Annotated in this window: 58 protein-coding genes and 1 riboswitch (2 of these 59 running past the window's edge); of the genes, 20 read left to right on the top strand and 38 right to left on the bottom strand. The window is 71.7% G+C overall.

The genetic code is table 11. From position 1 onward, the window contains the following. Positions 1-694, bottom strand: partial view of an ATP/GTP-binding protein gene (locus ACEPPI_RS04180; RefSeq protein ID WP_373913877.1) — the beginning only. Its footprint begins 1,673 nt before the window's first position; the window shows 694 of its 2,367 coding nt (coding positions 1-694); it begins with the start codon at positions 692-694; the stop codon falls past the left edge of the window. A 238-nt stretch (positions 695-932) separates the two neighbouring features. Between ACEPPI_RS04180 and gabT the strand changes: the two genes are divergently transcribed. Next, on the top strand, positions 933-2,267 hold the full coding sequence (gabT, locus tag ACEPPI_RS04185; protein WP_266842666.1) for a 4-aminobutyrate--2-oxoglutarate transaminase: 1,335 nt from the start codon (positions 933-935) through the stop codon (positions 2,265-2,267). A 445-nt stretch (positions 2,268-2,712) separates the two neighbouring features. Next, positions 2,713-3,225 carry a phosphatase PAP2 family protein gene (locus tag ACEPPI_RS04190; RefSeq protein ID WP_373913878.1) on the top strand — a complete coding sequence of 171 codons (513 nt, stop codon included), beginning with the start codon at positions 2,713-2,715 and terminating at the stop codon, positions 3,223-3,225. Here the strand turns inward: ACEPPI_RS04190 and ACEPPI_RS04195 are convergent. From ACEPPI_RS04195 to ACEPPI_RS04230, 8 genes are all read right to left on the bottom strand, one after another. Continuing rightward, positions 3,210-5,126, bottom strand: a complete 1,917-nt coding sequence (locus tag ACEPPI_RS04195) for a chitinase (protein ID WP_373913879.1) — start codon at positions 5,124-5,126, stop codon at positions 3,210-3,212. The genes ACEPPI_RS04190 and ACEPPI_RS04195 overlap by 16 nt on opposite strands. After that, positions 5,107-5,580, bottom strand: a complete 474-nt coding sequence (locus ACEPPI_RS04200) for a hypothetical protein (protein ID WP_373913880.1) — start codon at positions 5,578-5,580, stop codon at positions 5,107-5,109. The genes ACEPPI_RS04195 and ACEPPI_RS04200 overlap by 20 nt, the downstream gene beginning before the upstream one ends. A gap of 169 nt (positions 5,581-5,749) precedes the next feature. Continuing rightward, positions 5,750-7,168 carry an NAD(P)/FAD-dependent oxidoreductase gene (locus ACEPPI_RS04205; protein ID WP_373913881.1) on the bottom strand — a complete coding sequence of 473 codons (1,419 nt, stop codon included), beginning with the start codon at positions 7,166-7,168 and terminating at the stop codon, positions 5,750-5,752. 30 nt (positions 7,169-7,198) lie between these two features. Further along, positions 7,199-8,005 carry an ABC transporter permease gene (locus tag ACEPPI_RS04210; RefSeq protein ID WP_030227511.1) on the bottom strand — a complete coding sequence of 269 codons (807 nt, stop codon included), beginning with the start codon at positions 8,003-8,005 and terminating at the stop codon, positions 7,199-7,201. Beyond that, positions 8,005-8,934: an ABC transporter permease gene (locus ACEPPI_RS04215; protein ID WP_266842656.1), complete on the bottom strand. Its 930-nt coding sequence runs from the start codon at positions 8,932-8,934 to the stop codon at positions 8,005-8,007. Before ACEPPI_RS04215 ends, ACEPPI_RS04210 begins: the two co-directional genes overlap by 1 nt. Beyond that, a complete protein-coding gene (locus ACEPPI_RS04220; protein WP_373913882.1) occupies positions 8,931-10,079 on the bottom strand; it encodes an ABC transporter ATP-binding protein in 1,149 nt (382 codons plus the stop codon). Before ACEPPI_RS04220 ends, ACEPPI_RS04215 begins: the two co-directional genes overlap by 4 nt. Positions 10,080-10,162: 83 nt before the next feature. Then, on the bottom strand, positions 10,163-11,413 hold the full coding sequence (locus ACEPPI_RS04225; protein ID WP_373913883.1) for a spermidine/putrescine ABC transporter substrate-binding protein: 1,251 nt from the start codon (positions 11,411-11,413) through the stop codon (positions 10,163-10,165). A gap of 46 nt (positions 11,414-11,459) precedes the next feature. Beyond that, positions 11,460-12,974, bottom strand: coding sequence for a gamma-aminobutyraldehyde dehydrogenase (locus ACEPPI_RS04230; protein ID WP_373913939.1), 1,515 nt, complete (start codon positions 12,972-12,974; stop codon positions 11,460-11,462). Between the two features lie 182 nt (positions 12,975-13,156). Between ACEPPI_RS04230 and ACEPPI_RS04235 the strand changes: the two genes are divergently transcribed. Together ACEPPI_RS04235 and ACEPPI_RS04240 are read left to right on the top strand one after the other, a co-directional pair. Then, the gene (locus ACEPPI_RS04235) at positions 13,157-13,714 is read left to right on the top strand and encodes an NADAR family protein (protein WP_373913884.1); all 558 of its coding nucleotides are present in this window, start codon (positions 13,157-13,159) and stop codon (positions 13,712-13,714) included. Continuing rightward, the gene (locus ACEPPI_RS04240) at positions 13,711-14,136 is read left to right on the top strand and encodes an NUDIX domain-containing protein (protein WP_373913885.1); all 426 of its coding nucleotides are present in this window, start codon (positions 13,711-13,713) and stop codon (positions 14,134-14,136) included. Before ACEPPI_RS04235 ends, ACEPPI_RS04240 begins: the two co-directional genes overlap by 4 nt. An 81-nt stretch (positions 14,137-14,217) precedes the next feature. On the opposite strand, the gene ACEPPI_RS04245 is transcribed toward ACEPPI_RS04240, so the two are convergent. Then, the gene (locus tag ACEPPI_RS04245; RefSeq protein WP_373913886.1) at positions 14,218-14,961 is read right to left on the bottom strand and encodes a DUF4190 domain-containing protein; all 744 of its coding nucleotides are present in this window, start codon (positions 14,959-14,961) and stop codon (positions 14,218-14,220) included. Between the two features lie 109 nt (positions 14,962-15,070). On the opposite strand from ACEPPI_RS04245, the gene ACEPPI_RS04250 reads away from it, so the two are divergent. The 5 genes from ACEPPI_RS04250 to ACEPPI_RS04270 all read left to right on the top strand — a co-directional run bounded on the left by ACEPPI_RS04250 (position 15,071) and on the right by ACEPPI_RS04270 (position 20,131). Then, complete coding sequence (locus ACEPPI_RS04250) at positions 15,071-16,096, top strand: adenosine deaminase (protein WP_373913887.1); 1,026 nt, start codon at positions 15,071-15,073, stop codon at positions 16,094-16,096. 37 nt (positions 16,097-16,133) lie between these two features. Beyond that, complete coding sequence (locus ACEPPI_RS04255) at positions 16,134-16,823, top strand: glycerophosphodiester phosphodiesterase (RefSeq protein WP_373913888.1); 690 nt, start codon at positions 16,134-16,136, stop codon at positions 16,821-16,823. Further along, on the top strand, positions 16,823-18,058 hold the full coding sequence (locus ACEPPI_RS04260) for a sensor histidine kinase (RefSeq protein ID WP_373913940.1): 1,236 nt from the start codon (positions 16,823-16,825) through the stop codon (positions 18,056-18,058). The genes ACEPPI_RS04255 and ACEPPI_RS04260 overlap by 1 nt, the downstream gene beginning before the upstream one ends. Continuing rightward, entirely contained in the window at positions 18,055-18,735 is a 681-nt protein-coding gene (locus tag ACEPPI_RS04265) for a response regulator (RefSeq protein ID WP_373913889.1), read from the top strand. Before ACEPPI_RS04260 ends, ACEPPI_RS04265 begins: the two co-directional genes overlap by 4 nt. 148 nt (positions 18,736-18,883) lie before the next feature. Next, positions 18,884-20,131 (top strand): serine hydrolase domain-containing protein, encoded by a 1,248-nt coding sequence (locus ACEPPI_RS04270; RefSeq protein WP_373913890.1) that lies wholly within the window; start codon positions 18,884-18,886, stop codon positions 20,129-20,131. A gap of 17 nt (positions 20,132-20,148) precedes the next feature. Here the strand turns inward: ACEPPI_RS04270 and ACEPPI_RS04275 are convergent, their stop codons facing one another. Beyond that, complete coding sequence (locus ACEPPI_RS04275; protein WP_373913891.1) at positions 20,149-21,327, bottom strand: spermidine/putrescine ABC transporter substrate-binding protein; 1,179 nt, start codon at positions 21,325-21,327, stop codon at positions 20,149-20,151. A gap of 115 nt (positions 21,328-21,442) precedes the next feature. Next, positions 21,443-22,882 (bottom strand): gamma-aminobutyraldehyde dehydrogenase, encoded by a 1,440-nt coding sequence (locus tag ACEPPI_RS04280; RefSeq protein WP_373913941.1) that lies wholly within the window; start codon positions 22,880-22,882, stop codon positions 21,443-21,445. Positions 22,883-23,052: 170 nt separating this feature from the next. On the opposite strand from ACEPPI_RS04280, the gene ACEPPI_RS04285 reads away from it, so the two are divergent. The 10 genes from ACEPPI_RS04285 (at position 23,053) to ACEPPI_RS04330 (ending at position 32,803) form a co-directional block, all read left to right on the top strand. Continuing rightward, the gene (locus ACEPPI_RS04285) at positions 23,053-23,556 is read left to right on the top strand and encodes an Lrp/AsnC family transcriptional regulator (RefSeq protein ID WP_007266859.1); all 504 of its coding nucleotides are present in this window, start codon (positions 23,053-23,055) and stop codon (positions 23,554-23,556) included. Next, on the top strand, positions 23,541-24,920 hold the full coding sequence (locus ACEPPI_RS04290) for an aspartate aminotransferase family protein (RefSeq protein WP_030227477.1): 1,380 nt from the start codon (positions 23,541-23,543) through the stop codon (positions 24,918-24,920). Before ACEPPI_RS04285 ends, ACEPPI_RS04290 begins: the two co-directional genes overlap by 16 nt. A 222-nt stretch (positions 24,921-25,142) precedes the next feature. Next, a complete protein-coding gene (locus tag ACEPPI_RS04295; protein ID WP_373913892.1) occupies positions 25,143-25,898 on the top strand; it encodes an ABC transporter ATP-binding protein in 756 nt (251 codons plus the stop codon). Next, entirely contained in the window at positions 25,880-26,962 is a 1,083-nt protein-coding gene (locus ACEPPI_RS04300; protein ID WP_373913893.1) for a hypothetical protein, read from the top strand. The genes ACEPPI_RS04295 and ACEPPI_RS04300 overlap by 19 nt, the downstream gene beginning before the upstream one ends. A gap of 26 nt (positions 26,963-26,988) precedes the next feature. Continuing rightward, complete coding sequence (locus tag ACEPPI_RS04305) at positions 26,989-28,080, top strand: LOG family protein (RefSeq protein ID WP_373913894.1); 1,092 nt, start codon at positions 26,989-26,991, stop codon at positions 28,078-28,080. 90 nt (positions 28,081-28,170) lie between these two features. Beyond that, a complete protein-coding gene (locus ACEPPI_RS04310) occupies positions 28,171-29,076 on the top strand; it encodes a hypothetical protein (protein ID WP_373913895.1) in 906 nt (301 codons plus the stop codon). A 100-nt stretch (positions 29,077-29,176) separates the two neighbouring features. Beyond that, on the top strand, positions 29,177-29,782 hold the full coding sequence (locus ACEPPI_RS04315) for a hypothetical protein (protein WP_373913896.1): 606 nt from the start codon (positions 29,177-29,179) through the stop codon (positions 29,780-29,782). 88 nt (positions 29,783-29,870) lie between these two features. Further along, complete coding sequence (locus tag ACEPPI_RS04320; protein ID WP_373913897.1) at positions 29,871-30,116, top strand: ferredoxin; 246 nt, start codon at positions 29,871-29,873, stop codon at positions 30,114-30,116. Then, positions 30,113-31,507, top strand: coding sequence for an NAD(P)/FAD-dependent oxidoreductase (locus ACEPPI_RS04325; protein ID WP_373913898.1), 1,395 nt, complete (start codon positions 30,113-30,115; stop codon positions 31,505-31,507). The genes ACEPPI_RS04320 and ACEPPI_RS04325 overlap by 4 nt, the downstream gene beginning before the upstream one ends. Positions 31,508-31,555: 48 nt before the next feature. Then, a complete protein-coding gene (locus tag ACEPPI_RS04330) occupies positions 31,556-32,803 on the top strand; it encodes a cytochrome P450 (RefSeq protein ID WP_373913899.1) in 1,248 nt (415 codons plus the stop codon). Positions 32,804-32,869: 66 nt separating this feature from the next. On the opposite strand, the gene ACEPPI_RS04335 is transcribed toward ACEPPI_RS04330, so the two are convergent. The 9 genes from ACEPPI_RS04335 to rpsB form a co-directional block, all read right to left on the bottom strand. Beyond that, positions 32,870-33,895, bottom strand: a complete 1,026-nt coding sequence (locus ACEPPI_RS04335; protein ID WP_373913900.1) for an ABC transporter ATP-binding protein — start codon at positions 33,893-33,895, stop codon at positions 32,870-32,872. Then, positions 33,895-35,511 carry an ABC transporter permease gene (locus tag ACEPPI_RS04340; RefSeq protein ID WP_373913901.1) on the bottom strand — a complete coding sequence of 539 codons (1,617 nt, stop codon included), beginning with the start codon at positions 35,509-35,511 and terminating at the stop codon, positions 33,895-33,897. The genes ACEPPI_RS04335 and ACEPPI_RS04340 overlap by 1 nt, the downstream gene beginning before the upstream one ends. Before the next feature lie 56 nt (positions 35,512-35,567). After that, entirely contained in the window at positions 35,568-36,668 is a 1,101-nt protein-coding gene (locus tag ACEPPI_RS04345) for a thiamine ABC transporter substrate binding subunit (RefSeq protein WP_373913902.1), read from the bottom strand. An 85-nt stretch (positions 36,669-36,753) separates the two neighbouring features. Beyond that, positions 36,754-36,863: riboswitch (TPP riboswitch) on the bottom strand. A 58-nt stretch (positions 36,864-36,921) separates the two neighbouring features. Beyond that, positions 36,922-38,034: a 23S rRNA (adenine(2503)-C(2))-methyltransferase RlmN gene (rlmN, locus tag ACEPPI_RS04350; protein WP_373913903.1), complete on the bottom strand. Its 1,113-nt coding sequence runs from the start codon at positions 38,032-38,034 to the stop codon at positions 36,922-36,924. Positions 38,035-38,127: 93 nt separating this feature from the next. Next, the gene (locus tag ACEPPI_RS04355; RefSeq protein WP_359944030.1) at positions 38,128-39,204 is read right to left on the bottom strand and encodes a phosphatidate cytidylyltransferase; all 1,077 of its coding nucleotides are present in this window, start codon (positions 39,202-39,204) and stop codon (positions 38,128-38,130) included. Further along, on the bottom strand, positions 39,204-39,761 hold the full coding sequence (frr, locus tag ACEPPI_RS04360; RefSeq protein ID WP_030227444.1) for a ribosome recycling factor: 558 nt from the start codon (positions 39,759-39,761) through the stop codon (positions 39,204-39,206). Before frr ends, ACEPPI_RS04355 begins: the two co-directional genes overlap by 1 nt. Positions 39,762-39,857: 96 nt before the next feature. After that, complete coding sequence (gene pyrH, locus ACEPPI_RS04365; protein WP_280918379.1) at positions 39,858-40,637, bottom strand: UMP kinase; 780 nt, start codon at positions 40,635-40,637, stop codon at positions 39,858-39,860. A 162-nt stretch (positions 40,638-40,799) separates the two neighbouring features. Continuing rightward, a complete protein-coding gene (gene tsf, locus ACEPPI_RS04370) occupies positions 40,800-41,636 on the bottom strand; it encodes a translation elongation factor Ts (protein WP_373913904.1) in 837 nt (278 codons plus the stop codon). Positions 41,637-41,771: 135 nt separating this feature from the next. Then, entirely contained in the window at positions 41,772-42,689 is a 918-nt protein-coding gene (rpsB, locus tag ACEPPI_RS04375; protein WP_373913905.1) for a 30S ribosomal protein S2, read from the bottom strand. 250 nt (positions 42,690-42,939) lie between these two features. Here rpsB and ACEPPI_RS04380 point away from each other — a divergent pair, with 250 nt between their 5' ends. Continuing rightward, complete coding sequence (locus ACEPPI_RS04380) at positions 42,940-43,449, top strand: M23 family metallopeptidase (protein ID WP_373913906.1); 510 nt, start codon at positions 42,940-42,942, stop codon at positions 43,447-43,449. Here the strand turns inward: ACEPPI_RS04380 and ACEPPI_RS04385 are convergent. The 17 genes from ACEPPI_RS04385 to ACEPPI_RS04465 all read right to left on the bottom strand — a co-directional run. Then, the gene (locus ACEPPI_RS04385; RefSeq protein WP_373913942.1) at positions 43,446-44,003 is read right to left on the bottom strand and encodes a TetR/AcrR family transcriptional regulator; all 558 of its coding nucleotides are present in this window, start codon (positions 44,001-44,003) and stop codon (positions 43,446-43,448) included. The genes ACEPPI_RS04380 and ACEPPI_RS04385 overlap by 4 nt on opposite strands. 63 nt (positions 44,004-44,066) lie before the next feature. Then, complete coding sequence (gene whiG, locus ACEPPI_RS04390; protein ID WP_285535998.1) at positions 44,067-44,903, bottom strand: RNA polymerase sigma factor WhiG; 837 nt, start codon at positions 44,901-44,903, stop codon at positions 44,067-44,069. A gap of 209 nt (positions 44,904-45,112) precedes the next feature. After that, entirely contained in the window at positions 45,113-46,264 is a 1,152-nt protein-coding gene (gene dprA / locus ACEPPI_RS04395) for a DNA-processing protein DprA (protein WP_373913943.1), read from the bottom strand. Positions 46,265-46,455: 191 nt separating this feature from the next. Continuing rightward, positions 46,456-48,081, bottom strand: coding sequence for a YifB family Mg chelatase-like AAA ATPase (locus tag ACEPPI_RS04400; protein WP_373913907.1), 1,626 nt, complete (start codon positions 48,079-48,081; stop codon positions 46,456-46,458). Then, positions 48,081-48,452: a YraN family protein gene (locus ACEPPI_RS04405; protein WP_373913908.1), complete on the bottom strand. Its 372-nt coding sequence runs from the start codon at positions 48,450-48,452 to the stop codon at positions 48,081-48,083. The genes ACEPPI_RS04400 and ACEPPI_RS04405 overlap by 1 nt, the downstream gene beginning before the upstream one ends. 117 nt (positions 48,453-48,569) lie before the next feature. Beyond that, positions 48,570-48,878, bottom strand: a complete 309-nt coding sequence (locus ACEPPI_RS04410; protein ID WP_214947872.1) for a DUF2469 domain-containing protein — start codon at positions 48,876-48,878, stop codon at positions 48,570-48,572. Positions 48,879-48,933: 55 nt separating this feature from the next. Then, positions 48,934-49,452: an NUDIX hydrolase gene (locus ACEPPI_RS04415; protein ID WP_373913909.1), complete on the bottom strand. Its 519-nt coding sequence runs from the start codon at positions 49,450-49,452 to the stop codon at positions 48,934-48,936. Further along, entirely contained in the window at positions 49,442-50,203 is a 762-nt protein-coding gene (gene lepB / locus ACEPPI_RS04420) for a signal peptidase I (protein WP_373913910.1), read from the bottom strand. The genes ACEPPI_RS04415 and lepB (ACEPPI_RS04420) overlap by 11 nt, the downstream gene beginning before the upstream one ends. 42 nt (positions 50,204-50,245) lie before the next feature. Beyond that, positions 50,246-51,148 carry a signal peptidase I gene (lepB, locus tag ACEPPI_RS04425; RefSeq protein ID WP_373913911.1) on the bottom strand — a complete coding sequence of 301 codons (903 nt, stop codon included), beginning with the start codon at positions 51,146-51,148 and terminating at the stop codon, positions 50,246-50,248. A 114-nt stretch (positions 51,149-51,262) separates the two neighbouring features. Then, the gene (lepB, locus tag ACEPPI_RS04430; protein WP_373913912.1) at positions 51,263-52,096 is read right to left on the bottom strand and encodes a signal peptidase I; all 834 of its coding nucleotides are present in this window, start codon (positions 52,094-52,096) and stop codon (positions 51,263-51,265) included. Between the two features lie 97 nt (positions 52,097-52,193). Next, positions 52,194-52,952, bottom strand: coding sequence for a signal peptidase I (gene lepB, locus ACEPPI_RS04435; protein WP_373913913.1), 759 nt, complete (start codon positions 52,950-52,952; stop codon positions 52,194-52,196). 44 nt (positions 52,953-52,996) lie between these two features. Next, positions 52,997-53,347 (bottom strand): 50S ribosomal protein L19, encoded by a 351-nt coding sequence (rplS, locus tag ACEPPI_RS04440; RefSeq protein ID WP_030227407.1) that lies wholly within the window; start codon positions 53,345-53,347, stop codon positions 52,997-52,999. A gap of 133 nt (positions 53,348-53,480) precedes the next feature. Continuing rightward, positions 53,481-54,302, bottom strand: coding sequence for a tRNA (guanosine(37)-N1)-methyltransferase TrmD (gene trmD, locus ACEPPI_RS04445; protein ID WP_373913914.1), 822 nt, complete (start codon positions 54,300-54,302; stop codon positions 53,481-53,483). Beyond that, a complete protein-coding gene (gene rimM / locus ACEPPI_RS04450) occupies positions 54,302-54,871 on the bottom strand; it encodes a ribosome maturation factor RimM (RefSeq protein ID WP_373913915.1) in 570 nt (189 codons plus the stop codon). Before rimM ends, trmD begins: the two co-directional genes overlap by 1 nt. A 167-nt stretch (positions 54,872-55,038) precedes the next feature. Beyond that, entirely contained in the window at positions 55,039-55,278 is a 240-nt protein-coding gene (locus ACEPPI_RS04455; RefSeq protein WP_150517622.1) for an RNA-binding protein, read from the bottom strand. 2 nt (positions 55,279-55,280) lie between these two features. After that, positions 55,281-55,721, bottom strand: coding sequence for a 30S ribosomal protein S16 (gene rpsP, locus ACEPPI_RS04460; protein ID WP_030162461.1), 441 nt, complete (start codon positions 55,719-55,721; stop codon positions 55,281-55,283). 217 nt (positions 55,722-55,938) lie between these two features. Next, positions 55,939-55,989, bottom strand: the 3' end of a protein-coding gene (locus tag ACEPPI_RS04465; RefSeq protein WP_373913916.1) for a hypothetical protein. 546 nt of this gene lie beyond the right edge of the window; only the last 51 of its 597 coding nucleotides appear in the window; its start codon lies off the right edge, out of view; it ends in the stop codon at positions 55,939-55,941.

Here is a 55,989-nt window from a genome sequence, read left to right on the forward strand (position 1 = left end):
AGTACACGAGGACGGGGACGTAGAGCACCGCGTACAGAAGCTGGGTGATCAGGAGTCCCTGTGTCGGCGGGATGTCCTTGAGCGGCAGGTGCTGGAGCAGCAGGGCTTCCGCGGGCACGGTGCCGGTCCAGATGAGCATCATCACGAAGAGGGCGCCGACGGCCGCCCCCGCCGCCCGGGCCCGCGGGCCTCGGGCCGCGACGAGCCGCTCGAAGGCCAGACCCCACGAACCGAGGCGGCTGAACCAGAAGACGAGTCCTCCGGTCAGCAACAGCTCGTAAACCTGCAGGGCGGCCATGCCGCGGTGATCGGTGGGGCCCCCGCCCAGTTCCCACCAGTCCTGGGGCGTGAAGAGCTTGAGCGGTACCTGGATGTAGGGGATGTAGCCGTTGGTCAGCAGCGACCACACCAGTACGCACGCCAGGAACGAGATGACCGCCCCGCTCAGCAGCGACCGGTCCGTGCCCGGCTCCGCCTCGTCCGCCCGCTTCGGTTGGTATCCGAACCGCCACACCCCCGGCTCCGCCCTCGGGCGAGGCGTGCGGACCCAGGCCGCCAGCGGGGAGCCCACCGCCGGGGCGTGGGACGGCTTCGGGGGGAGCGCTGGCCCCGCGGGTCCCGGTGGGGGGCCCGCCGGGCGGGGGACGTACCCGGCGCGGGCCGTCTGTCCGTCGTGCGTGCCTTCGGTGTCCATGAACCCCTGCCCCCTGACCGTGCCAAGCGCTGCGGCGCTCAATCTAGTGCCCGGTACGGCCCCGCGACCCGTGGCCCACCGGGTTCCGCGGGACGCGTCCCGGTTCCTTCCTATGGCCGCCGCGGACAAGGACACGCGGGCACCACTCCCGAACGGAGCATGCCTTACCCCCTCCCCCGGGCCTAGCCTGCGGACAAAGACACAAGTGCGTCCGAAAACACCCCCCCAGGAGCCCCCTATGACCGCTGTCCCGCAGGAGCGCCGCATCGTCACCGCGATCCCCGGCCCCAAGTCGCAGGAGCTGCAGGCCCGCCGCCTTTCGACGGTGGCCGGCGGCGTGGGCTCCGTGCTGCCCGTCTTCACGGCCCGCGCGGGCGGCGGCATCATCGAGGACGTCGACGGCAACCGCATGATCGACTTCGGTTCCGGCATCGCCGTGACCTCGGTCGGCGCCTCCGCCGAGGCCGTCGTGCGCCGCGCCTCCGCGCAGCTCGCCGACTTCACCCACACCTGCTTCATGGTCACCCCCTACGAGGGCTACGTCGAGGTCTGCGAGGCCCTCGCCGAGCTGACCCCCGGTGACCACGCCAAGAAGTCGGCCCTGTTCAACTCGGGCGCCGAGGCCGTCGAGAACGCCGTCAAGATCGCCCGTTCGTACACCAAGCGCCAGGCCGTCGTCGTCTTCGACCACGGCTACCACGGCCGTACGAACCTCACGATGGCCCTGACCTCGAAGAACATGCCGTACAAGCAGGGCTTCGGTCCGTTCGCCCCCGAGGTCTACCGCGTCCCGGTCGCCTACGGCTACCGCTGGCCGACCGGCGCCGAGAACTGTGGCCCCGAGGCCGCCGCCCAGGCGATCGACCAGATCAGCAAGCAGATCGGCGCCGAGAACGTCGCCGCGATCATCATCGAGCCGGTCCTCGGCGAGGGCGGCTTCATCGAGCCGGCCAAGGGCTTCCTCCCGGCGATCGTCAAGTTCGCCAACGACAACGGCATCGTCTTCGTGGCCGACGAGATCCAGTCCGGCTTCTGCCGCACCGGCCAGTGGTTCGCGTGCGAGGACGAGGGCATCGTCCCGGACCTCATCACCACCGCCAAGGGCATCGCCGGCGGTCTGCCGCTCGCCGCCGTGACCGGCCGCGCCGAGATGATGGACGCCGTGCACGGCGGTGGCCTGGGCGGCACCTACGGCGGCAACCCGGTGGCCTGCGCCGGTGCGCTCGGCTCCATCGAGACCATGAAGGAGCTCGACCTCAACGCCGCGGCGAAGAAGATCGAGTCGGTCATGAAGACCCGCCTGACGGCCATGCAGGAGAAGTACGACATCATCGGCGACATCCGCGGCCGCGGCGCCATGATCGCGATCGAGCTCGTCAAGGACCCGGTCTCCAAGACCCCGTTCCCGGAGGCGGCCGGCGCACTCGCCAAGGCCTGCCACGCCGAGGGCGTGCTCGTCCTCACCTGCGGCACCTACGGCAACGTGCTCCGCTTCCTGCCCCCGATCGTCATCGGCGAGGACCTGCTGAACGAGGGTCTGGACGTCATCGAGGCCGCTTTCGCGGGCATCTGAGCGAACGCCCGAACACAGGCGCCCGTCCCTACCGCCGGTAACGGTCGGGCACTGTGAAGAAGGTGTGGGGGGCCGATGGCGGGAGCGCGTTCCCGCTGTCGGCCCCCCTCCCGTTGGCGTACGGTTTCTGCAGATGAGTGAGACAGAGCGTTCCCGGGCGACCGGGGACGATTCCGGTACCGGGCTTCCCCAGCGCCGTACTGGGCATGCGTTCGCGCACACTCCTCTCAGATCGGACGGCCGTCCGCCCCAAACCCCCCGGGGCGCACGGCAACCCGATCCGGGCGGCCGTCCCGGAACCATCCCCCCTGTTCCGGGACGGCCGGCCATCCTCTCGGCCGCCGCGGCCCCCTCGGCCCTCTGCGCCGTCCTCTTCGCCCTGATCACCTGGCAGGTCCGCACGTCGGGACCGCTGCTGACCCCGGATCACGCACTGAGCCGCGCCGTGGTGCGCACCGTCCCCGACGCCGTCACCGAACGCCTCGCCGACCTCGGGAACATCCAGGTCGCCGTGCCCGTCCTGGTCCTCGCGATGCTCTACGCCGCCCGGCGCGGCCGGGCCCGCGCCGCGCTGACGGCCGGCCTGGCGATGGCCCTGGTGCCGGCTCTGATCGTGCCGCTCAAGGAGTGGACCGCCCGCCCGGGGCCCCTGGAGCCCTGGGCCGCCGGCTACTTCCCCTCGGGGCACACGGCCACGGCCCTGACGGCCTACACGGCGGCCGCCCTGCTGCTCACCCCGTACACCCGCCGCCCCTGGCCCGCGGCCCTCGCGGCCCTGCTGACGGCCCTGACCGCGGCGGGCCTGGTCCTGCGCGGCTTCCACTGGCCCCTGGACGTCCTGGCCAGCCTTCTCCTGTGCACCCCGCTCCTGCTGGCCGTGCGCCGGGCGGCGGCCCGCCCCGTACGGGCGGAACGCCACCCGGCCGGACGGCCGGCGGCGGGTCAGCCGCCGAAGTAGGCGTCGAAGCCCCGGCTGAACTCCCAGCCGCCGAAGCGGTCCCAGTTGACCGACCAGGTCATCAGGCCGCGCAGGTCGGGCCGGATGCCGTGGGGCTGGTACGCCCCGCAGGCCAGCCCCTTCGTGAGGCAGTCCAGCGCCTTGGTCACCTCGGCGGGGGCGGTGTAGCCGTTGCCCGCGTTGGTCGTGGCCGGCAGGCCGATGGCGACCTGGTCGGGGCGCAGCGGCGGGAAGACCCGGGTGGCGTCGCCGGCGACCGGGAATCCGGTGAGCAGCATGTCCGTCATGGCGATGTGGAAGTCGGCGCCGCCCATGGAGTGGTACTGGCCGTCGAGGCCCATGACGGACCCGGAGTTGTAGTCCTGGACGTGCAGCAGGGTGAGGTCGTCGCGCAGGGCGTGGATGACCGGGAGGTACGCGCCCGCGCGCGGGTCCTGGCCGCCCCAGGGGCCGGAGCCGTAGTACTGGTGGCCGAGCTGCACGAAGAAGGTCTCGGGAGCCATGGTCAGGACGAAGTCCGGGCCGTACCTGGCCTTGAGGGTCTTCACGGCGGAGATCAGGTTGACGATCACCGGGGTGGTGGGGGCGCGGAAGTCGGTGTCACCGGTGGCGAGGGAGAGGGAGTGGCCCTCGAAGTCGATGTCGAGGCCGTTCAGTCCGTATTCGTCGATGATCTTGCCGACGGAGGAGACGAAGGCGTCGCGGGCGGCCGTGGTGGTGAGCTGGACCTGGCCGTTCTGGCCGCCTATGGAGATCAGGACCTTCTTGCCCGCGGCCTGCTTGGCCTTGATGGCCGCCTTGAACTCGGCGGCCGACTCCACGTTCGGGCACTCGGTCACCGGGCAGAGCCGGAAGCGGATGTCGCCGGAGGTGACCGAGCTGGGTTCGCCGAAGGCGAGGTCGATGACGTCCCACGAGGCGGGGACGTCGGCCATGCGGACGTAGCCGGAGCCGTTGGCGAAGCTGCTGTGGAGGTAGCCGACGAGGGCGTGCGCCGGCAGCCCCGGGGTGCCGGGGCCCCCGCCGCCGGTGGTGGCGACGGTGACCGGCGAGCTCTGGGGCGACTCGCCCGCCGCGTTCACGGCCGCGACCCGGAAGGTGTACGGGGTGGACGCGGCGAGGCCGGTGACGGTGGCCGAGGTGGTGGCGGAGGTCAGCGGGGCGGCGCCGTCGCGGTAGACCTTGTACGAGGTGGCGCCGGTGGCCGCTGTCCAGGACAGGGCCACCGTGGAGGCGGAGGCTGCGGAGCCCGTGAGGCCGGTGGGGGCGGCCGGGGGCTGCGGCCCGGGCCCGGTTCCGCCCGGGTCGGGGCCGACGAGGGTGAGGTCGTCGGTGAGGTGGGCGCCCTGGCCGTACCAGCCGTGGGTGTAGACCGTCACGGAGGTGGTGGCGGGGCCGGTGCGGAAGCCGGTGGTGAGCTGCTTCCAGGCGCCGGGGGTCTGGGTCCAGGTGGAGACGTCGGTGGTGCCGGTGCCGCTCGCGCCGAGGTAGACGTAGGCGCCTTGCACCCAGGCGGAGAGGGTGTATGCGGAGTCGGGCCTGACGGTGACGGTCTGGGAGCAGCGGGCGTTGTCCTGGCCGGCCGGGGTGGCCCTGAGGGCGGAACTCCCGCCGTGGACCGGGGCGGTGACGACGGCTCCGGACGCGCCGGAGCAGCTCCAGCCGTCGAGGCCGGATTCGAAACCGCCGTTGCGGACGAGGTCGGCGTCCACGGCCGCGGCGGGCGGGCCCGCGGTGAGGAGTCCGGCCACCGCCAGGGCGGCGGCCGTGAGGAGGGGGAGCACTCTGCGCACGACTGCCTCCGGAACATGGGGGGATGGAGCCGGGCTCCCTGGCGGGGAGCGACGGCGGCGCCCAAGATGGTCCAGACCAATCCCGTTGTCAAGGGGTGCGGTCCTCATCTCCATCCCCCGCCAGGACCCGCCCCACCGCCTCGTGCATCGCGAGCTCCAGCAGCACGGGGTCGGTGAGCGTCCCCTCCCCGTCCGGGACCACCAGCCAGCGCACTCCGTCCGCCTGCCGGACCGGGTGCGGGACCACGATCCAGGTCCCGCGTCCGGCGCCGCGCACGCCCGTGCCGAGCCAGCGCGAGGCCGTCCCCGGGGGCACGAAGAAGCCCACCCGGGCGTCGTCGCAGTCCGCGAGCACCGGACCGGGCCGGCCGGTGAGCAGGTGCAGTACGTCGAGGGTGGCCCGTCCCAGCTCCCCCGGCAGGATCAGCACGTCCCAGCTCCGGCCGGCGGGCAGGAGGGCGACGCCGAGGGGGCTCCGCTCCCATTCCCACCGGCAGGCGTCGGGATCCGGCGCCACCGATACCAGCCACTCCACTGCCGCCTTGGCTCCCGGGAACGTCATCGCCCGGCCTCCGTTCTCTCCTGCTCGGTGAAGGGTTCTCACCGGGAGAGAGGGGGGCCGGGCGACGGTATGACGCGAGTTCCGTTACTCCGTCATGGTGAAGCGGGTCACACGGTGCGCACCGATGTGCGCCGGGGCGTGCGCCGGGGGCGCGCGGCGGACCCGGGCGTCAGCTGTCGAAGCCGAGCCCGAAGCGGTCCAGGGTGCGCAGCCAGAGGTTGCGGCGGCCGCCCCGGGCGTCGGACCGGGCCAGCGACCACTTGGTGAGGGTGATCCCGGTCCAGGCGAACGGCTCCGGCGGGAACGGCATCGGCTTGCTGCGCACCATCTCCAGCCGCGTCCGCTCGCTGGACACCCCGTCCAGCAGGTCCAGCATCACGTCGGCCCCGAAGCGGGTGGCGCCGACGCCGAGCCCGGTGAAGCCGGCCGCGTAGGCGACCCGGCCCGAGTGAGCCGTGCCGAAGAAGGCCGAGAAGCGGGAGCAGGTGTCGATGGCCCCGCCCCAGGCGTGGCTGAACTTCAGACCCTCCAGCTGCGGGAACGCGGTGAAGAAGTGCTCCGCGAGCTTGAGGTAGGTCTCGGGCCGGTGGTCGTACTCGGAGTCGAGCTTCCCCCGGTACGGGTAGATGGCGTCGTAGCCGCCCCAGAGGATCCGGTGGTCCTTGGTGATCCGGAAGTAGTGGAACTGGTTGGCGCTGTCGCCCAGGCCCTGGCGCCGCTTCCAGCCGATGGAGGCCAGCTGCTCCTCGCTCAGCGGCTCCGTCATCAGCGCGTAGTCGTACACCGGGACCGTGAAGGGACGGATCCGCTTGACCAGCGACGGGAAGATGTTGGTGCCCAGCGCGACCCGGCGGGCGAGGATCGTGCCGTACGGGGTGGTGACGGCCATCCCGGCGCCGACGGAGGACATCTTCAGGCCGCGCGTGTTCTCGTAGATCCGCACACCCAGCTCCAGGCAGGCCCGCTTGAGGCCCCAGGCGAGCTTCGCCGGGTTGAGCATCGCGACGCCCTCGCGGTCCCACAGGCCCGCGAGGAAGGTCGGGGAGTCGACCTCGGCGCGCAGCGCCTCCCGGTCCAGCCATTCGGAGCCGTCCGCGAGGCCGAGCTTGAGCGCCTCCTCGTGGAGTTCGCGCAGTTCCTCGACCTGGTGGGGCTCGGTGGCCACGTCGATCTCACCGGTGCGCTCGAAGTCGCAGTCGATGCCGTAGCGGGCGACCGCCGCCTCGATCTCGTCGAGGTTGCGGGCGCCCATCTCCTCCAGCTTGGCGAGTTCGCCGGGCCAGCGGGCCATGCCGTTGGCGAGCCCGTGGGTGAGGGAGGCCGCGCAGAAGCCGCCGTTGCGGCCGGAGGCGGCCCAGCCCGCCTCCTTGCTCTCGATCAGGACCACGTCCCGGCCGGGGTCGCGCTCCTTGGCGATCAGAGCGGTCCACAGCCCGCTGTAGCCTCCGCCCACGACGAGCAGGTCGCAGCGCTCGTCGGAGGTGAGCGCCGGCTGCGCGGCGGGCTTGCCGGGGTCGTCCAGCCAGTACGCGACCGGCTTCGCTTCGGAAAGGGATTTCGCAACACTACGCATGGCGACTGGGGCCATGGCTTCCAACTCCCTACGGAACTGAACTGATTACTTCGGCTGTGCCTTCTTGCGGCGGTTGCCGACCCACTGGCCGGCCAGCACCACCAGGACCGCGATGACGAACATCGCCGTACCGATGACGTTGATCTGGACGGGCGTACCGCGCTGGGCCGATCCCCACACGAACATGGGGAAGGTGACGGTGTTGCCCGAGTTGAAGTTGGTGATGATGAAGTCGTCGAACGAGAGCGCGAAGGACAGCAGCGCACCCGCCGCGATGCCGGGGGCGGCGATCGGCAGGGTCACCCGCAGGAACGTCTGCACCGGTCCGGCGTAGAGGTCGCGCGCGGCCTCCTCCAGCCTGGGGTCCATCGACAGGACGCGCGCCTTGACGGCGGCGACGACGAAGCTGAGGCAGAACATCACGTGGGCGATCAGGATGGTCCAGAAGCCCAGCTGGATGCCCATGTTGAGGAAGAGGGCGAGCAGGGACGCCGCCATCACGATCTCGGGCATGGCCATCGGCAGGAAGATCAGCGAGTTGACCGCGCCGCGCGCCCGGAACCGGTAGCGCACGAGCGCGAAGGCTATCGCGGTGCCGAGCACGGTCGCGCCGATGGTGGCCCAGAAGGCGATCTGGAGGGAGAGCGAGAGGGAGCCGCACAGGTCGGCGACCCCGCAGGGGTCCTTCCAGGCGTCGAGCGAGAACTCCTGCCAGGCGTAGTTGAAGCGCCCGGCGGGGTTGTTGAAGGAGAAGACCGTCACGACGACGTTGGGCAGGATCAGGTACGCGAGCGTGCCGAGTCCCGCGATGACCACGAAGTTGCGGCGGAGCCAGCCAAGGGGCTTGTTCATCAGACCAGGTCCTCCGTCCCCGCACGGCGGATGTAGATGGACACCATGATCAGCACGATGGCCATGAGGATGAAGGACAGCGCGGCCGCCGTCGGGTAGTCGAGGATGCGCAGGTACTGCGACTGGATGACGCTGCCGATCATCCGGGTGTCCGTCGAGCCGAGCAGTTCGGCGTTGACGTAGTCGCCGCTCGCCGGGATGAAGGTGAGCAGGGTCCCGGAGACCACGCCCGGCATCGAGAGCGGGAAGGTCACCTTGCGGAACACCGTGGAGGGCCGGGCGTACAGGTCCCCGGCCGCCTCGTGGAGGCGGGTGTCGATGCGCTCCAGCGAGGTGTAGAGGGGCAGGATCATGAAGGGGAGGAAGTTGTACGTCAGACCGCAGACCACCGCGAGCGGCGTGGCCAGTACCCGGTCCCCCTCCGTCATGCCGAGCCAGCTGGTGACGTCGAGGAAGCCGACGGCGTTGAGGGCGCCGACCACCGGACCGCCGTCGGCGAGGATCGTCTTCCAGGCCAGGGTGCGGATCAGGAAGCTGGTGAAGAACGGGGCGATGACCAGCACCAGCAGGAGGTTGCGCCAGCGGCCGGCCTTGAAGGCGATCAGATAGGCCAGCGGGTACCCGAGCAGCAGGCACAGCGCGGTCGCGGTGCCCGCGTAGAGCAGGGACCTCAGGAACTGCGGGTAGTAGTCGCCGAAGGCCTCCCAGTAGGTCTGGAAGTGCCAGGTGACCTTGAAGCCCTCTTCGAGCGAACCGGTCTGCACCGAGGTGGAGGCCTGGTAGATCATCGGCAGCACGAAGAACACGAGCAGCCACAGGATGCCGGGGAGCAGCAGCCAGTACGGGATCAGGCGCTTGCGCAGGGACGCCCTGTGCACCGGGGGTTCGGCCGGGGCGGCCTCCCGGGGCGGCGCGGAGACGGCGGTCACGCGCTCTCCTCGACGGTCTCGACGCCGGCGTCGATGTCCATGGCGGCGTCCAGGCCGAAGGTGTGCTCCGGGTTCCAGTGGAGTATGACCTCGGCGCCGGGGACGAGGCGGGCGTCGCGCTCGATGTTCTGCGCGTACACCTCCAGCTCCGGGCAGACCTGGCTGTCTATGACGTACTGGGTGGAGACGCCGATGAAGGAGGAGTCGGCGATCCGGCCCGTGATCTTGTTCCGGCCGGCCGCGACGGTGTGCTCCTCGTCCGCGTGGACCAGGGAGATCTTCTCGGGGCGCACTCCGACCAGCAGCTTTCCGCCCGCGCGGGGCGTGGTCGAACATCGCTGCCCGGGCAGGCGCAGCGTGGTGCCGGAGGCCGAGACGACGACGTCGGTGCCCGCGGACTCGACCGAGGCCTGGATCAGGTTGGAGGTGCCGAGGAAGTTCGCGACGAAGGTGGTCCGCGGGTTCTCGTACAGCTCGGCGGGGGCGCCCAGCTGCTCGACCCGGCCGCCGTTCATCACCGCGACCGTGTCGGCCATCGTCATGGCCTCCTCCTGGTCGTGCGTGACGTGCACGAAGGTGATGCCGACCTCGGTCTGGATCCGCTTGAGCTCCAGCTGCATCTGGCGGCGCAGCTTGAGGTCGAGGGCGCCCAGCGGCTCGTCGAGGAGGAGCACCTGGGGGTGGTTGATCAGGGCGCGGGCGACGGCGACGCGCTGCTGCTGGCCACCGGAGAGCTGGTGGGGCTTGCGCTGGGCGAACTGGCCGAGCTGCACCAGCTCCAGCATCTCGTCGACCTGCTTCTTGACGGACTTGATGCCGCGGCGGCGCAGCCCGAACGCGATGTTCTCGTAGATGCTCAGGTGCGGGAACAGCGCGTAGCTCTGGAAGACGGTGTTGACCGGGCGCTTGTACGGCGGCAGGTGGGTGACCTCGCGGTCGCCGAGGCTGACCGTGCCGGTGGAGGGCTCCTCCAGGCCGGCGATCATGCGCAGGGTGGTGGTCTTCCCGCAGCCCGAGGCGCCGAGGAGGGCGAAGAAGGAGCCCTGGGGGATGGTGAGGTCCAGCGGGTGCACGGCGGTGAACGATCCGTAGTGCTTGCTGATCCCGGCGAGGCGGACGTCGCCGCTCGCGGTCTTGTCAGTCATGGGTCGCGGCCTTCGGTGGTGGTGTCGTCGGAAGGGTGCGGGAGCGCGGGGGTGGAGGGGTCTGGCGGGGGCGGAGCGGTGGGTCAGGCTCCGATGAGCTTGGTGAACTTCTCCTCGTACGCCGTCTCTTCCTCGCTGCTGAGGGAGCGGAAGGCGTGGGACTTGGCGGTCATCGCCTTGTCCGGGACGATCAGCGTGTTCTCCGCGAGCGCGGGGTCGATCTTGGCGAGCTCGTCCTTGACGCCGTCGACGGGGCAGACGTAGCTGATGAACGCGGCAAGCCGGGCGGCCACCGGGAGCTCGTAGTAGTAGTCGATGAGCCTCTCGGCGTTGGCCTTGTGCCGGGCCTGGGCCGGGACCAGCAGGTTGTCGCTGGAGGTGATGTACCCGGCCGCCGGGACCGCGTACTTGATGTCGGGGTTGCCGGCCTGGAGCTGGATCACATCGCCCGCCCAGGCCAGGCAGGCCGCGAGGTCCCCCTTGTCGAGGTCGGCGGTGTAGTCGTTGCCGGTGAAGCGGCGTATCTGCTTGGTGTCCACGCCCTTCTGGAGGCGGCCGATGGCGCCGTCGAAGTCCGCGGTGGTGAAGTTCGCCGGGTCCTTGCCCTGGTCGAGCAGGGTCATGCCGACGCTGTCGCGCATCTCGGTGAGGAAGCCGACGCGGCCCTTGAGGGAGGGGTCGTCGAGCAGCTGGGTGACGGAGTCGACCTTCCTGCCTTCCGTGGCCTTGGAGTTGTAGGCGATGACGGTCGAGATGCCGGTCCAGGGATAGCTGTAGGAGCGGCCCGGGTCCCAGTCGGGGCTGCGGAACTGCGGGGAGAGGTTGGCGTAGGCGTGCGGAAGGCGGGAGGGGTCCAGCTTCTGCGCCCAGCCGAGGCGGATGATCCGGGCGGCGAGCCAGTCGGTGACGACGATCAGGTCGCGCCCGGTGTCCTGGCCGGCGGCCAGCTGCGGACGGATCTTGCCGAAGAACTCGACGTTGTCGTTGATGTCCTCGCTGTACTTGACCTCGATGCCGGTGCGCTTGCCGAACTCCTCCAGCGTGGGACGGGACTTCTCGTCCTCGCTGGTGTCCATGTACTCGGTCCAGTTGGAGAAGTTGAGCTCCTTCTCCTGGTCCGAGTGGTCGGCGGAGGCGGCCGCCGCGCCGCTCTCGCGCCGGGCGGGCGGGATGCCGCAGGAGGTCAGGGCGGAGAGGCCGCCGAGGGTGAGCGCCCCGATGCCGGACGCGCGCAGCAGCGAGCGGCGGGTGAGGGCGCCGCGCCCGCTGGTGAGACTGCGCCGCATCGCGGCGAGCTGCACCGCGGAGAGGCGGTCGGGGTCGAGCTGCTCCATTGGCTGTGGCCTTTCGGGAGGTGTGCCGCTGGTCGGGCGGTGGCTGTTATCGGTCCCCGAAGATGGTGCGGTGCCAGTCCTTGGCCGCCACCGCGGTGTTGTCGTACATCACGTGCTTGACCTGCGTGTACTCCTCGAAGGAGTAGGTGGACATGTCCTTTCCGAAGCCGCTGGCCTTGTAGCCGCCGTGGGGCATCTCGCTGATGATCGGGATGTGGTCGTTGACCCACACGCAGCCGGCCTTGAGCTCGCGGGTGGCGCGGTTCGCCCGGTAGAGGTCCCGGCTCCAGGCGGAGGCGGCGAGCCCGTACGGGGTGTCGTTGGCCAGCGCGAGGCCCTCGTCGTCGGTGTCGAAGGGCAGGACGACCAGGACCGGGCCGAAGATCTCGGACTGGACGACCTCGCTGTCCTGCGCGGCGCCGGAGATCAGGGTCGGCCGGTAGTAGGCGCCCCCCTCCAGCTCGCCGCCCGGGGCCTCGCCGCCGGTGACGACCGTGGCGTACGCGCGGGCGCGCTCGACGAAGGCGGCGACCCGGTCGCGCTGGGCGTGCGAGACCAGCGGGCCGAGATCGGTGGTGGGCGCGAAGGGGTCGCCGAGCCGGACGGTCTCCATCAGCTCGGCGACCCGGGCGACGAACGCCTCGTGCAGGGGGCGCTGGACGTAGGCGCGGGTGGCCGCGGTGCAGTCCTGGCCGGTGTTGATGAGCGAGGCGGCGACGGCTCCGTGGGCGGCGGCCTCCAGGTCGGCGTCGTCGAAGACGAGGAAGGGGGCCTTGCCGCCGAGCTCCAGGTGGAGCCGCTTGACGGTGGCGGTGGCGATCTCGGCCACCCGCTTGCCGACGGCGGTGGAGCCGGTGAAGGAGGTCATGACCACGTCGGGGTGGCCGACCAGGTGCTCGCCCGCGTCCCGCCCGGCGCCCGTGACGATGTTGACCACGCCGTCGGGGATGCCCGCCTCCTTGGCCGCCTGGGCGAACATCAGGGAGGTCAGGGGGGTGAGCTCCGCGGGCTTGAGGACGATGGTGTTGCCCGCGGCGATGGCCGGGAGGATCTTCCAGGCGGCCATCTGGAGCGGATAGTTCCAGGGTGCGATGGAGCCGACGACCCCGATGGCCTCGCGCCGTACGTAGGAGGTGTGGTCCCCGGAGTACTCGCCGGCCGCCTGGCCCTGGAGGTGACGGGCCGCGCCCGCGAAGAAGGCGGTGTTGTCGATGGTCCCCGGTACGTCGAACTCCGTGGACAGCTTGACCGGCTTGCCGCACTGCAGGGACTCGGCGTACGCGAAGTCCTCCGCCTGCTCGGCCAGCACGCCGGCCAGCCGGTGCAGCGCGTCCGAACGCTCCCCGGGGGTCGCGGCCGACCAGGCGGGGAAGGCCCGCTTGGCGGCGGCGACGGCCTCGTCCACGTCCGCCGTGCCCGCCAGTTCGTAGGTGAGCACCTCCTGGCCGGTCGCGGGATCGACCACCGTGTGCGAGCGACCCGACGTACCGGAGCGGAGCCGGCCGTCGATGTACTGCGCGCCGTCTGCGAAGCGGTCCTTAACCTGGAAGCGGTTACCCATCACGCTCTCACGCTCTCCGTAGCTACAGCTCGAATTGAGTGCCGATCCTGGCAGAGGCGTTCCCCTCCGCCAAGTGATTCCGTTGTTGCCTTTTGATTACGCGACGGAATCGGTCGACCATGTGTCGAGGCGCGCCCGAAATCCCGTACGAAGTGTCAGTGGTGACTGCAAGACTCGCGTGCATGGAGATGACCGACAAGTTGATCGGGCAGGTCAACCGTGGTGAACGGCTGAAGTACCTGCCCTTCTGGGGGCACCGGCCGCAGGCCGACGGACGGCTCGGCCCGAGCTGTCTGAGCCAGTGGTGGCCGTCCGCTTTCACTGTGGGTGATGTCCGGTACGCCACGGCCGAGCACTGGATGATGGCCGGCAAGGCGCGGTTGTTCGGGGACGCGGAGGCGGAGCGGGCGGCGCTGGAGGCCAGGAGTCCGGCGGCGGCGAAGAAGGCCGGACGGCTGGTGCGCCGCTTCGACGAGACCGTGTGGCAGCGGGAACGGTTCGCGCTGGTCGTGGAGGGCAGCGTGCACAAGTTCGGCTCCGATCCGGCACTGCGGGCGTACCTGCTCGGTACGGGGAAGAGGGTGCTGGTGGAGGCGAGCCCGGTGGACCGGATCTGGGGCATCGGACTGGCCGCCGACGACGAGCGCGCCCTGGACCCGGCGCGCTGGCGGGGGCTGAACCTGCTGGGCTTCGCGCTGATGGAGGCGCGGGAGCGGCTGCGGGAGGGGAACGCGGAGTGAATACGGATCCGGCGGAGCGGCGCCGGGTGGCGGCCGTCATCGTGCGGGGCGGCAGCGTGCTGATGGTGCGCGAGCGGGGACGGGGGCCGTCCGGCCGGCACGACGGGGCGGAGTACTGGACCCTGCCGGGCGGCGGGGTGGAACCCGGGGAGGACCTGGAGGCGGCCGTGCGGCGCGAGGTCGCCGAGGAGACGGGGCTGCGGGCCCTGTCGGTGCGCCACGCGTACGAGGCCCCGTACCCCTCCGGCTGGACCACCTGTTTCCGGGTGGAGGTGGCGGCCGGGGAGCCGGTGCTGGGGGTGGACGCGGCGCTGGAGTGCGACTGCCCACGGATGGTGGGCCTGACCTGGGTCCCCCTCCCCCGGACCGGCGCGGACGGCCCCTACATGGTCCCCACCCTCCTGTCCGCCGCCGCTCCCTGACCCCCGCCGCCTCACCCGCGCCGGGCGTCACGGGCGCGGGTGAGGCCGCGGCGCGGTGCGGGGTGCGGGCGGGCGGGGGCGTCAGACGCGTGCGCGGGGCTGGTCGTCGGTCCGGGAGACCGAGGGGCCGTCCTTGCCGCCGCCGGATTCCTCCAGGGTGGGGCCCAGGACGACCAGCAGGGTCATGGCGATGCCCAGCACGATGCCGACCCCGCCGAGGATGATCCCCGCCAGGGCCATTCCGCCGTTGGTGGATTCGCCGCGGCTCGCCTTGCCCCGGCCCAGCGCACCGAAGACGACGGCCGCGATGCCGAGGGCGATCGACCCGACCATGGTCACGCAGCCGACCACCGAGAGGATGCCGAGCACCAGGGCAGCGACGCCGAAGCCGTTGGAGACGGGCCGGGCGTAGGGCGGGTACCCGGCATAACCGGGGTAGCCGGCGTAACCCGGGTAGCCCGGGTAGCCCTGCCCGACGGGGGCCGGCGGCGGGCCGGGGTACGCGTAGACCGCCGGGTCCGGCTGGGCCGGGTACCCGTACGCGGCCGTGGCCGGGGGCACGGGTGCCGGCCCGGGTATCGGGGGCGGCGCGTACGGCGGGGCCGCGGCCGGGGTCGGCGTGCCCTGGACCCCCGGAGGCCGTACGGACGGGTCCTGCTCGTGGACCGGTGGAACGGCGGCCGGTGCGGCCGGGGCGGCGGGCACCGGGTGCACCGGAGGTACGGAGGGCGTCACCGGCGCGGCCCCGGCCCGCTTGCCCGGCTCCCCCGCGGACCTCTCGGGCGGGGCCCACGGGTCCCTCGGCTCAGGGCTCTGGTCGGTCATACGGCGCCCCCCTCTCGTACGGCCATGCTAAGCGCTGCCACCGACACGGCCCGGGGCTGCCTACGATGAAACCGACCCGCCCGCACCAGAGTCCTCCCGGAGGCACCCCATGCCCGACCTGCACCCCTTCATCGCGGGGCTGCCCAAGGCCGAACTCCACGTCCACCACGTCGGTTCGGCGTCGCCGCGCATCGTGGCCGAACTCGCCTCCCGGCACCCCGACTCGAAGGTCCCCACCGACCCCGAGGCCCTCGCCGACTACTTCACCTTCACGGACTTCGCCCACTTCATCGAGGTCTACCTCTCGGTCGTCGACCTGGTCCGCACCCCCGACGACGTGCGCACGCTGACCTTCGAGGTCGCCCGCGACATGGCCCGGCAGAACATCCGCTACGCCGAACTCACCATCACCCCCTACTCCTCGACGCGCCGCGGCATCGACGAGCACGCCTTCATGGAGGCCATCGAGGACGCCCGCAAGGCGGCCGAGACCGAACTGGGCGTCATCCTGCGCTGGTGCTTCGACATCCCCGGCGAGGCCGGCATGGAAGCCGCCGAGGAGACCGTCCGCCTCGCCGTCGACCTGCGCCCCGAGGGTCTGGTCTCCTTCGGCCTGGGCGGCCCCGAGATCGGCGTGCCGCGCCCGCAGTTCAAGCCGTACTTCGACCGTGCCCGTGCCGCCGGCCTGCGCAGCGTGCCGCACGCCGGCGAGACCACCGGACCGGAGACGGTCTGGGACGCCGTCCGCGAGCTGGGCGCCGAGCGCATCGGCCACGGCACGAGCGCCGCCAAGGACCCGGAGCTGCTGGCGTACCTGGCCGAGCACCGCATCGCGCTGGAGGTCTGCCCGACCTCCAACATCGCCACGCGCGCCGTCGCGGACCTCGACGAGCACCCGGTCAAGGAGATGGTCGCCGCGGGCGTGCTCGTCACCATCAACAGCGACGACCCGCCGATGTTCGGCACCGACCTCAACAACGAGTACGCGGTCGCCGCCCGCCTCCTCGGCCTCGACGAGCGCGGACTGGCGCAGCTCGCGAAGAACGCCGTCGAGGCCTCCTTCCTGGACCCGGCCGGCAAGGAGAAGCTCAGCGCGGAGATCGACGCGTACACCGCGGACTGGCTCGCCCGCTGACGTCCCGTCGGACCCGGCGTCCCCTGAGAATGGGGGCATGAACACCCTGACTGCCGTCGGTCACCGCGGCGATCCCTACCGAGTCCGCGAGAACACCCTCGCCTCCGTCCGCTCCGCCTTCGCGCGCGGGGCGGACGCGGTGGAGGTCGACGTACGGCTGACCCGCGACGGCGTGCCGGTCCTGCTCCACGACGAGACCCTCCAGCGGCTGTGGGGCCACGACCTGCGGCTGGACGAGGTCACCGCCGCACAGCTGAAGGAGCTCGCGCTGGGCGGGATCCCCACCCTGCGCGAGGCCCTGACGGCCGCCGGGGCCGGCCGGCTGATGCTGGACCTGCCGGGCGCCACGGCCGAGACCGTGCGGACCGTCGTGGGCCTGGTGCGCGAGTGCGGGGCGCGCGAGCGCACGTACTACTGCGCCGGGCCGGACACCATGCTCGCGGTCCGCGCCGCCGACCCGGGCGCGGAGATCGCCCTGACCTGGACCACCCTCTCGCCGCCGCGCCGGGTGCTGATCGACGCGGTCGCCCCGCGCTGGCTCAACTACCGCTTCGGGCTGGTCGACCGGGAGCTCACGGACGCCCTGCACCGGGACGGGCTGCTGGTGTCGGCCTGGACGGCGGACACCAAGCGGTCGATGCGCGCCCTGGCCGCGGCGGGCGTGGACTCCATCACCACGAACAGGGTGGACGCGCTGACCGCGGTCCGGGACGGGTCCGGCCGGTGATACGGGCCTGGGGGGAGCGGATCCGGACGGCGGACCCGCGCCGGCGGGACCTGGGGCTGACGCTGCTGGTGCAGGTGGCCACGACCATTCCGTTCGTGGTGCCCCGCGACCCCCGGGAGTCGCCCGCGACCTGGGCGGCGTACCTGCTGACCACGCTCGGCAACCTGCCGCTGGTGTGGCGGCGCCGGGCCCCGGTGCCGGCGCTGTTCGGGGTGGTCGCGGCGGGGACGGTGTACCGGCTGGCGCTGGACGGGCCCGGTCAGCCGCTGCCGTACGCCGGGCTGATCGCCCTCTACACGATCGCGCTGCACTGCCCGGAGCGGGTGCGGCTGGTCATGGGCGCGGTCGTGACGGTGATGATCTTCGGTTCGGTCGCGCTCAACACGCAGACGGCGCGGGAGCTGTTGTTCGCGCTGTTCGTGTTCGGGGCGGCGTTCGCGCTGGGGCGGCTGCAGGCCACCCGGCAGGCGTACACCGAGGCGGCCCTGGAGCGGGCGGAGCAGCTGGAGCGGGCGAACAGGATCGAGGCGGAGCAGGCCGCGGCGCGCGAACGGGCCCGTATCGCGCGGGAGATGCACGACGTCCTCTCGCACGCGGTCAGCATCATGATCGTGCAGGCGGAGGCGGGTCCGGTGGCGGTGCGCCGGGCCCCGGAACGGGCCGAGGCGGCCTTCGAGGCGATCGCCGAGACGGGGCGGGACGCGATGGCGCAGCTGCGGACGATGCTGGGGGTCCTGCGGACGGACGAGGCGGCTCCGCGTGCGCCGCAGCCCGGGATCGCGGGGCTGCCGGCGCTGCTGGACCGGGTCCGCGCGAGCGGGCCGAAGGTCTCCTACGAGCGGACGGGCGAGGTGCGCGGGCTGCCGGCCGCGCTGGAGGCGACGGTGCACCGGGTGGTGCAGGAGGCGCTGACCAATGTGGTCAAGCACGCCGGGGCCTCGACGGTGGACGTACGCCTGGAGTACGGGGTGGGGGACCTGACGGTGACGGTCACCGACGACGGCCGCGGACCGGACGGCGCGCCCCGCGGTACGCGCGACGGTACGCGCGACGGCGCGGCGGGCGGTTTCGCGAACGGCTCCCCGGAGGGCTCCTCGAACGGCGGGCACGGGCTGATCGGGATCCGGGAGCGGGCGGCGGCGCACGGCGGAACGGCCCGGTGCGGCCCGGGGCCCGACGGGGGGTTCTCGGTGCGGGTGGTCCTTGTAACCTCGCCGCTGGAGGTGGGGAAATGACGATCCGTGTGGTGGTGGCCGACGACCAGGAGCTGGTGCGCAGCGGTTTCGCGATGATCCTGGACGTCCAGGAGGACATCGAGGTCGTGGCGGAGGCGGGGGACGGCGCGGCGGCGGTGGAGGCGGTCGCCCGGCTCGCGCCGGATGTCGTGCTGCTGGACATCCGGATGCCGGTGCTGGACGGGATCGAGGCCTGCCGGAGGATCTCGGCGGGCGGCAACTGCCGGTCGGTGATGCTGACCACCTTCGACTCGGACGAGTACGTGTACGAGGCGCTGCACGCGGGGGCGAGCGGATTCCTGCTGAAGGACGTGCGGCGGGACGATCTGGTGCACGCGGTACGGGTGGTGGCGGCGGGCGAGTCCCTGCTGGCGCCCTCGGTGGCGCGGCGGCTGATCGAGGAGTACACGGCGGTGACGGCCCGGCCGGCGGGTGCGCGGGCCCTGTCGGAGGACCGGCTGGAGGTGCTGACGGCCCGGGAGCGGGAGACGCTGCTGCACCTGGGGCGGGGGCTGTCGAACGCGGAGATCGCGGCGGCGCTGACGGTGAGCGAGCACACGGTGAAGTCGCACGTGGGCAACCTGCTGGGGAAGTTGGGTCTGCGGGACCGGATCCAGGCGGTGATCTGCGCGTACGAGACGGGTCTGATCGCGGCCGGTTCTCCCTCTGGAGAGTGAGGGACGGCGTGTCGGCTCCCCCGCGCCGGTGAGTTGTCGTACCGCGGAAGACCCCTCTCGTCGGTGATCCGCAACCGCCCCTGTGAGCAGCACCATTGGGGACGTCGGGGCAGTCGGTCCCGCGGATCGCACACAGGGGGATCACATCATGAAGGCACGTACGCGCACGCTGATCGCGGCCACTTTGGTACTGGGCATCGCGTCCGGCCCGGCGGTCGCCGCGCACGCGGCCGACGCCGCCCGGGCGCCGGCGCCGGCTGCGTCCGCAGCGGCCTCGGCGGGCTCGGTCCGGGCGGCCGGGGTGGACGCGCCCCTGTTCTCGACCCCGCCCGACGCGGCGGCGCTGGAGCGGGCCATCGCGGGTCTGGGCGCCGACCACCCGGAGGCGACGGCCGCGCTGGTGCGGGTGGGCGGTACGAGCGGTTCCTGGAAGGGCGAATCCGGGGTCGCGGACGTCCGCAGCGGGCGTGGGGCGATCGAGGACGCCCGGTTCCGGGCGGGTTCGGTGACGAAGGTCTTCACCGCGGCCGTGGTGCTGCAGCTGGCCGCCGAGCACAGGCTGGATCTGGACCGGCCGGTGCAGGAGTACCTGCCGGGGCTGCTGCCCGGCGGGCCCGGCGGTTTCGAGCCCGTCTCCGTACGCCAGTTGCTGAACTACACGAGCGGGCTGAGGTCGGCGGACGGTCCGGGGGACGACTTCGCGGACGAGTACGCCCACCGCTTCGACGTGGTGGACCCGCGGGCACTGATCGCCAACGCGGTGGCCAAGGGCCCCGAGTCCCGGCCGGGCGAGAAGCAGCACTACAGCAACATCCACTACACGGTGCTCGGCGTGCTGATCGAGAAGGTGACGGGGACGACGTACGAGAAGGCGGTGTCCCAGCGGATACTCAGGCCGCTGGGGCTGCGTGACACCTCGTTCCCGGCCCGCACCCAGACCCGGATACCGGGCCCCCACAACCACGGCTACCAGGCGGTGCCGCGGCCGGGCGGGGGCAGCTCCCTGGTGGACGTGACGGAGTGGAACTCCTCCTCCAACTGGGCGGCCGGGGACCTCATATCGACCACGGCGGACCTGGAACGCTTCACGGTGGCGCTGTTCGGCGGCAAGGTGGTCCCGCGGCCCCAGCTGGAGGAGATGTTCACCGTCCCCGACGTACAGGACGCAGAGACCGGCGGGCACGCGGTGCAGACGGCCGGCCTGAAGGAGTTCAAGCTGCCGGGCGGCGCCGTGGTCTACGGCAAGACCGGGGGCCGCTTCGGCTACAACACCGTGATCGGCGGCAGCCGTGACCTCTCCCGCACCCTCGTGTACTCGGTGAACTCCACCGATGCCAAGGGCCGGGAAATGAACAAGGTGGCCATGGGCATCGTGGGTGCGGCCTTCGCCGGGTAGGGGCGTGGCGGGCCCGGTCAGAGTCCGACGATGGAGTTCCAGCGCTTGGCGAAGGAGGAGCGTTCGGCCGAGGAGATGTCCCGGGCGACGACGAGGCGCTTGCGCATCCCTTCGTCGGGGAAGATCAGCGGGTTCTCGGCGAGCTTGGCGGTCTCCTTGTCCGGGGAGGCGGCCAGCACCTCGCGGGCGGCGGGCACCGGGCAGACGTAGTTGACCGCGGCCGCGAGTTCCGCGGCCACCGCGGGGTCGTAGTAGTAGTCGACGAGGGCCTCGGCGTTGGTCTTGTGGCGGGCGAGGTTGGGGACGAGCAGGCTCTCCGCCCAGAGCTCGGCACCCTCCTCGGGGACCACGAACTCGATGTCGGGGTTGTCTGCCTGGAGCTGGATGACGTCGCCGGAGTAGGCCTGGCAGGCCAGGACGTCCCCCTTGCTGAGGTCGGAGGTGTAGTCGTTGCCGGTGAAGCGGCGGATGTGCCTCTTCTTCACCATGCTCTCGACCTGGTCGCACATCCGGTGGAAGTCGGTTTCGGTCCACCGGGTGACATCGGCGCCGTTGCCCTGCATGAGCAGGGCGAAGGACTCGTCGAGACCGGAGAACAGCGTCACCTTGCCGGCCAGGTCCGGCTGCCAGAGGTCCCTGACGGACTTGATCTCCCGGCCCAGGGCCTTGCGGTTGTAGGCGATTCCGGTGATCCCCGACTGCCAGGGGACGGTGTGCAGCCGGCCCTCGTCGAAGGCGGGGGAACGCAGTTGGGGGTCGAGGTACCTGGCCACGTTGCCCTGGGCGGAGCGGTCCATCTTCTGGGCCCAGCCCAGGTGGACGAAGCGGGCGGCCATCCAGTCGCTGACGACCACGAGATCGTGACCGGTCGACTGGCGGTTCATCAGGGCCGGGCTGACCTTGCCGAAGAACTCGTCGTTGTCGTTGATCTCCTCGGTGTACCGGACCTCGATGCCGGTCTTCTTCGTGAAGGCCTCCAGCGTCGGGCGGCTCTCCTCGTCCTGTTCGTCGGTGTCGATGTAGAGCGGCCAGTTGGAGAAGGCGACGCTCTGGTCCCGGTCCGACAGGTCCTGGCCCTGCCGCTGGTCCTCGGGGACGTAGGCGGCGGGCACACCACAGCCGGTGAGGGCGGCCAGCAGGCCCGCGGCACCGAGGCCGCGCAGCGCCGCGCGGCGGGAGAAGGCGAGTTCAGGCATGGGCCCAGCCTCGGCGAACGCGAAGGGGCGGGCAATAGACAAGGTGTCTACTGCCCGCCCCTTCAGCGGCCTGCGGTGATCAGTGCGCGGCCGTCACCGCGACGGTCTCGGCGGATCAGCCGTTGAGCGAGGTCATCACGTGCTTGATGCGGGTGTAGTCCTCGAAGCCGTAGGCGGAGAGGTCCTTGCCGTAGCCGGACTTCTTGAAGCCGCCGTGGGGCATCTCGGCGACGAGCGGGATGTGGGTGTTGATCCACACGCAGCCGAAGTCGAGGTTCTTGGACATGCGCATCGCACGGCCGTGGTCCTTGGTCCACACGGAGGAGGCGAGGGCGAACTCGACTCCGTTCGCGTACTCCAGGGCCTGGGACTCGTCCGTGAAGGACTGGACGGTGATGACGGGCCCGAAGACCTCGTTCTGGATGATCTCGTCGTCCTGCTTGAGGCCCGAGACGACGGTCGGGGCGTAGAAGAAGCCCTTGTCGCCGACCCGGTGGCCGCCCGCCTCGACCTTGGCGTGGGCGGGGAGGCGCTCGATGAAGCCCGCGACCTGCTGGAGCTGGTTGGGGTTGTTCAGCGGGCCGTACAGCACGTCCTCGTCGTCCGGCTGTCCGGTCTTGGTCTCCGCGGCGGCCTTGGCGAGCGCGGCCACGAACTCGTCGTGGATCGACTCGTGGACGAGCACGCGGGTGGCGGCGGTGCAGTCCTGACCGGCGTTGAAGTAGCCGGCGACGGCGATGTCCTCGACGGCCTTGGCCAGGTCCGCGTCCTCGAAGACCACGACCGGGGCCTTGCCGCCGAGCTCCAGGTGGACGCGCTTGACGTCCTTGGAGGCGCTCTCGGCCACCTGCATGCCCGCGCGCACGGAACCGGTGATGGAGGCCATCGCCGGGGTGGAGTGCTCGACCATGGCCTTGCCGGTCTCGCGGTCGCCGCAGACGACGTTGAAGACGCCCTTGGGCAGGACGGAGTCGATGATCTCCGCCATCAGGACGGTGGAGGCCGGGGTGGTGTCCGAGGGCTTCAGGACCACGGTGTTGCCCGCGGCGATCGCCGGGGCGAACTTCCACACGGCCATCATCATCGGGTAGTTCCACGGCGCGACCTGGGCGCACACGCCGACCGGCTCACGGCGGATGATCGAGGTCATCCCCTCCATGTACTCGCCGGCCGAACGGCCCTCCAGCAGGCGCGCGGCACCGGCGAAGAAGCGGATCTGGTCCACCATCGGCGGCAGCTCCTCGCTGGCCGTCAGGCCCAGCGGCTTGCCGGTGTTCTCCGACTCGGCGGCGACGAGCTCGTCCGCGCGCGCCTCGAAGGCGTCCGCGATCTTGAGCAGGGCCTTCTGGCGCTCGGAGGGCGTGGTGTCGCGCCAGCCCGGGAAGGCGGCCGCGGCGGCGGCCATGGCGGCGTCCACGTCGGCCTGGCCGGACAGCGGGGCGGTCGCGTAGACCTCTCCGGTGGCGGGGTTGACCACCTCGGTGGTCCGCCCGTCGGCGGCGTCCTTGAACTCCCCGCCGATGTAGTTGCGCAGACGACGCAGTTCGGTGGTCACTACAGCCACGCTCCTGATCACATGTCCAATGATTGAGACGACCCTCAAAGACTAGCGCCTCGGGCGACGCTTTCGACAGAGCCAGACACCACGAACTACGAAATCCGTGCAATCGGAGACCTCCCGCAACGGATTTCATCGATTACGGGTTGCGGAACGGACGACTCCTCGTGCACAGTGAGGTCGTGGTCAGTCGAAGCGCAGATTCCAGGAACAGACAACCGTCCCCTTCGGTCGATGCTGTGTCCCTGGCGATCATCGAGCAACTCCAGGAAGACGGTCGCCGTCCCTACGCGTCGATCGGCAAGGCCGTCGGCCTCTCCGAGGCCGCCGTCCGTCAGCGCGTACAGAAGCTGCTGGACCAGGGCGTCATGCAGATCGTCGCCGTCACCGACCCGCTCACCGTGGGTCTGCGACGCCAGGCCATGGTCGGCATCAACGTCGAGGGCGACCTCGACCCGGTGGCCGACGCACTGACCGCGATGGCCGAGTGCGAGTACGTCGTGATGACCGCAGGGTCGTTCGACCTCATGGTGGAGATCGTCTGCGAGGACGACGACCACCTGCTGGAGACGATCAACAAGAAGATCCGCACGCTCCCCGGCGTGCGATCAACCGAGAGCTTCGTTTACCTGAAGCTCAAGAAGCAGACCTACATGTGGGGAACCAGATAACCGTGAGCCAGGACCTCTCCAAGACCGCGTACGACCACTTGTGGATGCACTTCACCCGCATGTCGTCCTACGAGAACTCCCCCGTACCCACCATCGTCCGGGGCGAGGGCACCTACATCTGGGACGACAAGGGCAAGCGCTACCTGGACGGCCTCGCGGGCCTGTTCGTGGTCAACGCCGGTCACGGCCGCAAGGAACTGGCCGAGGTCGCCTACAAGCAGGCGCAGGAACTCGCGTTCTTCCCCATCTGGTCGTACGCGCACCCCAAGGCCGTCGAGCTGGCCGAGCGCCTCGCCCACTACGCCCCGGGCGACCTGAACAAGGTCTTCTTCACCACCGGTGGCGGCGAGGCCGTCGAGACCGCCTGGAAGCTCGCCAAGCAGTACTTCAAGCTGCAGGGCAAGCACACCAAGTACAAGGTCATCTCCCGCGCGGTCGCCTACCACGGCACCCCGCAGGGCGCCCTGTCCATCACCGGCCTGCCGGCCCTCAAGGCCCCCTTCGAGCCGCTGGTCCCCGGCGCGCACAAGGTGCCGAACACCAACATCTACCGCGCCCCGATCTTCGGCGACGACCCGGAGGCCTACGGCCGCTGGTGCGCCGACCAGATCGAGCAGGAGATCCTGTTCGAGGGCGCCGACACCGTCGCCGCCGTCTTCCTGGAGCCGGTGCAGAACGCCGGTGGCTGCTTCCCGCCGCCGCCCGGGTACTTCCAGCGCGTCCGCGAGATCTGCGACGAGTACGACGTGCTCCTCGTCTCCGACGAGACGATCTGCGCCTTCGGCCGTCTGGGCACGATGTTCGCCTGTGACAAGTTCGACTACGTGCCGGACATGATCACCTGCGCCAAGGGCATGACCTCGGGCTACTCCCCGATCGGCGCCTGCATCATCTCGGACCGCCTCGCGGAGCCCTTCTACAAGGGCGACAACACCTTCCTGCACGGCTACACCTTCGGCGGACACCCGGTGTCCTCCGCCGTGGCCCTGGCCAACCTCGACATCTTCGACAAGGAAGGCCTGAACCAGCACGTGCTGGACCAGGAGGGCAACTTCTTCAACACCCTGAAGAAGCTGCACGACCTCCCGATCGTCGGCGACGTCCGCGGCAACGGCTTCTTCTACGGCATCGAGCTCGTCAAGGACAAGGTCACCAAGGAGTCCTTCACGGACGAGGAGACCGAGCGCGTGCTCTACGGCTTCCTCTCCAAGGCGCTCTTCGAGAACGGCCTGTACTGCCGCGCCGACGACCGTGGGGACCCGGTCATCCAGCTGGCCCCGCCGCTGATCGCGGACCAGGGCACCTTCGATGAGATCGAAGGCATCCTGCGCTCGGTGCTCACCGAGGCCTGGACCAAGCTGTAACCCCGGCGCCCCCGGCTCCGGCCGGGCGCCGAACCGTCCGGCACGGCTCCGGCCGGACGTCGCGATAGCCCGATCACACGGCCCGGATCCTCCGTTCGAGTGAGAACGTGGGGGTCCGGGCCGTGTGCTGTCACCATCCAAGACGTTCATCTCTTTACATCTCAGTGCGGCGCCAGTGACCGAAGGGGCTCCGCTTCGTTCCCCCGGACGGAGGTGTACGCCATGGTGGCTCCATCGGACAATGCCCCACCGGACAATGACGTGCTCTGGGCACGGGCCCTTCACTACTCCCACGACGGTTCCCCCGGACTCATCGGGGTCACCGCCGGAGTGCGCCAGGGCGAGATCCTGGCCGTGACCGGCCCGCGCGGCAGCGGGAAGACCACGCTGCTGCACTGCCTGACCGGCCGACTGGTGCCCGAACAGGGCGAGGTCTGGTTCGACGGCGTCCCCGTCCACACACTGGGCGCCGTCGCCCGCGAGCGGCTGCGCCGCGACCGGTTCGCCTGGATCGGACCCGAGCCCCAGCTGCTGCCGGAGCTCAAGGTGTGGGAGAACACGGCCCTGCCCCTGTTGCTCACCGGCGCCACCCACCGCGCCGCCAAGAACGCCGCCTGCGCCTGGCTGGACCGCCTCGACATCGGCGGGTTCGCCCGCAAGCGCCCCGGCGCCCTGACCCGCGCCGAATGCCAGCGGGTCGCCCTCGCCCGGGCCCTGGTCGGGGAGCCCGCCGTGCTCTTCGCCGACGAGCCGACCGCCCCGCTGCACCGCGGCGAGCGCGCACTGCTGCTGCGGACGCTCACCACCGCCGCCCGCTCCCACGGGATCACCGTGGTGCTGGCCACCCACGACGAGGAGACCGCCGCCCAGGCGGACCACAGGCTGGACCTGCTCGACGGCCGCCCGGCCGGGGCCGCCACGGCGGCCGACTCCCCCCGGACCACGGAGGACCAGGCCGCGTGCTCGCTCTCCGCCTAGCCCGCGGCTCCCGCCCCGCGGTCCAGCTGCGCCGGATGCTCGTCGCCGCCGCCTCGGCCGGTACCGGGTTCCTGCTGCTGTACGTCCTCGCGGAGGCGATGGCCCGGCCCGCCGGTTCGCTGCCCCGGCTGTTGTGGGCCCTCGTGCCGCTCGCCGCCACCGTGCAGTTCGCGGTGGCGGTGGCCAGGACCGACCCGGCGACCCGGCCCCGCGAGGGCCTCGACGCCGTCGGGCTGGGACCCGTACGGCTCACCTTGATCGGCGCGGTCTCCACCGCCGTCGCCTGCGCCCTCGGCAGCGCCCTGGCCCTGGCCGTCTTCCTGCACCTGCGGGGCGAACTGGCGGGCCTGCCCTTCGACGGCGCGGGGGCCGGGCTGCTCCACGCCGACCAGCCGCTGCCGGTGGCCGGGGCCCTCACCCTGCTGTCCCTGATCCCTCTCACGGCCTCCGCCGCCACCGTCGTCGCCCTGCGCCCCCGCCCCCCGGCGGCCGGGCTCAGCCCCCAGTCGGGAGTGCCCTGGGGCGTGGCGCTCGCCGCCAGCGGGCTCGCCGTCGAGGCCTACGCAGGCCCGCGCGGCGCGGCCGTTCCGGCCGGCTGGGTCCTGATCGCGGTCGGGCTGGCCCTCGCCGGGCCCGGCCTGGCCTACGCCTGCGGCACCCTCGTCCAGGCCGTCCGCCCCGGTGCGCTTCGGCTGCTCGCCGGGCGGGCCCTCCAGGAGGAGGCCCCCCGCCTCGGCCGGCCCCTCGGGGTGCTGTGCGCCGTCGGCGCCGCCGCCCTCACCTCCGTGGCCCTGGGCGACCGGGGCGGGTCCCTCACCCCGCTCGGACCGCTGACCGGGCCGGCCGCCGCCCTCGTGGCCCTGTGCGCGGGCGCGACCCTTCTCACATCGGCCGCCGAATCCCGCCACTCCCGCTCCGCCGCCCGGGCGGCCCTCCTGGACCTCGGAACACCGGGAACGGTGCTGCGTACGGCCGTGACCGTGCGGGCCGCCGCACTCCTCGTCGTCTGCCTCCCGCTCAGCTGGGGTGTGGCGCAGCTGACGTCGCTGGCTTTGACCCACTGAGCGGACCAGCGCCTAGTGTGGGCCGAATGGTCAACGCAGAGATCGAGATCGAGACGCTCGCGGAATTCGACCGGGTCGCGGCCCGGGGCTCACTGAGCGGCTACCGCGTCCAGTCGGTCAACCTGCTGGAGCGGACGTTCGCGCTGCTGTCCGCCGACACCTCCGACGCCGTGTTCCTGGGCTGCGCGATGGAGCCCGACGCCTCGGCGAAGGTCCGCGCGGACGGCGCGCTCGTCTTCCCCCCGGTGCCGGACCTTCCCTTCGACCCGTACCGGGGGCGGCTGTACACGGCCGACGAGCTCTTCGCCGGCCTCGCCGACGGTTACGGGTCCACCCCGGACGCCCAGGCCTACGCCTGGTTCCAGGAGACCAAGGCCGACGGGGACGTCTTCTCCTCGATGCTCCGCTCCGTCCACGACGACGCCGTCTCCGACGCGCTCGACGAGCACCTGGCGGGTGCCCGCGTGGTCGGCGTGATGGGCGGCCACGCCGTGGAGCGCGGGGGCCGCGACTACCGGGGCGCCGCCGAACTCGGCCGGGCGCTCGCCCGGTCGGGCATGACCGTGGCCACCGGCGGCGGACCGGGTGCGATGGAGGCCGCCAACCTCGGCGCCTACCTGGCGCCGGCCCCCGACGGAGCCCTCACCGAGGCGCTCGACGTGCTCGCGAAGGCGCCCTCCTTCGCCCCGTCGGTCTCCGACTGGGCGCGAGCCGCCTTCGCCGTACGGGAACGGTGGCCCGAGGGCGGCGATTCCGTCGGCATCCCGACGTGGTTCTACGGTCACGAGCCGCCGAACCCCTTCGCGGGCCACATCGCCAAGTACTTCGCGAACGCCACCCGCGAGGACGGGCTGCTCGCCCGGTCGACGGCGGGCGTGGTGTTCCTGCCCGGCGCGGCGGGCACCGTGCAGGAGGTCTTCGACAACGCGACGCCCAACTACTACGCGTCGGGGTCCGTTCCGGCGCCGATGATCCTGGTCGGACGCGCCCACTGGACCGGGCACCTGCCGGTCTGGCCGCTGCTCCGGGCTCTGGCGCGCGGCCGCGCGATGGAGTCCCGGATCGCGCTGGTGGACTCCGTGGACGAGGTCCCGGACGTCCTCGCCTCGATGCGCTGACTTCTCACCCTCTCGCCAGGCAACTTCCGGGGCCGTTCACACGTCTGGTCTAGGTACCGCAAAACCTGCCAGACGTGAACGGAGCCCTCTGTGCTCATAGGCCTGCTGACCGCTGTCGCGGCGTCCATCTGCTACGGCACGGGATCCGTCCTGCAAGCCGTGGGCTCGCGCCGGGCCGCCCGGACCTCCCCGGCCGCCGCCGGGGTGACGGCGCACGGCGGACCGAACCTCACCTCGACCGCCAAGGCGGCGATGACCTGGGAGTTCATCGTCGGCACGGTCCTCGACTTCGTCGGGTTCGGACTGGGCGCGCTGGCCGCCCGGATGCTGCCGCTGTTCCTGTCCCAGACGGTCATCAGCGCGAACCTGGTCATCACCGCCGTGCTGAGCGTCAAGATGCTGGGCATCCGGCTGACCCGCAAGGAGTGGACCTCCATCGGGGTGGTGTGCGCGGCGCTGGTGCTGCTCGCCACGGCCGCCGGTCACGAGGGCGGCCACCACGCCCCGATGGCCACGCACTGGTGGCTGCTCGCGGTGACCGCGCTGATCATCGTCGGCGGCACGGTGGCCGTGCGCTTCCTCGGCGCCCGCGCCGCGATCCTGGCGGGCCTCCTCTCGGGGCTGGCCTTCGGCGCACTGGGCGTCGGGGTGCGGATCCTGGACGGCGTCGAGCCCTTCGCCCTGGGGACGATGCTCGCCGACCCGGCCCTCTACGCCATCGTGCTCGCCGGCGCGGGTGGCATGTACCTGCACACCGTCGCCCTCCAGATCGGCTCCGTCAACGGTGCGACGGCGGCGCTGGTCGTCGGCGAGACGGTGCTCCCCGGAGCCATCGGAGTGCTCTGGCTCGGCGACGCCTCCCGGCCGGGACTGGCATGGCTGGCCGTACTGGGCTTCGTCCTGGCGGTCACGGGCGCCGTGGCGGTCGCCTGGTACGGCAACCACGAGGGGGCCGGGGAACCGGCGCCGGAGCCCGTACCCGAGCCCGTGTCCTGACGCGCGGGCGCCCCGGCAGCGGCCGCGGGCCCGCCACCCCCGTTCACCCCCGCGGGTGTCCGGGGTGGCGGGCCCGCGGCCGCTGCCGCTTGCTGGGTGCATGGAGACCACCACCGCCCGGATGGAGACGCCGCGCGCCGCGGGTGCGGCCGGGGTGCTCTTCGCGCTGCTGCTGGCGGCCTCGATCGTCCTGATCCGCTACGCGCTCCCGTCGGACGCCGCCCACGCCCCCGTGGATCCCGGCCGGCGCTGGGCGGTGAGCACGGCGCTGGAGATCGTCCCGTTCGCGGGGATCTTCTTCCTCTGGTTCATGGGAGCCCTGCGCGCCCACACCGGGGACGCCGAGGACCGGTTCGTCGCCACCGTCTTCCTGGGCAGCGGCTTCGTCTTCGCGGCCACCCTGTTCGTCGCCGCGGCCGCGGCGGGCACCGTCCTCCAGGAGAGCACGCCGTCGTCCGGCTTCGGCCGCTCCTTCGCCTACACGGTGCTGACGACGTACGGGATGCGGATGGCGGCCGTGTTCGTCTTCGCGACCTCGACCATCGGCAGGCGGCTCGGCGTCTTCCCGCGGCCGCTCGTACTGCTGGGCCTCGCGGCGGGCGTGCTCCTGCTGCTGGCGGGCTCCTCCGTGCCCTGGTCCGAGCTGCTCTTCCCGGTCTGGGCGCTGGCCGTCAGCGGATACATCCTGCGGGTGAGCAGGCACTAGTCCTCCGGCAGGCGACCCCGGGGTGGTACGTGCATTCTGGAGGTCGGGGGTGACGGGGGTGATCGGGCCACGGAAAGGCTGATGCCTCATGAGGCTTGTCGTCGACCTCAACCGCTGCCAGGGATACGCCCAGTGCGCGTTCCTCGCTCCTGAAGTCTTCGCGATGCACGGTGACGAAGCCCTGCTCTACGACCCGAATCCGGTCGTGGACGGGCAGGCGGACGGAGAGCTGCGCGAGAACGTCACCCGGGCGGTGGCCGCCTGCCCGGTGCGGGCGATCCTGCTGGAGCTGGCGGACGGCCATGCCGGGGACGGACCGGGAGGCGCGTCATGAGCGCCGACGGCAGCCTGGAGCGGCTCAAGCGCGAGGGGCGCATCGTCGTCGTCGGCGCTTCGCTGGCGGGCCTGCGGGCCGCCGAGACCATGCGGGAGAAGGGCTTCACCGGCTCCCTCACGATGATCGGCGACGAACCGTACGAGCCCTACGACCGGCCGCCGCTGTCCAAGCAGGTGCTGCTGGGCCGGGCCGGCCCGGAGCACACCGCGCTCCCCCGCCGCCGGGACATCGGGGCCGAGTGGCGTCTCGGCGTCCCCGCGACCGGCCTGGACATGGCGGCCCGCAGGGTCCGCCTCGGCGACGGGAACGAGGTGGAGTACGACCGGCTCCTGATCGCCACCGGCGTACGGGCCCGGCCCTGGCCCCAGGCGGACGAGGCCGCGCTCGACGGGGTCTTCGTCCTGCGCACCCGTGACGACGCGGCCGCCCTGGAGCAGAAACTCGCCGCCGGACCGCGCCGGGTGCTGGTGATCGGCGCCGGGTTCACCGGCTCCGAGATCGCCTCCGCCTGCCGGGAACGCGGGCTGCCCGTCACCGTCGCCGAACGGGGCGCCGCGCCGCTGGTCGGCGCCCTGGGCGGGGTGATCGGCGAGGTGGCGGCCGAGATGCACCGCGAGCACGGTGTGGACCTGCGCACCGGGATCATGGTGACGCGGCTGGAGGGCGACGCCACCGGGCGGGTCCGCGCGGCGCACCTGTCCGACGGCACCACCCTGGAGGCGGACGTGGTGGTCGTCTCCCTCGGGGCCATGCGCAACACCGAGTGGCTGGCCGGGTCCGGGCTGGGCGCGGGCCCCCGCGGCATCGCGTGCGACGCGGGCTGCCGGGCCTTCGACATCCGGGGCATCGTCACCGACGACATCTACGTGGCGGGTGACGTGGCACGTTCCCCGCACGCCCTGTTCGGATACCAGTTCCTGTCCCTGGAGCACTGGGGCAACGCCGTCGCGCAGGCGGAGACGGCGGCGCACAACATGCTCAGCGAGAGCGCGGACCGCCGCCCCCACCTGTGGGTGCCGGCCTTCTGGTCCTCCCAGTTCGGCGTGAACATCAAGTCGGTCGGGGTGCCCTCCATGGGCACGGAGATCCTGATCTCCCAGGGCTCGCGCGCCGAGCGCCGGTTCACGGGCGTGTACGGGTACCAGGGCCGGGTGATCGGCGCCGTCACCTTCGACCAGTCACGCTGGCTGCAGTTCTACGAGCGGCTCATCGAGGAGACCGCGCCCTTCCCGCCGCCGTTCACCACCGTGGACCGCAGGCCCGAGGGCAACCGGCCGATGCCCGCGGACTTCCCCGACCCGTCGGTGCCCACGCACGGCCCGACCATCACGCTCAGCGGCTATTCGCCGGCCGACCGGCGGATGACGTTCACCCCCGCGCACCACTGACCCGGACGCGCCCTCCCCGGAGGAGCGCGAGGAGCACGAGGACCCCTCATGACTCAAGACATCCTGCGGCAGATCCTGGACTACTCCAACCGGGCCGACCCGTACCCGCTCTACAAGGAGCTCCGCCGGACGCCGGTCTACCACGACGGCAGCGGGCCGTTCGTCGTCAGCACCTACTACGAGATCCAGGCCCTGCTGCACGATCCGCGGATCAGCTCCGACGCCCGGAACCTGGCGTCGACCGCCGCCGACCCGCTGGCCGAGCCGGGCGGGGAGGAGGAGACGGTCCTGCCGCCGTCCTTCCTGAAGCTCGACCCGCCCGAGCACGACCGGCTGCGCCGCATGACCAACCGGCCCTTCGGCCCGCCGCACTCCCCGCACCGCGTCCACGACATGCGGGGCGACCTGCACGACATCGTCAAGGGCCTGATCGACAAGATCGCGGAGAACGGCAACGCCGAACGGATCGACCTGGTCGAGGAGTTCTCCTACCCCTTCCCGGTGACCGTGATCTGCCGGCTGCTGGGCGTCCCGCCCGAGGACGAGGCGCGCTTCCACGTCTGGGCGGACACCCTCGCGGCGAGCCTGGACCCGGATCCGGACGCGGACCCCAAGGAACGCGAGAGGCGCACGCACGACTCCCGCATGGAACTCGGCATGTACCTGTCCGGACTGATCGAGGAGCGGCGCAAGAACCCGACCGGCGACATGCTCTCCGAGCTGGCCACCGGGAACAGCCCGGACGGCACCATGACCACGATGGAGGTGCTGAGCACCGCGGCGCTGCTGCTGATCGCCGGGCACGAGACCACGGTCAACCTGATCACCAACGGGATGCTCACGCTGCTGCGCTTCCCGGACGTGCTCGACCGGCTGCGCTCCGATCCGGAGCTGTCCGTCAACCTCGTGGAGGAGCTGCTGCGCTACGAGCCCCCGGTGCAGCTGGTCCCGCAGCGCACCACCCTCGCCGACATCGAGGTGGCGGGCGTGTCCATCCCCAAGGGCGCCTCGCTCTGGCTGGTCCTGGCCGCCGGGAACCGGGATCCCCTGCGGTTCGCGGACCCGGACCGGTTCGACCCGGACCGTGAGGACATCCAGCACCTGGGCCTGGGCAGCGGCATCCACAGCTGCTTCGGGGCGCCGCTGGCCCGGCTGGAGGCCCAGCTGGCCCTGAGCGAGCTGGCCCGCAGGCTGGAGAACCCCCGGCTGCTGGCCGACCCGCCCGAGTACCGCCAGAACGCGGTGCTGCGCGGCCCCCGTCACCTGCCGATCGCCGTCGACGGCATCCGGCCCTGACGGTACCGAGGGCGCCGACGGCGCAGCGCGATCGGAGGGCCGGGCGGGCCCCGCGGGCCACGGTCCTCAGGGTCCGCCCGGCAGGACGACCACCTCGGACGGGGCGAAGGTCACCCGGACCCGGTCACCCACGGCCGGAGCCCCCGCGAGGCCGCACTCGGCCTCCAGTACCGGCCCCTCCTCGGGCCTCAGCAGCAGGGCCACATGGGTGCCCCGGAAGGTGCGCGAGGCCACCTCGCAGCTCAGGCCGTCCGCCCCCAGACGTACGCCGACCGGGCGGATCAGCAGCCGCCGCTCGCCCTCCGGCGCCCCGGCGGGGACCGGCACCTTCCCCCACGGGGTCGCGGCCGCACCCCCGCACACCGTGGCCGGGACCACGTTCTCGAAGCCGAGGAAGCGCGCCACGAACTCGGACGCCGGCCGCTCCCAGACCTCCAGCGGGGTCCCCGCCTGCGCGATGCGCCCGTCCCGCATGACCACGACCCGGTCGGCCAGCGCGAAGGCCTCGCCCTGGTCGTGGGTGACGGCGAGCACGGTGGTGCCGAGGCGGGAGAACAGGGAGCGCAGTTCCACCACGAGCCGCTCCCGCAGCCCCCGGTCGAGCTGGCCCAGCGGCTCGTCCAGCATCAGCAGCCGCGGTGAGGGGGCCAGGGCCCTGGCCAGGGCCACCCGCTGCTGCTCACCGCCCGACAGCGAGGCCACCGCCCGGCGCTCGGCGCCCGGAAGGCCGACCAGGTCCAGCAGCTCCGCGACCCGGGCGGCCGAGGACCCGCCGGAGGCACCCCGCATCCGCAGTCCGAAGGCGACGTTCCCGCCGACGTCCCGGTGCGGGAACAGCTGGTGGTCCTGGAACATGAGACCGACCCCGCGCCGGTGCACCGGGACCGCCGCCTGGTCCGCGTCACCGAGCAGCACCCGCCCGCCGGACACGGGCTGCAGCCCGGCGACCACCCGCAGCAGGGTGGACTTGCCGCTGCCGCTCGGCCCCAGCACGCAGACGATCTCGTGCTCGGCGACCTCCAGGTCCACCGCGTCCACGACGGCCCGGTCGCCGAAGCGGACCGATACGCCGTCGAGCCGGAGCAGGGTCATCAGAACTCTCCCGAGGTCGTGGCGGGTCGCAGCCGTTCCAGCAGGAGCAGGGACACCGCGCACACCAGCATCAAAATCGTGCTCAGGGCCATCGCCTGCCCGTAGTTCATCTCCCCGGCCCGCCCCAGCAGCCGGGCCACCGCCACCGGCAGCGTCGGGTGGTCCGGCCGGGCGATGAACACCGTCGCCCCGAACTCCCCGAGCGAGACGGCGAAGGCGAAGCCCGCGGCGATCAGCAGTGCCCGCCGCACCAGCGGCAGGTCCACCTCCCGCCAGGCCCGCAGCGGCGACGCCCCGAGCACGGCCGCCGCCTCCCGCAGCCGGCCGTCCACGGCCCGCAGCACGGGCAGCATGGTCCGTACGACGAACGGCACGCCGACGAGCGCCTGCGCCAGCGGCACCAGGATCCACGAGGTCCGCAGGTCCAGCGGCGGCTCGTCCAGCGTGATCAGGAAGCCGAAGCCCACCGTCACGGCGGACACGCCGAGGGGGAGCATCAGCAGCGCGTCGAACCCCCGCACGAACCGGCCGCCGCGACGGGTCAGCGCCGCGGCCGCGAGCCCTCCGACGAGCAGGGCGATGGCGGTGGCGGCCAGCGCGTACTGCAGGGAGTTCCAGATGGCCTCCAGCGGCGGCACCAGAAACGTTCCGCCACCGGAGCCCGCGTCCTGCAGCGCCCGGTAGAAGCCCAGCCCGTACCCGCCGGGCGCGTCGAAGGACCGCTCCACCAGCACGGCCAGCGGGGCCACGATCAGCAGCGCCACGGTCAGCAGAACCCCGCCGAGGAGGCTCCGCTGGGCCCAGCCGCGCGGGCGGTGCGCCGTGTGCGCCGGGTCCACGAGCCGCAACGCGGTCTCGCGCCGGCGCACGGTCCGGGCGTGCACGGCGAGGATCAGGCCGACGGCGGCGAACTGGACCACCGTCAGCACCGCGGCCGTCGGCAGGTCCAGGAGCTGCGCGGTCTGCCGGTAGACCTCCACCTCCAGCGTGGAGTACGCGGGCCCGCCCAGGATCTGCACGACACCGAAGGAGGTGAAGGTGAACAGGAACACCATCAGCGAGGCCGCGGCCACCGCCGGGCCCAGCGCGGGCAGCGTCACCCGTCGCCAGGCGGCGAACCGCCCGGCGCCCAGGACCCGGGCGGCCTCCTCCTGGCGCGGGTCCAGCTGGGCCCACAGCCCGCCGACCGTCCGGACGACGACGGCGTAGTTGAAGAAGATGTGGGCGAGCAGGATCGCCCAGACGGTGGTGTCCAGCCGGACGCCCCACAGTTCGTCGAGCATCCCGCCCCGCCCGACCAGGGCCAGGAAGGCCGATCCCACCACCACGGTCGGCAGCACGAAGGGCACGGTGACCAGGGCCCGCAACGATTGTTTGCCGGGGAAGTCGAAGCGAGCGAAGACGTACGCGCCGGGAAGGGCGATCAGCAGGGTGAGGACGGTGGAGGCGAACGCCTGCCACGTGGTGAACCACAGGACGCCCGCGATGTCGGGCCTCGCCAGGACCTCGCCGACGCGCCCGAACTGCCAGCCCTCGTCCGTCTTGAGCCCGCGCCCCACGATCGCGGCGACGGGATAGGCGAAGAACAGCCCGAAGAAGGCGAGCGGCACCGTCATCAGGGCGAACCTGACGGCGGTGGCGCGCCCGCCTGTCTTCGGGGAGCCGTCCCGCACTACTTCACGACGAGCGAGGACCATGCCTTGACCCACTGGTCACGGTTCTTGGCGATGGCGTCGGGGGCGACCGTTTCCGGCTTCTCGACGACCACGCCGTGCTTCGTGAAGACCTCCGGCAGCTTCGCGTCCTTGACCACCGGGTTCACGAACATCTGGAGTGGCATGTCCTCCTGGAACTTCTTGCTCACCAGGAAGTCGATGAGCGCCTTGCCGCCCTCCTCGTTCTTCGCGCCCTTGAGCAGGCCCGCGAACTCGACCTGGCGGAAGCAGGTGCCGGTGGCCACGCCCGTGGGGGCCTCGGCCGGCTGCGGCTCGCCGTAGAGGACCTCGACCGGCGGGCTGGAGGCGTAGGAGACGACCAGCGGACGGTCGCCCTTGGCCTTCTTGCCGCCCGCGGAGCCGGAGAAGCGCTCGTTGTAGGCCTGCTCCCAGCCGTCGACGACCTCGACGCCATTGGCCTTGAGCTTGCTCCAGTAGTCCTTCCAGCTGTCCTCGCCGTACTTGCCGACGGAGGCGAGCAGGAAGCCGAGGCCGGGCGAGGAGGTCGCGGCGTTCTCGGTGACCAGCAGGTTCTTGTACTCCGGCTTGATCAGGTCGTCCAGCGTCTGCGGCGGGGCGATCTTCTTGTCGGCGAAGTAGGCCTTGTCGTAGTTGACGCAGATGTCGCCGGAGTCGACCGGGGTGACACGGTGCTGCTGGTCGAGCACGAACTCCGGCTTGACCTGGTCCAGACCCTTGGCCTGGTACGGGGTGAAGATCCCGTTGTCGAGGGCGCGCGAGAGGAGCGTGTTGTCGACGCCGAAGAAGACGTCGCCGCGCGGGGAGCCCTTGGTGAGGATCTCCTGGTTCAGGGCGGCGCCGGCGTCGCCGGACTTCAGGACCTTGACGGTGTAGCCGCTCTGCTGCTCGAACTCCTTGAGGACCGTGTCGGTCACGTTGAAGGAGTCGTGGGAGACCAGCGTGATCGTCTTGGACTTCGGGGCGTCGCTCGCGCCCGCCGGCTTGTCCTTGGCGTCGCCGCCGCCACAGGCGCTGAGCGTGCCGACGCCCAGCGCGGCCACGAGCGCTGCGCCCGCGATCTTCTTGGTGGTGCTCACTGGTGAATTCCTCCTGGGATGTCCAGGAGAAGACGCGGCCCTGCCCGGCGCTCTGTGGGAGCGGACGCCGGGCAGGGCGCAACAGCTTGAGTGATGACCGAACTTCCTACCCCGAATGACCGGGGCGAGGTTCAGAGGGTCTGCGGATGACGGTTACCGCACTCTCAGCGCTGTGGCGCTCCCCTGTCGGAATGATGAAGTTGTCCGGCCACAGGGTACCCCGTGGCCGGTTACGGGCGTCCGCGGCCGGAATCTAGCGCTCGGAGGCGGCCAGCTGGCCGCACGCGCCGTCGATCTCCTGGCCACGGGTGTCGCGTACGGTCACGGGCACGCCGTGCCGGGCGATGGCCTCGACGAAGGCCTTCTCGTCCTCGGGACGCGAGGCGGTCCACTTCGAGCCCGGGGTCGGGTTCAGCGGGATCAGGTTGACGTGCACGCGCTTGCCCTTGAGCAGGCGGCCGAGGAGGTCACCGCGCCAGGCCTGGTCGTTGATGTCACGGATCAGCGCGTACTCGATGGAAATGCGCCGGCCGGACTTCTCGGCGTACTCCCAGGCCGCGTCGAGGACCTCGCGGACGTTCCAGCGGGTGTTCACCGGGACCAGGGTGTCGCGCAGCTCGTCGTCCGGCGCGTGCAGCGAGACCGCGAGGCGGCACTTGAAGCCCTCGTCGGCGAAGCGCAGCATGGCCGGGACCAGGCCGACGGTGGAGACGGTGATGCCGCGCTGCGACAGGCCCAGGCCGTCGGGCTCCGGGTCGGTGAGACGGCGGATGGCGCCGACGACCCGCTTGTAGTTGGCCAGCGGCTCGCCCATGCCCATGAAGACGATGTTGGAGAGCCGGGCCGGGCCGCCGGGGACCTCGCCGTCGCGCAGCGCGCGCATGCCGTCGACGATCTGGTGCACGATCTCGGCCGTGGACAGGTTGCGGTCCAGGCCCGCCTGGCCGGTGGCGCAGAACGGGCAGTTCATGCCGCAGCCGGCCTGCGAGGAGATGCACATGGTGACCCGGTCGGGGTAGCGCATCAGCACGGACTCGACGAGCGTGCCGTCGTGCAGCTTCCACAGGGTCTTGCGGGTGGTGTCGTCGTCGCAGCTGATGTGCCGGACGACGTTCATCAGCTGCGGCAGCAGCTCCTGCTGGAGCTTCTCGCGCGACGCGGCGGGGATGTCGGTCCACTCGGCCGGGTCGTGCGCGTAGCGGGCGAAGTAGTGCTGGGAGAGCTGCTTGGCCCGGAACGGCTTCTCACCGATCGCGGCCACGGCCTCCCGGCGCTCGGCCGGGGTCAGGTCGGCGAGGTGCCGGGGCGGCTTCTTGGCCCCACGAGGGGCGACGAAGGTGAGCTCTCCCGGAACGGGGCGGGCCATGGCGGGTACTCCTTGTAAGACGAAAGGCGCGCCGCAGAAGCAGCGCGCCTTCCAAGAGTAACCGCCCGGCGTATCGCCCGGCTTTTCCGCAGGTCAGCCCGTACCCACGAAGGCCGCCAGCAGCAGCCAGACCACCGGAGCGGTCGGCAGCAGCGAGTCGAGCCGGTCCATGATGCCGCCGTGGCCCGGGAGCAGGGTGCCCATGTCCTTGATGCCCAGGTCGCGCTTGATCATCGACTCGCCCAGGTCACCCAGGGTGGCGCTGACCGCGACCGCCAGGCCCAGTACCAGACCCTGCCACCAGGAGCCCCCGTCGATCAGGAACTCCATGCACAGCGCGCCGGCCGCCATCGCGAAGGCCACCGCCCCGAAGAGTCCCTCGCGGGTCTTGCCTGGGCTGATGCGCGGGGCGAGCTTGGTCTTGCCGAAGCGCCAGCCGACCGCGTAGGCCCCCGTGTCGCTGACCACCGTCAGGACCAGGAAGGTCACCACCCGCTGGGGGCCGTCGTCGGCGGTGAGCAGCATCGCGACGAACGTGGCCAGGAAGGGCACGTAGAACGCTGCGAAGACGCCCGCCGTGACGTCCTTGAGGTAGTCCTCGGGCGCTTCGGTCATCCGCCAGACGAGCACGGCCAGCGCCGTGAGCGCCATGGCCACCCAGGCGCCCTCGGCCCCCCGGACGTATCCGGCGATCACCATGGCCGCGCCGCCGACCGCGAGCGGGACGAGCGGGGCCTTGATGCCCTTCTTCTCCTGGAGCCGGGAGGTGAGCTCCCACAGGCCGACGACGACGGCGACGACGATCACACCGACGAAGACGGCCTTGACGATGAACAGCGAAGCGAAGATCACCGCGCCGAGGCCGACGCCGACCCCTATGGCGGCACGCAGATCCCGCCCCGCGCGCTTCTTCTGCGGCGGCGGGGAGGCGTCCTGCGGTACCTGCGAAGGCGGAGGCGGGGGGCTGGGCATGGGCTCCTGCGGCGGCGTCTCGGCGCGGAACGGGGGGCCGCCGAAGGCGGCGGCCCCCCGATCGCGTGCTTCCCGGTCGTCGAAATCACGGCCGGCGGCATCGGGCACGATGGACATGGGCCGAGTCTGCGGGCCCACCAGCGCATCGTATGCGGGACCCGCCGCCACCGGCTCGGCGGCCCAGGGAGAGTCGTTCATCAGACCTCGAGCAGCTCGGATTCCTTGTGCTTGAGCAGCTCGTCCACCTGCGCGACGTACTTCGCGGTGGTGTCGTCGAGCTCCTTCTCCGCGCGGCGCACCTCGTCCTCGCCGGCTTCCTTGTCCTTGACGAGCTTGTCGAGGGCGTCCTTGGCCTTGCGGCGCACGGAACGGATGGAGACCTTGGAGTCCTCGGCCTTGGTGCGCGCGACCTTGATGTACTCCTTGCGGCGCTCACCGGTGAGCTCCGGGAAGGTCACCCGGATGATGCGGCCGTCGTTGCTCGGGTTGACACCGAGGTCGGAGTCGCGGATCGCCTGCTCGATGTTGCGCAGCGCGGACGCGTCGAACGGCGTCACGATCGCCATGCGCGGCTCGGGAACCGCGAAGGAGGCGAGCTGGTTGATGGGCGTGATGGCACCGTAGTAGTCCGCCACGATCTTGTTGAACATCGCCGGGTGCGCACGGCCCGTGCGAATCGCGGCGAAGTCTTCCTTGGCGACGACGACGGCCTTCTCCATCTTCTCCTCGGCCTCGAGGAGGATTTCTTCGATCACCACGTGCTCCTGCATGTCAGATTTGGATGGTTCAGGCGGGCGGGGCGGTACGAGCCGCCCGGACCGGGCCCGGCCGGAGCCGGGCCGCGGTGGGGCTCAGGCCCGGGTGCCCTGGTCGCTCACGAGCGTGCCGATCTTCTCACCCTTGACGGCGCGGGCGATATTGCCCTCGGCGAGGAGTTCGAAGACCAGGATCGGAAGCGCGTTGTCACGGCACAGCGTGATGGCCGTGGCGTCGGCGACCTTGAGGTCCCGGGACAGCACCTCGCTGTACTCCAGCGCGTCGAACTTCACCGCGTCCGGGTTGGTCTTCGGGTCGGAGTCGTAGACCCCGTCGACACCGTTCTTGCCCATGAGGAGGGCTTCGGCGTCGATCTCCAGGGCACGCTGGGCGGCCGTGGTGTCGGTGGAGAAGTACGGCATGCCCATGCCGGCGCCGAAGATCACGACGCGGCCCTTCTCCAGGTGCCGGACGGCGCGCAGCGGGATGTACGGCTCCGCGACCTGGCCCATGGTGATGGCGGTCTGGACACGGCTGTCGATGCCTTCCTTCTCCAGGAAGTCCTGGAGGGCGAGGCAGTTCATGACGGTGCCGAGCATGCCCATGTAGTCGGACCGGGCCCGGTCCATACCGCGCTGCTGCAGTTCGGCGCCGCGGAAGAAGTTGCCGCCGCCGATGACGATCGCGATCTCGGCGCCGTCTCGGACCACGGCCGCGATCTCGCGGGCGATGGCGTGCACGACGTCAGGGTCGACGCCCAGCCCGCCGCCGCCCGAGAAGGCTTCGCCGGAGAGCTTCAGCATGAAGCGGCGACCCTTCTTCTCGTGGTCGCTCTTGTCGTCGGAAGCGGTGTGGGTGTCCACGCCCTGATTCATGGAGATCTCCTCGTGCACATACGAAGAAGGCCATTGCCGGTGGGTCCTTGCGGTTCCCTCTACGGCAATGGCCTCCTCGTCAGATCTGCGGTCGCCTCGCGCGAGCGCGGACGACTGCTTCAGACCCTACCGGGGTCCGGTGTCCGTCGCGTACGGACGGACTCAGATGCCGACCTTGATGCGGGTGAAGCGCTTCAGGGTGACACCGGCCTCGTCCAGAACCTTCTGGACGGACTTCTTGTTGTCCAGGGCGTACGGCTGGCCGAGCAGCGTGGCGTCCTTGAAGAAGCCATTGACGCGACCCTCGACGATCTTGGCGATCGCGGCCTCGGGCTTGCCCTCGGCGCGGGTGGTCTCCTCGGCGACGCGGCGCTCGGACTCGACGATCTCGGCCGGGACGTCCTCGGCGGTCAGGTACTTCGGCGCGAACGCGGCGATGTGCTGGGCGATGCCCTTGGCCAGCTCGGCGTCGGCCTTGTCCAGCTCGACCAGGACACCGATCTGCGGGGGCAGGTCGGGCATGGTGCGGTGCATGTAGGAGGCCACGAAGGCACCCTCGTACGCCGCGAAGCGGTCCAGGACGATCTTCTCGCCGAGGTTGGCGTTGGCCTCGTCCACGAACGCCTGGACGGTCTTGCCGGCCTCGATCTCGGACGCCAGCAGCGCCTCGATGTCCGCCGGGGAGATGGCGGCCACGTGGGCGGCGAGCTGGTCGGCGACGGCCAGGAACTTCGGGCTCTTCGCGACGAAGTCGGTCTCGCACTTGAGCTCGACGAGGACACCGGAGGTGGCGTCGTCGGCGATCAGGGAGGTGACGGCACCGTTCTCGGCGGAACGGCCCTCGCGCTTGGCGACACCCTTCAGGCCCTTGACGCGCAGGATCTCGTTGGCCTTGGTGACGTCACCGTCGGCCTCGACGAGCGCGTTCTTGCAGTCCAGCATGCCGGCGCCGGTGAGCTCGCGGAGCTTCTTGACGTCAGCGGCGGTGTAGTTCGCCATGAGTCTGTGATTCTCTCTCGAAGTCGTAGATCTACGGGTGAACGGCGGAGGCGCCGCGCTCGTGGCGCGGCTCCCCCGCCGTCATCGTCCGTGCTGCGAGTGCCCGGCGGATGAACGCCGGGCCCACTCAGTGGGTCAGGCCTGCTCGGCGTCGGCGGCCGGAGCCTCGACAGCCTCGGCGGCCGGGGCCTCGACGGCCGGGGCCTCGACAGCCTCGACGGCCGGGGCCTCGACGGCGGCGTCGGCCGCGGGGGCCTCGGCGTCGTCGGCCTTCTTCTCACCCTCGAGCAGGTCGCGCTCCCACTCGGCGAGCGGCTCGGCGGCGGCCTTCTCGCCCGGCTTCGAGTCACCGGTCGCAGCGCCGGAGCGGGCGATGAGGCCCTCGGCGACGGCGTCGGCGATCACGCGGGTGAGCAGGGTGACGGAGCGGATCGCGTCGTCGTTGCCCGGGATCTTGTAGTCGACCTCGTCGGGGTCGCAGTTGGTGTCGAGGATCGCGACCACGGGGATGTGCAGCTTGCGCGCCTCACCGACCGCGATGTGCTCCTTCTTGGTGTCGACGATCCAGACGGCGCTGGGAACCTTCGACATCTCGCGGATACCACCGAGGGTCTTCTCCAGCTTGGTCTTCTCGCGGGAGAGGACCAGGAGCTCCTTCTTGGTGAGACCCGAGGCGGCGACGTCCTCGAAGTCGATCGCCTCAAGCTCCTTCAGACGCTGGAGGCGCTTGTAGACGGTGGAGAAGTTGGTGAGCATGCCACCGAGCCAACGCTGGTTGACGTACGGCATGCCGACGCGCGTCGCCTGCTCGGCGATGGCCTCCTGGGCCTGCTTCTTCGTACCGACGAACATGATGGAGCCACCGTGCGCGACGGTCTCCTTCACGAACTCGTAGGCGCGGTCGATGTACGACAGCGACTGGAGCAGGTCGATGATGTAGATGCCGTTGCGCTCGGTGAAGATGAAGCGCTTCATCTTCGGGTTCCAGCGACGGGTCTGGTGACCGAAGTGGACGCCGCTTTCCAGCAGCTCCCGCATCGTTACGACGGCCATGGCCATCTCCTTGTTTTCTCGGTTTGGTTCCTGACGCCCCGCCGCGCCCTGCCCCGAAAGAGGGACCGAGAGACGCTTTCACCAGGCCGGATCCGGCCGATGCTGGGGCGTGCGAAGTCGACCCGGTGACCCGGATCGCCACAAGAAGTGTACGGGACCCGGCGGTATGCCGGGTGACGCCGTTGTCCACACCCTTTCGGCCATCCACAGGCACGGGCGCCCGCGGCCGTGCGCGCGGGAGCCTGTGGGCATGACGACACTGCTGCTCACCCTGCTGCTGGCGCTGGCCCCCGCCCTGCCCCCGACCCTCGTCCCGAACCCCGTCCCGGCGGCCCGGCCACTGCCCCCGCCACTGTCCGTGACGCGCTGGTGGGATCCGCCGCCGACGCCCTACGCGGCCGGCCACCGCGGGGTGGACCTGGCCGCTCCGGTGGGGGCGCGGGTACGGGCGGTCGGACCGGGCCGGGTGCACTACGCCGGGCAGGTCGCGGGCCGCGGGGTGCTCTCGCTCACCCTCCCCGGGGGCCGGCGCACGACCTACGAGCCGGTGCGGCCGCTGGTCGCGGAGGGGGAGGAGGTCATGGCGGGGCAGGAGGTCGCGGTCCTCACGGCCGGCTCGCACTGCCCGGCCCCGTGCCTGCACTGGGGCCTGCTGACCGGCGAGGACACCTATCTCGACCCGCTGACCCTGCTCCCCCGCCCCACGCCCCGCCTCCTGCCGACGGCCGGGCCCTCACAGGACGGGACCCGGACCTCCTAGCCGCGCACGCCCCGCAGGGCCATGGCGACGGCGGCCTCGGTCACCACGTCGGGCTCCTCGGCCGCGCCGAGCTCGATCCGGCGCACCGCGGCGTCCACGACGCCCTGCAGCAGCATCGCGGCCAGTCGCGGCTCCGCGTGGCCCAGGGCGCCGAGGGCCTCGACGACCATCGCGACCAGGCCGCCGTGCGCGGCACGGATCTTCTCCCGCGCGCCCGCGTCCAGCTCACTGGCGGAGATCGCCACCACCGCCCGGTGCCGGCGGTCCCCCACCAGTGCGAGCTGGCTGCGCACATACGCCTCGATCTTCGCCTCGGGCGTCTGTGCGGCCTCCATGGCGGCCTCGATCTCGGCGGCCCACACGGGGAAGTCCACCGAGCACAGCTCTTCGACCACGGCCGCGCGCGACCGGAAGTACTCGTACACGGACGACCGGGCGAGCCCGGTCCGCTCCGCGAGGGCGGGGAAGGTCAGGGCTTCCGTCCCGCCTTCGGACAGCAGGGAGCGCGCCGCGTCCAACAGGGCGCCGCGCTGCATCGACCGGTGCTCGGCCACGGAGGCCGCTCGAATCCTGGGCACGTCACCACTGTACGGAGGGTGTGCAAGGCCCGTGCCGGGTCAGCGGCCGACGTCGGCGAGCTTGGCCCTCAGCTGGAGCACGGACTTGGTGTGGATCTGGCTGACGCGGCTCTCGGTCACACCCAGCACGTTGCCGATCTCGGCGAGGGTGAGGCCCTCGTAGTAGTAGAGGGTCACGACCGTCTTCTCGCGCTCGGGGAGCGTGTTGATCGCCCGTGCGAGCAGTCGGCGCAGTTCCCGGTCCTCGGCCACCTCGACCGGGTCGTCGGCGGCGTGGTCCTCCAGGGTGTCCATCAGGGAGAGCCGGTCGCCGCCCTCCCCGCCGACGTGCAGCAGCTCTTCGAGGGCGACCACGTTGGCCAGGGACAACTGACTGAAGACCGTATGGAGTTCCTCCACCCCGATCCCCATCTCACCCGCGACCTCGCCCTCCGTCGGGGTCCGCCGCAGCTGGGCCTCAAGGGTGGCGTAGGCGCGCTCCACGGCCCGCGCCTTCTGGCGCACGGAGCGCGGGATCCAGTCGAGCGCCCGCAGCTCGTCGATCATCGCGCCGCGGATCCGGGTGATGGCGTACGTCTCGAACTTGATGGACCGTTCGATGTCGAACTTCTCGATCGCGTCGATCAGGCCGAAGACCCCGGAGGAGACGAAGTCGGCCTGTTCCACGTTGGGCGGCAGGCCGACGCTGACCCGGCCCGCCACGTACTTCACCAGCGGCGAGTAGTGCAGGATCAGCTGTTCCCGCAGCCGTTCGTCGCCCGAGTCCTTGTATGAGCGCCAGAGCACCTCCAGGGACGAGGGCGCGGTGGACCGCACGCCGCCACGGGCAGCGGGGGGCACCGCAGCGCGGTCGGACCCTGAGGTGTGCTGGGGCATGCTTCGCCTTTGCCGGAGCCGGATTCCTTGGGAGCGTAGCGTGACGGAAGTGTCGCGGTGCGCGAAGAGTACGGGATGACGCGGGGGCGCAGCGGCGCCCGGACTCGCACGGGCGGCCCGGGACCGGCGCCTGGCGCTCGGCCCCGGCGACTGCCACCGGGAAGACCGCGTCTCTCATCGACTTCACTCTTTCACCGGAACGCCCCAGGTCAATGACCGCCTCGCCGGGTGGCCCGGGATTGCGCCCCCTCTCGTGGCGGGCGCGGGGTCAACCGCCAGTCGTCGCCCTGCCGTTCGACGAACCCCAGAGAGTGAAGTTCGTACAGTCTGCCGATGACTTCATCGGTGCCGGTGGCCGCGGCCAGGGAGATCTCCTCCAGCCGCGCGGGCCGGCCGGCGGGGAGCGCGTCGAGCACGCGCACGGTGTCCGGGGGCAGGAGGTCGCGGGCGAGCACCGGTCCGCGGCGCACGGGTGCCAGCTCGCCGATGGCGCCGACCAGTTCCACCACCTCGGCGGCGTCCGTGACGAGCTGTGCCTCGCCGCGCAGCAGCTCGTGCACTCCGGCGGAGAGGCCGCTGGTGGCGGGGCCGGGGACGCCCATGGTGAGGCGGCCGAGCCGCTGGGCCCGGCGGGCGGTGACCAGCGAGCCGCTGCGGTGGGCCGCCTCGACGACCACGGTGCCCCGGGTGAGGGCGGCGATGACCCGGTTGCGCAGGACGAAGCGGCTCGGGGTGGGGTTGCCGCCGGGCGGCAGCTCCCCCAGCACCAGCCCCTGCCGGGCGATCCGGCCGAGGAGCCCGGCGTGGCCGCGGGGGTAGCTCACGTCCACTCCGCAGGCCAGCACCGCGACGGTGGCGCCGCCGGTGCCGAGGGCGCCCCGGTGCGCGGCGCCGTCGATCCCGTACGCGGCGCCGGAGACCACCACCCAGCCGCGCTCGGCGAGTCCGGCGGCGAGGGTCTGCGCCATGTGGGCCCCGTACGGGGTGCACGCGCGGGCCCCGACCACGGCGACCGAGCGCAGGGCCCAGGTCCGCAGGTCGGCGCCGCCCCGCAGCCACAGCCCGACGGGCCGGGCGTCCCCGAGGTCGTCCAGCTGGGTCGGCCACTCCGCCGAACCCGGCGGGACGAACCGGCACCCCGCCGCGGCAGCCTCCGCGAGGTCCCGCCGGGGGTCGGCGAGGGCGGCCCGTCTCCGGTACCCGTCGATCCGCTCGGGTCCGACCCCGGTCAGCGCGCCGGGCTCCGGGCCGTCGCCGGTCAGGATCCGCATCAGCCCGACGGCCCCGTGCTCGCGCAGCCACCGGCCCCCGCACTCGTCCCCCGGTTCCAGCACCCGGGTCAGCGCGACCCGCGCCAGCACCTCCGCCCCGGCCTCCCCTCCCCCCGTGCCGCCTTGCCCCTGCCGGGTCCCGGCCCGTGCCGCGCCGTCCCGTTCCCACGGCCCGCCGGAAGCCGGGGCCGCGTGGCCGCCACGGCCGCCGGGGCAGGGGGCCTCCGCGTCGGGCGGCCCGCCGCCCCGCGGGACCTCCGCGTCCCCCGCCCCGCCGGCGGTCACCGCCGCGCCTCCGCGTCCAGGACAGCCCCGCGGGCGATCCCGGTACGCAGTTCCAGCGCGACGGCCACGTCCAGCGCGTCGGGGCGGTCGTGGCCGCGCAGGTCGGCCACGGTCCAGGCGACCCGTAACACCCGGTCCAGGCCCCGCGCGGTCAGCAGTCCGCGCTCCATGTCCCGCTCGGCCCGGGCCAGTGCCCCGGGGCCGGCCGGCCAGCGGGTGCGCAACTCGTGCCCGGGCACCTCGGAGTTCAGCCGCCAGGGCGTGTCGGCGAGCCGGGCGGCGGCCCGGTCGCGGGCCTCGCGGACCCGGGCGGCGACGGTCGCGGTGCTCTCCCCCCGGCCGCCCTGCCCGAGGAGGTCGGAGCGGGTCACGGGCTGGACCTCGACCCGCAGGTCGACCCGGTCCAGCAGCGGCCCCGACAACCGGGCCTGGTAGCGGCGGATCACGGCGGCCGGGCATTCGCAGCCGGCGCCGTGCAGGGTGTGCCGCCCGCACGGGCAGGGGTTCGCGGCGAGGACCATCAGGAAGCGGGCCGGCAGCCGCACCACCCCGGCGGCACGTGCGATGACCACGTGCCCCGCTTCGAGGGGCTGCCGCAGGGCGTCCAGGACCTTCCCACTGAACTCCGCGGCCTCGTCCAGGAACAGCACCCCCCGGTGTGCCAGCGAGACCGCCCCGGGCCGGGGGATCCCGGCGCCGCCGCCGACCAGGGACTGCATCGTCGCGGAGTGGTGCGGGGCGCAGTACGGGGGCCGTCCGACCAGGGGTTCGCCGGGCGGCAGGATCCCCGCGACGGAGTGGACGGCGGTCACCTCCAGGGAGTCCTGCCGGTCGAGCGGGGGCAGAAGCCACGGCAGCCGCTCGGCCAGCATCGTCTTGCCCGCGCCGGGCGGCCCGCTGAGGAAGAGGTGGTGGCCCCCGGAGGCGGCCACCTCCAGGGCCCGGCGGGCCGCGTACTGACCGGCGACGTCGGCGAGGTCGGGAACCTCCGCGGCGTCACCCCCGCCCCGGGCCAGGCCCGTACCGAGTCCGGCGCCCGGTACCACCAGCCCCGCCAGTATCGGGTCGGGGCGTCCCGGCCGGTCCGGCGGCTCCTCATCGGGCACCGCCTCGTCGGTCAGGACGGCGATCAACTGCCGCAGGCTGCGCACCCCGAGCACCGCGACGTCCGGGACCAGCCCGGCCTCGCCGGCGCACTGCTCGGGCACCACCACCTGCCGGTACCCGGCCTCGGCGGCGGCGAGCACCGCAGGCAGGATCCCCCGCACCGGGCGGACCCGGCCGTCGAGGCCCAGCTCCCCGATGAGCACGAGGTCGGCGATCGCACCGGGGTCGACCACCTCGGCGGCGCCCAGCACCGCGACGGCGACGGCGAGGTCGAAATGGGCGCCCGCCTTCGGGACGGACGCCGGGCTGAGCCCGACCGTGAGCTTCTTCTGCGGCCACTGGGCGCCGGAGTTCACCACGGCGGCCCGCACCCGGTCCCGGCTCTCGACCAGGGTCTTGTCGGGCAGCCCCACCAGGGTGAAGGCGGCGACCCCCGGCTCCAGGTCGGCCTGGACCTCGACCAGTACGCCCTCGACGCCCACCAGGGCCACCGAGCAGGCCCGCGCGAAACCCATCAGGCCACCCCCCTGACGTGTTCCACCTGCGGCGCACCACGGCGCGGCAGCAGCACTCCGACGAGGTCGATCCGCACCCCGCCCGGGGGCGGTCCGCCGTGATCGGCGAGCCAGCGCCCGGCGAGCCGCCGCAGCCGCTCGGCCTTGGCGGCCCGCAGCGCTGCCATGGGGTGCTCGAAGACCCCCCGGCGGCGCGTCTTGACCTCGCACAGGACGAGGGCGTCCCCGTCCCGCGCCACGATGTCGACCTCTCCGCCCCGGCAGCGCCAGTTCCGGGCGATCACCGTCATCCCCGACTCGGTCAGCCTCCGCACGGCGAGATCCTCGCCGTACCGTCCCAGCGCCTGTCGTGCCACGTCCTTCGCGTTCATCCGGCACCACCTCCGGCACCGAGGTTCCCGTGTCCGGACGTACCGAGTGGATCTTGGTGGACAACCGGGGCGTTGTGGAAAACCCGCTCACCCCCAGGGGTGAGCGGGCGGGGCGGATCAGGCGCCCGGGAGTTCGAGGTCGCTCTTGTTGAGCTCCTCGATGTTCACGTCCTTGAAGGTCAGCACCCGTACCTGCTTGACGAAGCGCGCGGGCCGGTACATGTCCCAGACCCAGGCATCCGCCATGGAGACCTCGAAGAAGACCTCCCCCTGGACCGAGTGCACCTGCATCTCGTAGTCGTTGGTGAGGTAGAAACGGCGTTCGGTCTCGATCACGTACTTGAACAGCCCGACGACGTCGCGGTACTCCCGATAGAGCTTCAGCTCCATCTCGGTCTCGTACTTTTCGAGGTCCTCGGCACTCATGGCATGTTCCCCTTCAGCCGTGCGTCCCCCTATTGTGCGCCAGCGCCACGGGCCCCTAAACGATTTCCGGGGCCAGGACCACCGGAGCACCCGGAGGACCGTCGTCGAGCAGCGTGCGCAGCAGCTCGGCGAGTCTGGTCGGGTACACCGTCTCATGGGCCGCCAGCAGTTCCTCGGAGGTCCACCACCTCGCACCCGCGACGCTGCGCCGCTCCAGCTCGGTGAGCCCGCCCATCTCGATCGCGGTGCGGTCGGTACGGGCGAGGAAGTACCACTCGTCCTGTTCCCAGCGCCTCCCGTCGAAGGGGAAGGCGCAGTACCGGTGCCACAGCACCGGCCCCAGCGCGACCTCTGTGATCCCCGTCTCCTCGGCGAGTTCCCGGAGCGCCGCCTGCTCCCGGCTCTCGTCCCCCTCAAGGCCGCCACCGGGGGTGAACCACCAGTCGGCGGCGGGATCGTCCGGCTCGAAGCCGTGCAGCAGCAGGATCCGGTCCTCGGGGTCCAGCAGGATCACCCGGGCGACCTTCCGCGGTTCCGGGTCCGGCTGCCCGCCGGCGCCCGGCTCAGCGGGCACCGGAGGTCTCCCGCCGCCCGCGCCCCAGGATCCGTACGAGGGGTCCGTAGGCGGCCCCCAGCACCACCAGCGCGGCTCCGGCCACCACCGCCGCCACCTGGAGCCGCAGCGGCCCCGGAGCGGAGATCCCGCCGGGCAGCGCGGCGTACGCCCGCGGCCGCTCCACCATGGTCATCGACGGCCACGCCAGCGCGTCGACCCGGGCCGACACCGCCGACCGGGGCACGGTGCCCTGGCCTGCCTCCTGGAGGTGCGCGCGGGAGTCGAGCGAAGCACCTCGATGGTCGCCGAGCAGGAAGAGGTTGCCCTCGGGCACCTTCACCTCGTACGGGGCGCCGGCCGTCCCGATCGCCGCCCCGTCGCTGCCCGCCCGGTCGAGGTAGGGCTCGTCGAGTTCCTTGCCGTTCACGGTCAGCCGGCCGCCCTGGTCGCAGCAGCGGACGGTGTCGCCGCCCACGGCCACGACCCGCTTGACCATCGGCGAGCCGCTCCACTCCGTGTCGGTGAAGACGACGATGTCGCCGCGGCGCACCTGATCGCCGTCGATCCGCTGTGCCAGCACCCGGTCGTTCGGCCGCACCGTCGGCACCATCGAGTCGGTCGGCACCGTGTACGGCTGGTACACCAGGGCCCCCCAGACGAAGCCGCCGAGGAAGAGCACGAAACCGATGGCCACGGCGAGCCCCGACAACACGTTGCCGACGCCGCCGCGGCCACCGGTGGTCCCGCGTCTTGCCTGTGTTCCGCCCATTGCAGCGCCCCCGCCTCGGAGATCGTCGACCTGGGCGGCACCCTACCGGGCGGTACGCCCGGTAGTCAGCCTCCTCCTGCGCCACAGCACCACGGGCACCGCGCCCGTCAGGCCCAGCGCCGCCGGGCCGAGGCCGACCGGGGCGAGGCCGGAGGCCCCGAGGCCGAGGGCGGTCGCCGCCGCCTGGTGGTTGATGCCGGGCTGGTCGAAGGTGTCCGGAACCGGGAGGGTGGCCCAGCGGGTGAGCGGCCACGCGACCACCACGGCCCGACCGACGACCTTGTCGACCGGCACGAAGCCCTGGGTGGAGTCCTGCATGTGGTAGCGGGAGTCCTGGGAGTTCTGGCGGTGGTCGCCCATCACCCAGATCTTGCCCTTGGGCACGGTGATCGGGCCGAAGGGGGCGTCGTCGCAGGCGGTGTTGCCGGGGTAGATGTACGGCTCGTCCAGCGCCTTGCCGTTGACGACGACCGGTCCGCCCTTCTTGCACTCCACGGTGTCCCCGCCGATGGCGATGGTCCGCTTGATCAGGTCCTTCTCCTCGGCGGACGGCATCAGGCCGATCCAGCTGAGGGCCTTCTGCACGATGTTCGGCTCCGGGGTGGGCTCCCCCGCCAGCCAGCTCGCCGGATCGTGGAAGACGACGACCTCGCCGCGCTCGGGCTCCGAACCGAACCACGGGGTCAGCTTGTCCACCAGCACCCGGTCGCCGCGCTGCAGGGTGTTCTGCATCGAATCGGACGGGATCGAGAACGCCTGCACAAGGAAGGTCTTGATCAGCAGGGCCAGCAGGAGGGCGATACCGATGAGGAGCGGGAGCTCCTTCCAGAAGGAACGCTGCGGCCGCGCGTCCGCATCGCCCGCCTCGGCACCGGTCTCGCGCTCGACGGCATCGTCCGGCCGCTCCTCGCCCTCATCGCGTCCGGACCGCGCGCCTACCGCCACGTCCCCCACATCCACTCCTCGTTCGGAATTCGCGTCCCGCGCCGGATCGGTCGACGGGCCCTCCCCTCCCTTAACGAGCGGGAGTTCCCTAAGGCGTGGGAGACCGAGCACACACTATGCGAACGCCGTGCCCCGACGGCGCCCAAGGCGCCCGCGCCGCCGACCGGTTCGTGCCGGATCCGGCACCGACAGGAACGTCGCCGGCTGCTCCAGCCTCCGCCAGTGGTCGAAGGGCCAGGCGATCACCACCGCCTGCCCGACCACGCCGTTCTCGTCGATCGTGCCGTCGAAGGCCTCGTCGAGGTGGTAGCGGGAGTCGGCCGAATTGGCGCGGTGGTCGCCCATCACGAAGAGACGTCCCTTCGACACGTGCACCTCGAAACGGATCTCGGAGGGGGCGTTGCCCGGTGACACGTACGGCTCATCGAGCGGCGCGCCGTTGACGGTCACCCGGCCCCGCGCGTCGCAGCACTTCACGGTGTCCCCGCCGACGCCCACGACCCGCTTGATGAGGTCCTGCTCGTCGGCGGACGGCAGCAGGCCGATGAAGGTCAGGGCCTCCTTGATCTGCTTGATCCCGGCCGGGTCCTGGTCCGGCTGGGCGGCTTCGCCCTTGAGCCAGCCTCCAGGGTCCTTGAACACGACGACGTCACCGCGTTCGATTTTGGAGCCGAACCACGGGGTGAGCTTGTCCACCAGCACCCGGTCGCCGATCCGGATCGTCTGCTCCATCGAGCCGGACGGGATGAAGAACGCCTGCACCAGGAAGGTCTTGAGCAGCAGGGCGATACACAGGGCGACGACCACCAGCAGCGGCAGCTCGCCCGCCCGGCGGGTGCGCCGGCGCCGCCGGACCCGGCGCGCCAGCCGTCGCCGGTCGGCCCGGCCACCGGGCTCCGGCGCGGCGGGTTCCTCCTCGGAACCCCCGGTGGAAGCGGAGCCGGACACGGGGGAAGGAGCCGGGGCAGGTTGAGGAGTGGGCCGCGCCGCCGGATCCGGTTCCGCCCCGCGCCCCTTGTCCCGGCCGCCCCTCGGGCGTCCCCTGCTACCCATGGGAGCCGCCGCCGACCCGGGACCACGCCCCCGCGCCGTCGGGCAGCGAGCCCCAGCGCGTCACCGGCCAGCCGAGCCAGTCGGCCCGTCCGATCACCTTCTCCACCGGCACCATCCCGCCGCCCGGCTCCCCGAGGTGATCCCGGGAGTCACGGGACTGTGAGCGGTGGTCGCCCATGACCCACAGGGTCCCCAGCGGGACCACGATCCGGAAGGGCACCGCCGAGGGCGCGTCACCGGGGTGGAGGTAGGGCTCGTCGACCGCGACCCCGTTGACCTTGATCCGGCCGGCCACGTCGCAGCACACCACGTCGTCCCCGCCGACGCCCACGACCCGCTTCACGAAATCGGTCTCCGAGGGCTCCGCGAGCCCGAGCGCCGAGAACGCGCCGTGGACGGCCTCGCCGACCGGGTTGCCCGCGGGACGTTCGCGCACGAAGGAGCCGGTCCCGTCGAAGACGACCACGTCCCCGCGCTTCGGCTCCTGGCCGAAACGGTACGCCAGCTTGTTGACCAGGACCCGGTCCCCGACCTTCAGGGTCGGCTCCATCGAGCGGCTGGGGATCAGGAACGGCTGGACCACGAAGTTGGCGAACAGCAGCAGGAAGACGGTGCAGGCCACGCCGAGCAGCCCCGCCCGCCGCCAGGACGACGAGCGTCCGCTCCGTCCGGAAAACGCAGAACGCGGCCCCTCCTCCCCCTGCTCGGGGGAGGAGTGGCCGCGCTGTGTGAGCTCTGCTTCGGTGTCCATCGGGGGCGAGCCTATCCGGCCTGCCTGTGGACCCGGAGAGGAGATCAGCGGTCGCGCTTCTCCTTGATCTTCGCGGCCTTGCCGCGGAGCTCACGGAGGAAGTACAGCTTGGCGCGACGCACGTCACCGCGGGTGACGAGCTCGATCTTCTCGAAGATCGGGGAGTGCACGGGGAAGGTGCGCTCGACGCCGACGCTGAAGGAGACCTTGCGAACGGTGAAGGTCTCGGAGACGCCAGAGCCCTGGCGACGGATGACAACGCCCTTGAACTGCTGGATACGGGAGCGGTTGCCCTCGATCACGCGGACGTGCACGTTGATCGTGTCACCCGGGCGGAAGGCCGGGACGTCCGTGCGCAGGGAGGCGGCGTTGACGCCATCGAGCAGGTGAGACATGTTCTTCGTCTGCTTTCTTCGCACGACGCCACAGGTCGCCGGTGCGGATTTCCGTAGAGAATTCGGGAGCCGTGACACGTCGCGGACGACGGTCCCCCTGTGGCAGGGGCGCACGCGAGCACACAGCAGCCGCCTATTCTTCCACGGCCTGCGGCCTGCGCCAAAATCGGCCGTCGGCGGTGGGCTTCCAGCCCAGGATGCTCAGGATCTCCCGGTCCTTCTTGTCGAAGGCGGAGGCTTCGCAGCGCTCGATCAGGTCCGGTCGGTTGCGCGCCGTCCGGCGGAAGGCCTCGTCCCGGCGCCACCGCGCGATCTTCCCGTGGTGGCCGCTGAGCAGTACCTCGGGGATCCCGCGCCCGCGCCACTGCGGGGGCTTGGTGTAGACGGGGCCCTCCAGCAGGTTGGCCATCTCGCCGGGCGCGAAGGAGTCGTCGCGGTGTGATTCCGCGTTGCCGAGCACCCCCGGCAGGAGCCGGGCCACGGCCTCCGTGACGACCAGGACGGCGGCCTCGCCGCCCGCCAGGACGTAATCGCCGATGGAGACCTCGTAGACCGGCATCCGCGTCGCGTACTCGTCCATGACGCGGCGGTCGATGCCCTCGTACCGGGCCGGGGTGAAGATGAGCCACGGGCGCTCGGAGAGCTCGACGGCCAGTTCCTGGGTGAAGGGACGGCCGCTGGGCGTCGGGACGACCAGGACCGGACCGCGGGCTCCGGACTCGTAGCCGTCGGCCAGTGCCGAATCCAGGGCCTCGCCCCACGGATCGGTCTTCATGACCATGCCCGGCCCGCCGCCGTACGGGGTGTCGTCGACCGTGTTGTGCCGGTCGTACGTCCAGTCCCGCAGGTCGTGGACGTGTACGTCGAGCTGGCCTCGCGCCCGCGCCTTGCCGACGAGGGAGACGTTCAGCGGCTCCAGGTACTCGGGGAAGATCGTGACGACGTCCAGCCGCATCAGGCGTCGTCCCCGCCCTCGGCCCCTGCATCGGCATCGCGCGACGACACGATCTCGGCGCGGTCGTCGATCAGGCCGGGCGGCGGGGTGATGACGCAGCGCTGCTCTTCCAGGTCGATCTCGGCGACGATCTCCTCGACGAAGGGGATCATGACCTCGCTGCCGTCCGGGCGCTCGACGATGAAGAGGTCCTGGGAGGGCAGGTGGGAGATCTCCGTGATCCGGCCGACCTCCGTGCCATCTTCCAGCACCACGTCCAGGTCCATCAGCTGGTGGTCGTAGTACTCGTCGGGCTCCTCCGGCAGCTCCGCCGGGTCGACGTCCGCGATCAGCAGGATGTTGCGCAGCGCCTCGGCGCCGGTGCGGTCCTTGACTCCCGCGAAGCGGAGCAGGAGCCGGCTGCTGTGCACCCGGCCCGTCTCGATGGTCAGCGGACCCGCCGACGCCGGTTCGGTCCGCAGGACGGCACCGGGGCTGAGCCGGAGCTCCGGCTCGTCCGTCCGCACCTCGACGGTGACCTCACCCTTGATCCCGTGGGCGCGGCCGATCCGCGCGACTACCAGCTCCACTGTGCGTCTCTTCCCCTTTTCACGGCCGGACCGCCGCCGCTCTCGCGGAGGCGGTACCTCTGCGTCGTGGTTTCTCAATCAATGGTCGCTCTGCTCACGCGCAGAAACGACTCGGGCCGGGGAAGGCGACGAACGCCCTCCCCGGCCCGTGCCGGTGATTCAAATCCTCAGCGGACCTGGTCCACGTCGACGAGGTCGACGCGGATCCCACGGCCGCCGATGGCGCCCACGACGGTACGCAGCGCACGTGCGGTGCGGCCGTTGCGGCCGATCACCTTCCCGAGGTCGTCCGGGTGGACCCGGACCTCGAGCACCTGTCCGCGGCGCAGGTCGCGCGAGGCGACCTGCACGTCGTCGGGGTTGTCCACAATGCCCTTCACGAGGTGCTCAAGAGCCTCCTCGAGCATGATCAGGCCTCGGTCGACTCGGCGGCGGCCTCAGCCTCGTCCGCCTTCTTGTCGGCCTTCTTGGCCTTCTGGGTGATGGCCTCGCCCTTGGTCTCGCCGATGCCCTCGAGGGCCTTGGCGAACTCGTCGAAGGAGCGACGCTTGCTCTCCTTCGTCTCCGGCTGGAGCAGCGGCGCGGGGGCCGGGAGGCCCTTGTGCGCCTGCCAGTCACCGGTCAGCTTCAGGATGGCGAGAACAGCCTCGGTGGGCTGGGCGCCAACGGACAGCCAGTACTGCGCACGCTCGGCGTTGACCTCGATGCGCGACGGGTTGTACGTCGGGTGGTAGATACCGATCTCTTCGATCGCGCGACCGTCACGGCGGGTGCGGGCGTCGGCGACGACGATGCGGTAGTGCGGCTGGCGAATCTTGCCGAGGCGCTTGAGCTTGATCTTGACTGCCACTGGAGTGGTGTCTCCTGAACTTGACGTGGTTGGGCACATGAGATGCCACGTGGGGTTGCGGTACTCGGGTGCCCGATGGACGCGTCAGCCGGAGGAGAGAGGGGTCCTATGCGACTGTCGAGTACAGCTGTTCATTGTGCCATACGCCCGCGGCACGCTCGGCCGGGAGGGGCCCACCCCACGCCCCACCCCATGCCCCGCCCCCGGCCGCACCGCGTCAGGACGCCGCCGCGACGGTGACCTCCGGAATGCGGAACGGCTTCATGCA

Origin of the sequence: Streptomyces sp. AB3(2024), from assembly GCF_041862025.1 — a bacterium.
Classification (GTDB): domain Bacteria; phylum Actinomycetota; class Actinomycetes; order Streptomycetales; family Streptomycetaceae; genus Streptomyces.

Coding starts and splice junctions, on each gene's coding strand:
- gabT (WP_266842666.1), top strand. CDS start 933: ATGACCGCTGTCCCGCAGGAGCGCCGCATCGTCACCGCGATCCCCGGC.
- ACEPPI_RS04195 (WP_373913879.1), bottom strand. CDS start 5,126: ATGAGGACCGCACCCCTTGACAACGGGATTGGTCTGGACCATCTTGGG.
- ACEPPI_RS04200 (WP_373913880.1), bottom strand. CDS start 5,580: ATGACGTTCCCGGGAGCCAAGGCGGCAGTGGAGTGGCTGGTATCGGTG.
- ACEPPI_RS04205 (WP_373913881.1), bottom strand. CDS start 7,168: ATGGCCCCAGTCGCCATGCGTAGTGTTGCGAAATCCCTTTCCGAAGCG.
- ACEPPI_RS04210 (WP_030227511.1), bottom strand. CDS start 8,005: ATGAACAAGCCCCTTGGCTGGCTCCGCCGCAACTTCGTGGTCATCGCG.
- ACEPPI_RS04220 (WP_373913882.1), bottom strand. CDS start 10,079: ATGACTGACAAGACCGCGAGCGGCGACGTCCGCCTCGCCGGGATCAGC.
- ACEPPI_RS04225 (WP_373913883.1), bottom strand. CDS start 11,413: ATGGAGCAGCTCGACCCCGACCGCCTCTCCGCGGTGCAGCTCGCCGCG.
- ACEPPI_RS04230 (WP_373913939.1), bottom strand. CDS start 12,974: ATGGGTAACCGCTTCCAGGTTAAGGACCGCTTCGCAGACGGCGCGCAG.
- ACEPPI_RS04235 (WP_373913884.1), top strand. CDS start 13,157: ATGGAGATGACCGACAAGTTGATCGGGCAGGTCAACCGTGGTGAACGG.
- ACEPPI_RS04245 (WP_373913886.1), bottom strand. CDS start 14,961: ATGACCGACCAGAGCCCTGAGCCGAGGGACCCGTGGGCCCCGCCCGAG.
- ACEPPI_RS04250 (WP_373913887.1), top strand. CDS start 15,071: ATGCCCGACCTGCACCCCTTCATCGCGGGGCTGCCCAAGGCCGAACTC.
- ACEPPI_RS04255 (WP_373913888.1), top strand. CDS start 16,134: ATGAACACCCTGACTGCCGTCGGTCACCGCGGCGATCCCTACCGAGTC.
- ACEPPI_RS04265 (WP_373913889.1), top strand. CDS start 18,055: ATGACGATCCGTGTGGTGGTGGCCGACGACCAGGAGCTGGTGCGCAGC.
- ACEPPI_RS04270 (WP_373913890.1), top strand. CDS start 18,884: ATGAAGGCACGTACGCGCACGCTGATCGCGGCCACTTTGGTACTGGGC.
- ACEPPI_RS04275 (WP_373913891.1), bottom strand. CDS start 21,327: ATGCCTGAACTCGCCTTCTCCCGCCGCGCGGCGCTGCGCGGCCTCGGT.
- ACEPPI_RS04295 (WP_373913892.1), top strand. CDS start 25,143: ATGGTGGCTCCATCGGACAATGCCCCACCGGACAATGACGTGCTCTGG.
- ACEPPI_RS04305 (WP_373913894.1), top strand. CDS start 26,989: ATGGTCAACGCAGAGATCGAGATCGAGACGCTCGCGGAATTCGACCGG.
- ACEPPI_RS04315 (WP_373913896.1), top strand. CDS start 29,177: ATGGAGACCACCACCGCCCGGATGGAGACGCCGCGCGCCGCGGGTGCG.
- ACEPPI_RS04320 (WP_373913897.1), top strand. CDS start 29,871: ATGAGGCTTGTCGTCGACCTCAACCGCTGCCAGGGATACGCCCAGTGC.
- ACEPPI_RS04325 (WP_373913898.1), top strand. CDS start 30,113: ATGAGCGCCGACGGCAGCCTGGAGCGGCTCAAGCGCGAGGGGCGCATC.
- ACEPPI_RS04330 (WP_373913899.1), top strand. CDS start 31,556: ATGACTCAAGACATCCTGCGGCAGATCCTGGACTACTCCAACCGGGCC.
- ACEPPI_RS04335 (WP_373913900.1), bottom strand. CDS start 33,895: ATGACCCTGCTCCGGCTCGACGGCGTATCGGTCCGCTTCGGCGACCGG.
- ACEPPI_RS04340 (WP_373913901.1), bottom strand. CDS start 35,511: ATGACGGTGCCGCTCGCCTTCTTCGGGCTGTTCTTCGCCTATCCCGTC.
- rlmN (WP_373913903.1), bottom strand. CDS start 38,034: ATGGCCCGCCCCGTTCCGGGAGAGCTCACCTTCGTCGCCCCTCGTGGG.
- ACEPPI_RS04355 (WP_359944030.1), bottom strand. CDS start 39,204: ATGAACGACTCTCCCTGGGCCGCCGAGCCGGTGGCGGCGGGTCCCGCA.
- pyrH (WP_280918379.1), bottom strand. CDS start 40,637: ATGAATCAGGGCGTGGACACCCACACCGCTTCCGACGACAAGAGCGAC.
- tsf (WP_373913904.1), bottom strand. CDS start 41,636: ATGGCGAACTACACCGCCGCTGACGTCAAGAAGCTCCGCGAGCTCACC.
- rpsB (WP_373913905.1), bottom strand. CDS start 42,689: ATGGCCGTCGTAACGATGCGGGAGCTGCTGGAAAGCGGCGTCCACTTC.
- ACEPPI_RS04380 (WP_373913906.1), top strand. CDS start 42,940: ATGACGACACTGCTGCTCACCCTGCTGCTGGCGCTGGCCCCCGCCCTG.
- whiG (WP_285535998.1), bottom strand. CDS start 44,903: ATGCCCCAGCACACCTCAGGGTCCGACCGCGCTGCGGTGCCCCCCGCT.
- ACEPPI_RS04400 (WP_373913907.1), bottom strand. CDS start 48,081: ATGGGTTTCGCGCGGGCCTGCTCGGTGGCCCTGGTGGGCGTCGAGGGC.
- ACEPPI_RS04405 (WP_373913908.1), bottom strand. CDS start 48,452: ATGAACGCGAAGGACGTGGCACGACAGGCGCTGGGACGGTACGGCGAG.
- ACEPPI_RS04410 (WP_214947872.1), bottom strand. CDS start 48,878: ATGAGTGCCGAGGACCTCGAAAAGTACGAGACCGAGATGGAGCTGAAG.
- lepB (WP_373913910.1), bottom strand. CDS start 50,203: ATGGGCGGAACACAGGCAAGACGCGGGACCACCGGTGGCCGCGGCGGC.
- lepB (WP_373913913.1), bottom strand. CDS start 52,952: ATGGACACCGAAGCAGAGCTCACACAGCGCGGCCACTCCTCCCCCGAG.
- rplS (WP_030227407.1), bottom strand. CDS start 53,347: ATGTCTCACCTGCTCGATGGCGTCAACGCCGCCTCCCTGCGCACGGAC.
- trmD (WP_373913914.1), bottom strand. CDS start 54,302: ATGCGGCTGGACGTCGTCACGATCTTCCCCGAGTACCTGGAGCCGCTG.
- ACEPPI_RS04455 (WP_150517622.1), bottom strand. CDS start 55,278: ATGCTCGAGGAGGCTCTTGAGCACCTCGTGAAGGGCATTGTGGACAAC.